At 51.6% G+C, this 44,503-nt stretch carries 49 protein-coding genes (1 of these 49 only partly in view); 28 read left to right on the plus strand and 21 right to left on the minus strand.

The annotated features are described in order from the left end of the window. The 3 genes from uvrD to QWI17_RS22785 all read left to right on the plus strand — a co-directional run. A protein-coding gene (gene uvrD, locus QWI17_RS22775; protein WP_302724840.1) for a DNA helicase II crosses the window boundary here: on the plus strand, window positions 1–58 show its 3' end. The gene continues 2,153 nt to the left of window position 1, outside the view; the window shows 58 of its 2,211 coding nt (coding positions 2,154–2,211); the start codon falls outside the window, past its left edge; its stop codon occupies window positions 56–58. Between the two features lie 66 nt (window positions 59–124). Next, on the plus strand, window positions 125–1,297 hold the full coding sequence (locus QWI17_RS22780) for a TRAP transporter substrate-binding protein (RefSeq protein ID WP_302724841.1): 1,173 nt from the start codon (window positions 125–127) through the stop codon (window positions 1,295–1,297). A gap of 212 nt (window positions 1,298–1,509) precedes the next feature. Then, entirely contained in the window at window positions 1,510–2,334 is an 825-nt protein-coding gene (locus QWI17_RS22785) for an alpha/beta fold hydrolase (RefSeq protein ID WP_302724842.1), read from the plus strand. Window positions 2,335–2,341: 7 nt separating this feature from the next. On the opposite strand, the gene QWI17_RS22790 is transcribed toward QWI17_RS22785, so the two are convergent. After that, complete coding sequence (locus QWI17_RS22790; RefSeq protein WP_302724843.1) at window positions 2,342–3,412, minus strand: helix-turn-helix transcriptional regulator; 1,071 nt, start codon at window positions 3,410–3,412, stop codon at window positions 2,342–2,344. A 193-nt stretch (window positions 3,413–3,605) separates the two neighbouring features. Between QWI17_RS22790 and QWI17_RS22795 the strand changes: the two genes are divergently transcribed. Beyond that, complete coding sequence (locus QWI17_RS22795) at window positions 3,606–4,070, plus strand: putative periplasmic lipoprotein (RefSeq protein WP_302724844.1); 465 nt, start codon at window positions 3,606–3,608, stop codon at window positions 4,068–4,070. Window positions 4,071–4,179: 109 nt separating this feature from the next. Here QWI17_RS22795 and QWI17_RS22800 read toward each other — a convergent pair whose 3' ends face one another. After that, window positions 4,180–4,737: a DUF7010 family protein gene (locus tag QWI17_RS22800; RefSeq protein WP_302724845.1), complete on the minus strand. Its 558-nt coding sequence runs from the start codon at window positions 4,735–4,737 to the stop codon at window positions 4,180–4,182. Between the two features lie 239 nt (window positions 4,738–4,976). Between QWI17_RS22800 and QWI17_RS22805 the strand changes: the two genes are divergently transcribed. The 3 genes from QWI17_RS22805 to QWI17_RS22815 are packed head-to-tail and all read left to right on the plus strand — an operon-like array spanning window position 4,977 to window position 7,418. Beyond that, entirely contained in the window at window positions 4,977–5,675 is a 699-nt protein-coding gene (locus tag QWI17_RS22805; protein WP_302724846.1) for a tetratricopeptide repeat protein, read from the plus strand. Between the two features lie 50 nt (window positions 5,676–5,725). Next, window positions 5,726–6,823 carry a sensor histidine kinase gene (locus tag QWI17_RS22810; RefSeq protein ID WP_302724847.1) on the plus strand — a complete coding sequence of 366 codons (1,098 nt, stop codon included), beginning with the start codon at window positions 5,726–5,728 and terminating at the stop codon, window positions 6,821–6,823. After that, entirely contained in the window at window positions 6,816–7,418 is a 603-nt protein-coding gene (locus tag QWI17_RS22815) for a response regulator transcription factor (RefSeq protein ID WP_302724848.1), read from the plus strand. The genes QWI17_RS22810 and QWI17_RS22815 overlap by 8 nt, the downstream gene beginning before the upstream one ends. 47 nt (window positions 7,419–7,465) lie before the next feature. On the opposite strand, the gene QWI17_RS22820 is transcribed toward QWI17_RS22815, so the two are convergent. The 6 genes from QWI17_RS22820 to QWI17_RS22845 form a co-directional block, all read right to left on the minus strand. Further along, on the minus strand, window positions 7,466–8,059 hold the full coding sequence (locus QWI17_RS22820; RefSeq protein WP_302724849.1) for a YceI family protein: 594 nt from the start codon (window positions 8,057–8,059) through the stop codon (window positions 7,466–7,468). A gap of 21 nt (window positions 8,060–8,080) precedes the next feature. Next, window positions 8,081–8,632, minus strand: coding sequence for a cytochrome b (locus tag QWI17_RS22825; protein WP_302724850.1), 552 nt, complete (start codon window positions 8,630–8,632; stop codon window positions 8,081–8,083). A 177-nt stretch (window positions 8,633–8,809) separates the two neighbouring features. Next, window positions 8,810–9,202 carry an acyl-CoA thioesterase gene (locus QWI17_RS22830; RefSeq protein ID WP_302724887.1) on the minus strand — a complete coding sequence of 131 codons (393 nt, stop codon included), beginning with the start codon at window positions 9,200–9,202 and terminating at the stop codon, window positions 8,810–8,812. 148 nt (window positions 9,203–9,350) lie between these two features. Continuing rightward, window positions 9,351–10,709 (minus strand): TRAP transporter large permease, encoded by a 1,359-nt coding sequence (locus QWI17_RS22835; protein WP_302724851.1) that lies wholly within the window; start codon window positions 10,707–10,709, stop codon window positions 9,351–9,353. Next, window positions 10,702–11,238 carry a TRAP transporter small permease subunit gene (locus tag QWI17_RS22840; RefSeq protein WP_302724852.1) on the minus strand — a complete coding sequence of 179 codons (537 nt, stop codon included), beginning with the start codon at window positions 11,236–11,238 and terminating at the stop codon, window positions 10,702–10,704. Before QWI17_RS22840 ends, QWI17_RS22835 begins: the two co-directional genes overlap by 8 nt. A 79-nt stretch (window positions 11,239–11,317) precedes the next feature. Next, a complete protein-coding gene (locus tag QWI17_RS22845) occupies window positions 11,318–12,598 on the minus strand; it encodes a M48 family metalloprotease (protein ID WP_302724853.1) in 1,281 nt (426 codons plus the stop codon). An 89-nt stretch (window positions 12,599–12,687) separates the two neighbouring features. On the opposite strand from QWI17_RS22845, the gene QWI17_RS22850 reads away from it, so the two are divergent. From QWI17_RS22850 to QWI17_RS22865, 4 genes are all read left to right on the plus strand, one after another. Then, on the plus strand, window positions 12,688–13,164 hold the full coding sequence (locus tag QWI17_RS22850; protein ID WP_302724854.1) for a DUF4265 domain-containing protein: 477 nt from the start codon (window positions 12,688–12,690) through the stop codon (window positions 13,162–13,164). A 6-nt stretch (window positions 13,165–13,170) separates the two neighbouring features. Beyond that, entirely contained in the window at window positions 13,171–13,944 is a 774-nt protein-coding gene (yaaA, locus tag QWI17_RS22855; RefSeq protein WP_302724855.1) for a peroxide stress protein YaaA, read from the plus strand. A 63-nt stretch (window positions 13,945–14,007) separates the two neighbouring features. Beyond that, a complete protein-coding gene (locus QWI17_RS22860) occupies window positions 14,008–14,835 on the plus strand; it encodes a response regulator (RefSeq protein WP_302724856.1) in 828 nt (275 codons plus the stop codon). An 11-nt stretch (window positions 14,836–14,846) separates the two neighbouring features. Next, a complete protein-coding gene (locus tag QWI17_RS22865) occupies window positions 14,847–15,332 on the plus strand; it encodes a nucleoside deaminase (RefSeq protein ID WP_302724857.1) in 486 nt (161 codons plus the stop codon). A 52-nt stretch (window positions 15,333–15,384) separates the two neighbouring features. On the opposite strand, the gene QWI17_RS22870 is transcribed toward QWI17_RS22865, so the two are convergent. After that, window positions 15,385–15,918 (minus strand): hypothetical protein, encoded by a 534-nt coding sequence (locus QWI17_RS22870; RefSeq protein ID WP_302724858.1) that lies wholly within the window; start codon window positions 15,916–15,918, stop codon window positions 15,385–15,387. A 186-nt stretch (window positions 15,919–16,104) separates the two neighbouring features. Here QWI17_RS22870 and QWI17_RS22875 point away from each other — a divergent pair, with 186 nt between their 5' ends. Then, complete coding sequence (locus QWI17_RS22875) at window positions 16,105–16,650, plus strand: hypothetical protein (RefSeq protein ID WP_302724859.1); 546 nt, start codon at window positions 16,105–16,107, stop codon at window positions 16,648–16,650. A gap of 36 nt (window positions 16,651–16,686) precedes the next feature. On the opposite strand, the gene QWI17_RS22880 is transcribed toward QWI17_RS22875, so the two are convergent. The 11 genes from QWI17_RS22880 to QWI17_RS22930 all read right to left on the minus strand — a co-directional run bounded on the left by QWI17_RS22880 (window position 16,687) and on the right by QWI17_RS22930 (window position 26,261). Then, window positions 16,687–17,106 (minus strand): nuclear transport factor 2 family protein, encoded by a 420-nt coding sequence (locus tag QWI17_RS22880; RefSeq protein WP_302724860.1) that lies wholly within the window; start codon window positions 17,104–17,106, stop codon window positions 16,687–16,689. Continuing rightward, entirely contained in the window at window positions 17,106–17,849 is a 744-nt protein-coding gene (locus QWI17_RS22885; protein WP_302724861.1) for a DUF1330 domain-containing protein, read from the minus strand. The genes QWI17_RS22880 and QWI17_RS22885 overlap by 1 nt, the downstream gene beginning before the upstream one ends. Before the next feature lie 116 nt (window positions 17,850–17,965). Further along, the gene (locus QWI17_RS22890; protein WP_302724862.1) at window positions 17,966–18,910 is read right to left on the minus strand and encodes an alpha/beta hydrolase; all 945 of its coding nucleotides are present in this window, start codon (window positions 18,908–18,910) and stop codon (window positions 17,966–17,968) included. A gap of 180 nt (window positions 18,911–19,090) precedes the next feature. Further along, window positions 19,091–20,113, minus strand: coding sequence for an AraC family transcriptional regulator (locus QWI17_RS22895; RefSeq protein ID WP_302724863.1), 1,023 nt, complete (start codon window positions 20,111–20,113; stop codon window positions 19,091–19,093). Window positions 20,114–20,315: 202 nt separating this feature from the next. Further along, on the minus strand, window positions 20,316–20,765 hold the full coding sequence (locus tag QWI17_RS22900) for a glutaredoxin family protein (RefSeq protein ID WP_302724864.1): 450 nt from the start codon (window positions 20,763–20,765) through the stop codon (window positions 20,316–20,318). Window positions 20,766–20,846: 81 nt separating this feature from the next. After that, entirely contained in the window at window positions 20,847–21,917 is a 1,071-nt protein-coding gene (locus QWI17_RS22905; RefSeq protein WP_302724865.1) for an RDD family protein, read from the minus strand. Window positions 21,918–21,998: 81 nt separating this feature from the next. Then, a complete protein-coding gene (locus QWI17_RS22910; protein WP_302724866.1) occupies window positions 21,999–22,718 on the minus strand; it encodes a YebC/PmpR family DNA-binding transcriptional regulator in 720 nt (239 codons plus the stop codon). 43 nt (window positions 22,719–22,761) lie between these two features. Continuing rightward, window positions 22,762–23,412: a flavin reductase family protein gene (locus QWI17_RS22915; protein WP_302724867.1), complete on the minus strand. Its 651-nt coding sequence runs from the start codon at window positions 23,410–23,412 to the stop codon at window positions 22,762–22,764. Between the two features lie 65 nt (window positions 23,413–23,477). Continuing rightward, window positions 23,478–24,308, minus strand: coding sequence for a CPBP family intramembrane glutamic endopeptidase (locus QWI17_RS22920; protein ID WP_302724868.1), 831 nt, complete (start codon window positions 24,306–24,308; stop codon window positions 23,478–23,480). Next, a complete protein-coding gene (locus QWI17_RS22925) occupies window positions 24,286–25,440 on the minus strand; it encodes a GNAT family N-acetyltransferase (protein ID WP_302724869.1) in 1,155 nt (384 codons plus the stop codon). Before QWI17_RS22925 ends, QWI17_RS22920 begins: the two co-directional genes overlap by 23 nt. An 80-nt stretch (window positions 25,441–25,520) precedes the next feature. Further along, window positions 25,521–26,261, minus strand: a complete 741-nt coding sequence (locus QWI17_RS22930) for a polysaccharide lyase family 20 protein (protein ID WP_302724870.1) — start codon at window positions 26,259–26,261, stop codon at window positions 25,521–25,523. A 371-nt stretch (window positions 26,262–26,632) separates the two neighbouring features. On the opposite strand from QWI17_RS22930, the gene gspC reads away from it, so the two are divergent. From gspC to QWI17_RS23010, 16 genes are all read left to right on the plus strand, one after another. Next, window positions 26,633–27,679, plus strand: coding sequence for a type II secretion system protein GspC (gene gspC / locus QWI17_RS22935; protein ID WP_302724871.1), 1,047 nt, complete (start codon window positions 26,633–26,635; stop codon window positions 27,677–27,679). Beyond that, window positions 27,680–29,695 carry a type II secretion system secretin GspD gene (gene gspD / locus QWI17_RS22940; protein ID WP_302724872.1) on the plus strand — a complete coding sequence of 672 codons (2,016 nt, stop codon included), beginning with the start codon at window positions 27,680–27,682 and terminating at the stop codon, window positions 29,693–29,695. 33 nt (window positions 29,696–29,728) lie between these two features. Further along, entirely contained in the window at window positions 29,729–31,252 is a 1,524-nt protein-coding gene (gspE, locus tag QWI17_RS22945) for a type II secretion system ATPase GspE (protein ID WP_370659591.1), read from the plus strand. A gap of 14 nt (window positions 31,253–31,266) precedes the next feature. Beyond that, complete coding sequence (gene gspF, locus QWI17_RS22950) at window positions 31,267–32,499, plus strand: type II secretion system inner membrane protein GspF (protein WP_302724873.1); 1,233 nt, start codon at window positions 31,267–31,269, stop codon at window positions 32,497–32,499. A gap of 134 nt (window positions 32,500–32,633) precedes the next feature. Further along, window positions 32,634–33,080 carry a type II secretion system major pseudopilin GspG gene (gspG, locus tag QWI17_RS22955; protein ID WP_302724874.1) on the plus strand — a complete coding sequence of 149 codons (447 nt, stop codon included), beginning with the start codon at window positions 32,634–32,636 and terminating at the stop codon, window positions 33,078–33,080. Window positions 33,081–33,086: 6 nt separating this feature from the next. Then, complete coding sequence (gene gspH / locus QWI17_RS22960) at window positions 33,087–33,644, plus strand: type II secretion system minor pseudopilin GspH (RefSeq protein ID WP_302724875.1); 558 nt, start codon at window positions 33,087–33,089, stop codon at window positions 33,642–33,644. Beyond that, window positions 33,641–34,015: a type II secretion system minor pseudopilin GspI gene (gspI, locus tag QWI17_RS22965; protein ID WP_302724876.1), complete on the plus strand. Its 375-nt coding sequence runs from the start codon at window positions 33,641–33,643 to the stop codon at window positions 34,013–34,015. The genes gspH and gspI overlap by 4 nt, the downstream gene beginning before the upstream one ends. Beyond that, window positions 34,008–34,712 carry a type II secretion system minor pseudopilin GspJ gene (gene gspJ / locus QWI17_RS22970; RefSeq protein ID WP_302724877.1) on the plus strand — a complete coding sequence of 235 codons (705 nt, stop codon included), beginning with the start codon at window positions 34,008–34,010 and terminating at the stop codon, window positions 34,710–34,712. Before gspI ends, gspJ begins: the two co-directional genes overlap by 8 nt. Beyond that, window positions 34,696–35,799, plus strand: a complete 1,104-nt coding sequence (gspK, locus tag QWI17_RS22975) for a type II secretion system minor pseudopilin GspK (protein ID WP_302724878.1) — start codon at window positions 34,696–34,698, stop codon at window positions 35,797–35,799. The genes gspJ and gspK overlap by 17 nt, the downstream gene beginning before the upstream one ends. Further along, window positions 35,796–37,040, plus strand: a complete 1,245-nt coding sequence (gene gspL / locus QWI17_RS22980) for a type II secretion system protein GspL (protein ID WP_302724879.1) — start codon at window positions 35,796–35,798, stop codon at window positions 37,038–37,040. The genes gspK and gspL overlap by 4 nt, the downstream gene beginning before the upstream one ends. After that, window positions 37,037–37,522 (plus strand): type II secretion system protein M, encoded by a 486-nt coding sequence (locus tag QWI17_RS22985; protein ID WP_302724880.1) that lies wholly within the window; start codon window positions 37,037–37,039, stop codon window positions 37,520–37,522. The genes gspL and QWI17_RS22985 overlap by 4 nt, the downstream gene beginning before the upstream one ends. Window position 37,523: 1 nt before the next feature. Next, window positions 37,524–38,681: a sialidase family protein gene (locus QWI17_RS22990; RefSeq protein ID WP_302724881.1), complete on the plus strand. Its 1,158-nt coding sequence runs from the start codon at window positions 37,524–37,526 to the stop codon at window positions 38,679–38,681. Between the two features lie 30 nt (window positions 38,682–38,711). Further along, a complete protein-coding gene (locus QWI17_RS22995; protein ID WP_302724882.1) occupies window positions 38,712–39,461 on the plus strand; it encodes a type II secretion system protein N in 750 nt (249 codons plus the stop codon). 54 nt (window positions 39,462–39,515) lie between these two features. Beyond that, window positions 39,516–39,842: a hypothetical protein gene (locus QWI17_RS23000; RefSeq protein WP_302724883.1), complete on the plus strand. Its 327-nt coding sequence runs from the start codon at window positions 39,516–39,518 to the stop codon at window positions 39,840–39,842. Window positions 39,843–39,884: 42 nt separating this feature from the next. After that, window positions 39,885–40,298, plus strand: a complete 414-nt coding sequence (locus tag QWI17_RS23005; RefSeq protein WP_302724884.1) for a lysozyme inhibitor LprI family protein — start codon at window positions 39,885–39,887, stop codon at window positions 40,296–40,298. A gap of 643 nt (window positions 40,299–40,941) precedes the next feature. Continuing rightward, on the plus strand, window positions 40,942–42,195 hold the full coding sequence (locus QWI17_RS23010) for a GGDEF domain-containing response regulator (protein ID WP_302724885.1): 1,254 nt from the start codon (window positions 40,942–40,944) through the stop codon (window positions 42,193–42,195). A gap of 358 nt (window positions 42,196–42,553) precedes the next feature. Here QWI17_RS23010 and QWI17_RS23015 read toward each other — a convergent pair whose 3' ends face one another. Next, window positions 42,554–44,326 (minus strand): sensor domain-containing diguanylate cyclase, encoded by a 1,773-nt coding sequence (locus QWI17_RS23015; protein WP_302724886.1) that lies wholly within the window; start codon window positions 44,324–44,326, stop codon window positions 42,554–42,556. Window positions 44,327–44,503: the final 177 nt, after the last annotated feature.

A 44,503-nucleotide genomic window follows, 5' to 3' on the forward strand; every position in this document is an offset into this window, starting at 1 on the left:
CGACAGTGAAGGTACAAAGTGGCTGGTGATGCAGTATGCCAAGCTGGAGGCCGTATAGACGGGAACGGAGCACAAAGAACCGTGCTACCATTAGCCACAAATTTGCCATCAAAATAATAATGCCATGACCAACTCACGCTCCTTCTACATCGCCCCGCTCGTTATTCTGGCTTTGGTGGGCCTATCGGTTTGTCTATTCGCCGCTCTGGTAATGTCTAAAGCCAAAGACTTCAGCGGCGCCCAAACGCAGGGCGTGGGCCAGCAGCAAACCTTTCAATGGCGCATGGTTACCACCTGGCCCAAGAATTTTCCCGGCCTCGGTACCGGCGCCGAAACTTTCGCCAGGCTCGTCAATGAAATGAGCGGTGGCCGCCTGACAGTTCACGTACACGGCGCAGGCGAAATTGTCCCGGCCATGGGTGTGTTTGATGCGGTTTCGTCCGGCAGCGTAGAAATGGGCCACTCCGGCGCCTACTACTGGCGCGGTAAATCCCCGGCAACTCAGTTTTTTACCACCGTTCCATTTGGTATGAATGCGCAAGAAATGAATGCCTGGCTCTACCATGGCGACGGCCTCGAGTTGTGGCGCGAAGTTTATGCGCCTTTCAATTTAGTGCCTTTTCCTGCAGGCAGTACGGGCATACAAATGGGCGGATGGTTCAATCAAGAGATTAACTCTCTCGATGATTTAAAGGGCCTAAAGATGCGTATTCCCGGTCTTGCCGGTGAAGTGTTTAATCGTGCTGGCGGCACCAGTGTTAATATACCCGGTGGAGAGCTATACACCGCACTGCAAACCGGGGTGATTGATGCCGCTGAGTGGGTAGGGCCGGCCAATGATATGGCTTTTGGCTTCCATGAAATTGCTCGGTATTATTACTACCCTGGCTGGCACGAGCCGGGCTCCATGATGGAGCTAATCGTCAACAAAGACGCTTATGCATCACTGCCGGCTGATCTACAAGCGATTGTCGCTAACGCTATTCGCGCAGCCAGCGCCGACATGCTTGATCAATACACCGCCACCAATAATACCGCCCTGCAAAACCTGAGAAATAACCATGGAGTACAACTCAAACGCTTTCCCGATGAAGTATTGGTCGAACTCAGACAAATGACCGAAACAGTATTCCAGGAACAAGCGGCCGCCGACCCGATGTTTGCTAAGGTTTACGATTCCTACAAAAACTTTTTACGAAAAGCTGGCGAGTGGCATAAAGTGTCAGAAGAAACTTTTTATCAGGTTCGCCGCGATACCAGCAATGCGCTTGACAATCCACCTGCTGAGCTGGATTAGCCCAATAACAAAACTCTGTCGCACTTGCCTAAAAAATGATTCTCTTTTAGCCTAAGGCTAGCAGGCTGGCCCGTACTCGTCGTCACCACTTTTCGATGGGTGGGCACACACCGTCAAAGTGGCGCCTAGATTACGAACCAGCCTGAGAGTCTGAGTACGTAAAGGTTTGTTCAACAGCCTGCTAGCAACGCAACAAAGGGAATCACAAGCGAATGGAAGTAACAGCGAACACCTTGACAATCAATGGTTTGACTCACTGCTATTACCGGCAACTGTCATTCACAGCGAACGCTCCACTCTACATCGCGATACCGGGTGGCCCCGGTTTAAATCATGCACTATTCCGACCGGCCCTGGAAAACCTTAATGGCGAAGTTATCTATTTTGACCCGCCGGGCACTGGCTCAAGCAGCGCGCTGTGCGAGCAAAATAATACGTTTAACATGTGGCTGGGGCATATTGAAGCATTTGTTAAAAATATTGCCGATCGGCCAGTGGTCATCATCTGTCACTCAGCCAGCGTTATAGTTGCGACCAAACTGGCGTCGACTCTTCCCAACGTTGTCGATAAGCTCGTTATTATCTCCCCGGTGTTAGGCGGCCCGGATAGTTTAATTAAATACATAAAGGAATCCAGCAACCCACAGTACAGCGCAGTTGCCAAAGCGCTTTGGCTCCAGAAATCAGTCGACGCATTGCCCGAGTACCTACAACACGTATTTCCAATGTACGATCCCCAGCCTGCGCCGCCGTCCGTACTGAACAACCTTACCTTTAATGCTGACTTGTTTTTTACCTTCGTCGATGCATGGCTTAAGGAAAATAGACAACTAAACCTAGGCATACTGCAACAAAGATGTTTAGTGATACTGGGCGATAGCGACCCATTCAACCACCGCATTAACGTCAATCATATAGCGCATCAATTAGCTAGCGCTCAGCAAGTAAGCTACACAAATGCCGGCCACAACCTGATGCTACATCACTCAGAAAGGCTAACACAGGATATTGAGAAGTTCGTCAGCGCATGCAGCTAAAGCGGCTTTAGTTTTTCCCCAGTAGCTGTTGGTAGTAAATAGCTACTACGCCGGAGAGGCTATTGACTCCGAGCTTCACCTGAATATCCTTTATTTGTTTGCGCACGGTATTGACCGATCGGCAACGATTATTCGCCACCTCTTGTGCGCTTAACCCACCGGCTAGATCAGTACAAATAGCAAATTCGGCATCACTGAGGCCGAGTTTCTCTTGCAGTGGAATTGACACATCTGCGAAGTTCGCAGGTGTTAGGGTGATGTGAAAATAATCTCCCGAAGCTCCGCTCGCAAATCGAACTGGAATCACGTGCAGCAAAGCCTCCAAACGGCCCCGCCTTACCAAAGGCACGGATTCCGATACAAGTTGATTAGGACTGATAAGCGTACGCAACGCTTTGCGAAGGTCACTTGTCGATCTTCTTGAAGCCAGCTGCAGACTGCTGCCCACCGCCGCACCAAGATCACCTTGATGGAGTAGCTGATTGAAAGCTGGTGAGCTTTGCATAATTTTTAAATTTTTATCAATAATAGCGCAGCAATCTGAAAGGTGCGTGGCTGCGAGCGCACTGCTTCTCTGCAGGCGTAATGCGCACTTTATATGGCGTGATAGAGAATTGAAAAAACGCTCCTCTTCTTCACTGATACTTTTTTCACGCAGGAAGCTTACACGCGCAGAGACATTGCCCTGCCATTGCCAGTAGCCACCAATAGCATGATGAATGCGAAAATCGCGTAAGAAATCGTTGTAAAACGCACTCGCTTTATACTGCTCAGGCGTGACCACCTTATGGTCGGGGGTAAAAACGCCCTCAATAGATTTTTTTTGCAGAGCCTGATACCAAACATCTTCTGAGTGAAAATGCTTAAGATACAGGTCCTCATATTCCTTAGGGTTATTATAATTGAGGCGCGATAAAGGCTTGAGGGATTGGTTATCAACCAAGGTTACGTTGGCAACGTCAAACTTGAGCTCGCGTTGAATAAGCGCCATAAAAGCTCGCCAAGCACTGACATCCACCGCCGTTTCATAGATTAGCTCTATCGCCTGATCGCGAAAATCATCGCTAAGACTGCCCATCCACTATCCCTTTGGCGTTAGAAGTTCACACGTTTTTCTCTGTACTTTGGTCTTTTGTACCATATGGTATATAGAGCGCGCCAGTCGCAAATTCCATACTGGGCATTCATAACCTCACTCTGGTGCCTCTTCGGTTATGGCTAAGGACACACAAAGCCACAGGGACGTGTTTTTACCCCAAAGGAAAATGTCTATGCTGTTGCAATGGATCTCACGTTGGCGAGCGCCCAAAACGATAAGCTTCACCTCCGAGGAACAAATCCTGAATAACAAGCCCAACACCTACTCATCTAAACTGCCAGAGTATCAGCGCGTTCAAGCCTGTGCCTGTCATTCGAAAGAGGGACTGACACCTCTGGTATGGATGGATCAGCCATTGTTTGCGGGTAAACCCATCGTCATTGAATCTCAAGGTATATCTGGCTCCACTCAGGGCATGCGAGATGTCTGGGTTTCTCTGCGAAATCAGGGCAAACAAGCCATGCAATTAGAAGCGCGCGCTATGTTTTATGACCAGGCCAAGCGCCCCATCAATAGCAAAGCGCCATGGAAAAAAGTCACAGTGCCGGGAAATGCATCATCACTGTATTTTAAGTCGTCACAAAGTAGCCAGGTTGAGTATGTTGCGGTTGAATTTCGACAAAATGAGCAGAGTTGAAAACCGCAGGAATGTGCTACCACAGCAGGCACTCGCCAATACGCAATAGCCGTATACGTATTAGCGATTCCCCTTCATGCTAATGCCCGTTCTTTCGGTCATTGCACTTCTATACTTGAGCGGGTCGATCTGGCCTGCCGCGGTTTAACCAGGCTATGACGGCCGCAAAAAACCACTCTACGAGCCCGCCTGTCAGTGCACCAATGGCGACGGGGGCTTGCAGCATGGCGCAAAGTAACCCCGCCGCAAACAACACCGCGGCAAACAACCAATAGGTTTTTATCCCGTACAACGTTGAAAAGGTCAGATACCGACCGCCTATAACGAGCATCATGGCGGCAGGGAAAAACATTGACTGACTATAGTAGGCGGCGGCTACCGCCACCGGAATTGAAAATAACATCCATATTGTACCTTCTATGGCCAGAGGCGCTAATGGATTAGTTTTTTCGTGCTTGCCTGAACGGCCAAGACACTTACACAACACAACCGACACGGGGAAAATAAGCGTACCACCAGCGATCAGTGTAACGATTCCCGCTATTGGCGATATCGCTAGGGCTACAACCCCTGCCACACCCCAGGCCGTGCCAGACGCGATAACACCCGGTACACCATAATAATAGGCCTGCCGCATATCTCGCTGGGCCAAATTTATTGAGTCCATCACTCGCTCCTTCAAGGTTACTTATTGTTTTATCCTTACCATCCGGCTAGCCCGGCCGCCTTATTATAATCTGCTATTAATTTTTTACGCACCGACAACTACGTTGGCTTGATGACATATGTCACCTCAAGTCATGACAAGCCTCAATTATCCCCCCCACCTGCTTGAGCGACACTGGTACCACTGCAGAGTACATCACACGCCACCGTGTGAACCTGCTTCATCAAGGAGATAGCAAAATGCAAATACTAAAGAAAGCAACTTTAATCCTGACGACCGCGCTCATAGCGAATGTCAGTTGGTCTGCCCAAAGCGACATTGACGCCATTGAAGACGCCTATCTGGGCGGTCAACCTGCGGCGTTGGTCAACCTGATCGACTCCACCCAAGGCTATGATCGATTTCTCGCCAAGTACCGCCTGGGCATGATGTACAGCTTCTCGCAACAGTCGGACCAAGCCAAAGCAACCTTTGCGAGTCTCATTTCCGGGTTGGAGGAGCATCTTGTGGCTAACCCGAACGACTCTGAAGCATTGGTTCTGTTAGCTTACACATGTGGCTACAGCATTACTCTCGACCCCGCAAAGGCCACCAGCTACGGCCAAAAATCGTATCAGGCTCTGGCTAAAGCCGAAACCCTTGCCCCTAATAACCCGCGGGTATACCTCGTCAAGGGCATACTTCAGTACAACACGCCTGCAGCCTATGGCGGTAGCAAAGACATAGCCAAGCAAGCCTTAGAGCAAGCCCTTGCGCTTTACCCAAATGATGTAAACTCTGGTTATTACTGGGGGCACGATGAGGCCAATATTTGGCTTGGTTTAACCCTTCTTGAACTGGGTGACAAGACATCAGCGCTTACGCACTTCCAAGCTGCAGCAACACTGGAACCAAACAATGGCTGGGCTAAATACCTGCTAAGCAGCAATACTCAATAAAAAGCCATATTCGCACCCGGTAATTCGGGTGCGATGATCAGGAGAATAACATGGACATCGTTTCTGTCGACGAACTCAACAATCAGCACAGGATTACAAGCCCCTGGAGCTGGATATCGTTCATGTTCAGCGCTTTTTATTTTTTCTCCTTTTTTGCGCTGCCACTCACGTTTCACTTTGTTGTGGTAGCGCTCTTTTACTACGCACTTTTTGCCGCATTCTATATTAGGTTAACCCGTTGCCCGCAGAATCAAGTCGTACTGACACTTACGGGCATGTTGATACTCGGCATTATCGCCTCTGGTCACAACCCTTCTTCCGGCGTCATTTTTGGGTATACCACTTTTTTTGCTGGCTTTTATCTAAAGCGAGCACATGCGCTTATTGCATTGGCCATTGTCTGTGTGTGTCTGTTTATTTCCGCTCACATTCACGACCTTTGGGTTACGTATTATATTTTTCCAAGCTTGATTCCCGCTATTTCTATGTCGTTTCTGGGGCTTTATATCCAGTCCACCACACGTCACGCTTATCAGGAACAGAGAAATTCGGAAGAAAAACGTCAGCTTATAAAAGTTGCGGAGAGAGAGCGGATTGCCCGCGACCTTCACGATACTTTAGGCCACACCCTGTCTAGCATTACATTGAAAGCGCAACTGGCAAAGAAATTAGGCGATAACGGCCAGGTAGAGGACGCACTGAAAGAAATACACCAGGTCGCCCAGCTTGCCCGGGATTCGCTCAGCGAAGTTCGAAGCGCAATTAGCGGTTATCGCAAGAAGGGGCTTACCGAAGAACTAGAGAATCTCGAGCAGAAACTCACTGCAGCGGACTTCGCCGTAAAAATCGAGAACTCTGTAACTAACGTTAGTGCTAAAATAGAGACGGCATTGATACTAATCCTAATTGAGTCCGTGACCAACATTGTTCGTCACAGTTCCGGCAATACAGTGGAAATCAGTCTATCATCAGGAGACTCAGAAATTGACGTCTCTATTAAGGATAACGGCCATGCCAATAACATCACGTTAGGCAACGGGCTCAAAGGCATGCAAGAACGCGTCGAAGATCTAGCGGGAAGTATGGACATAGACAACAATCAGGGCTTTAGTTTGCACATCATGCTGCCGGTGATAACCAATGATTAAACTCATATTGGCGGAAGACCAAAGCTTGGTGCGAGGTGCATTGCGGGCTCTGCTGCAAATGGAAAGCGATATAGATGTTATCGCAGAGGCTGAAGACGGCGAGCAAGCATTGAGGCTTCTCAAACAACATACCGTTGACATTTTACTGACCGATATAGAGATGCCAAACCTTAGCGGCATTGAGCTCATTGAAAAAACACGCGAGCTATACCCCAATTTAAAAACGGTCGTGGTAACCACTTTTGGCCGGGCCGGGTATGTCAAACGTGCTCTAGCCGCTGGCGTAGATGGATTCTTGTTAAAGGACTCGCCGTCTGAAGAGCTGGCGGCGGCTCTTCGAAAAGTGGCATCCGGTAAAAAAATTATCGACCCGGAACTTGCCATTGCCGCGTTAGGGGATTGTGATCCTTTATCCGGTAAAGAGCGCAAAGCACTGAAACTGGCTGGGGAAGGAAAATCGACCGCCGATATTGCCGCAGCTCTTTTTTTATCAGAAGGCACTGTACGAAATTATCTGTCAGAAGCGATTGCCAAGCTCAATGCAACCAATCGAATAGATGCGGCTCGCATAGCTCAGCAAAAAGGATGGTTGTAAAAAAACCGGCAATTAGCCGGTTTTTTTACGTCGAATAAATGAGTCTCTTACTTACGAATACCTTCTACATGCAATTCAAGCTCTACCACCTGAGACGCCGGCCCCAAATTGTAGTCAATACCAAAATCACTTAAGCGAATTTCAGTATCACCTTCGAAGCCGACTCGGTACCCGCCCCAAGGGTCTTTACCTTCGCCTACTTTCTCGACTTCAATGGTAATTTCTTTGGTAACACCATGCAGCGTTAAATTACCGACTACATCGAAGTCTTCACCATCGACATTAGTAACCTTGGTGCTGACAAAAGTGGCCTCCGGAAATTTACTGACAGACAAAAAATCATCACCGCGTAAGTGTTTATCACGCTCTGCATGATTGCTGTCTACACTCGCTGTATCAATCTTGACGGAAATTTTACTGGCCGACACATCGGCCGAATCATAGCTAAAATCACCACTGAAATCGTTAAAGCGGCCCAGAAGCCAGCTATACCCCAAATGTTTAATTTTGAAATTGATGGATGCGTGAGCGCCCTTTGTGTCGATGGCATAATCAGCCGCCAATGCGTTCCCAGAAGCCATAGCGGTCGTTAATACAACCCCTGCTGCCGATGCCTTTAAAATATTCTTCAGCGGTTTCATAACTTGCTCCTTTAGGTAAAATTACTTTTTAACGGGTTTTAAAATACGAATGAGCGTTCTATCGCGGATCAAAAAATGATGGCTCATTGCAGCCAACGCATGCAAACTTGCAAAGACAATAATGGCCCAGGCGAATACCAGATGAACCCACCCTGCTAAATCGACCTTATCCGGACCCAGCTCGATCAGCACAGGAAAGCTCAGCAAACCAAATATCGACGGCGCACTGCCTTCTGCCGTGGTAATAAGGTATCCGGACGCCATCACAGTAAATATCAGAGCGTACAAAATAATCTTGACCGCGCTCGCACCTAACCGAATTAGCAAACTGTGCTCGGGCAGTGGATCCGGAGTTCTGCTAAAAATGCGCCACAGCAACCGCAGCACCATGAGTGCCAACAAAATCAATCCAACACTGACGTGAAGCGAGGGCCCTTTGTGGTACCAGTCATCGTAATAGCTGAGGCTCGTCATATAGAGCCCAAGCGCGAACAAAAAGACGACCACCAGTGCACACACCCAGTGTAAAACAATGGTCACCAGACCATAGCCTCTCGCATTATCGTTCAACATTCAGTCAAATCCTTCAGCACGACACAAGCAAACAGATGCTACTAAGTTAGCAAACCTGACAACAGAACGCTGGTTAAGAAGTGTGAGAAGCGCAACATAATTGCCGCGAATTGTCAGTTAGACAACGAGACGCGGTGCTTCATGCATGAGCGCCCCGCTATCCGTAGCGGGGAAATCCTAGCGAGAAACGGAGCGAGTGCGACCGTTATCGTCAATGGCCACGTAAACATATTCACCCTCGGTAACCTTCGCCACCTCGCCAGAGCGGTGGTCTTTAATCCATACCTCGATCATGACGCGTATGGAAGAGCGTCCCACCTCTACCTCTTCTGCATAGACACTGACCGTAGCGCCCACTGGCACCGGGCGCAAAAACACCATACTGCCCACAGCCACAGTAGTAACACGGCCGCGAGCAATATCCTGCGCAAGAATAGCGCCGCCAATATCCATTTGCGACATTAACCAGCCGCCAAAAATATCGCCGTACGGGTTAGTGTCAGCGGGCATCGACAGCGTTTGCAGAGTTAAGACTCCGCGCGGGGTAGGATCTTCATCCAATCCGTGCATGGACATAAGCATTACCTTATAAATTCAAGCCCTTCATTCAGCGAAGGACTGTTAATAGCACCTAAGGCACCTGGCGTGAAAAGCTATCTCCCTGCCAGAACCCACGCGCTTTGGCAGCAATTGGTTTGCCAATTCTGCGGATTCTTCGTTAAGCCCAGGTTACCAGCTGAGGCCAAAGAGCAAGAACCAGCAGTAATAGTAATTGCAAGCCAATATAGGGCGCAACGCCCCGATATATGGCAGATGTAGGCACAGATTCCGGTGCAACACCACGCAAATAGAACAGCGCAAAGCCAAACGGCGGGGTTAGAAACGAGGTTTGCAGATTAATCGCTATCATAACGCCCAGCCACACCGGGTCCACTCCCATTGCCAACAATACCGGTCCGACAATGGGCACCACGACAAAGGTAATCTCAATAAAGTCGAGAATAAACCCCAACAAGAAAATCACCAACATCACCACCACCATGGCACCAAACACTCCACCGGGCAGCTGTTCAAACAAGTGATGCACCAGCTCTTCTCCGCCAAAACCGCGAAATACCAGAGAAAAGAGCGACGCGCCAAGCAAAATAGTAAAGATCATCGCACTGACACGGGTGGTAGCGCGCATCACCTCGCGCAATCTCGATAAGTTCAACTGACGCTTTAAGGCGGCCAAAATCAACGCCCCCATCGCGCCGACGCCGGCCGCCTCAGTTGGCGTTGCTATACCGGAAATGATCGAGCCCAATACCAGGGTGATAAGTACCAATACGGGCACCAGAGACAGCACCAGCCGTAGCTTGCTAACCCCCTGTGACTCGCCGACTTCAACCACTTTAGGGGCGGCGGCTGGTTTAACTTTTGCCACCAGCAAGAGATAGCCCATATACAGGGCCACCAAAAGCATACCGGGCACCACCGCACCGACAAATAAATCACCCACCGAAACGGTCTGTAGGTTTAATACACCCAGCTTAAGTTGGGCCTGTTGATACGCGCTTGAAAGCACGTCACCGAGCAGAACCAATGCTATTGAAGGCGGTATGATTTGACCTAGGGTGCCCGTCGCGCAAATAGTGCCGGTGGCCAATGCGGGTTGATAACCGTGGCGCAGCATAGTCGGGAGCGACATCAGCCCCATCGTCACGACGGTTGCGCCTACAATACCGGTACTGGCCGCCAACAGCGCACCGACCAATATTACCGACAAGCCCAAACCACCTGGCAGGCGGCCACATACTTTGGCCATGTTGCCCAGCAGCTCCTCGGCCAGGCGGGACTTCTCCAGCATCACCCCCATAAACACAAACAGTGGCACGGCCACCAGCGTGTAATTGCTCATAATGCCGAACAAACGGCCGGGGAAGGTTAATAGCAAAGACGGATCAAAAATGCCCCCGATAATACCGCCACCGGCAAACATTAACGCCACGCCCGCCAGTGTAAAAGCAACCGGATAGCCAAGCATCAAGGCCAGACACACCACGGCAAACATCACCAGCGGCAACAGCTCAATCATTATGGCGCTCCTTTAGCACGCACAATGCACGCAGCAATTCAGCCGTAGCGGCAAGCCCCAAACTGAGCGAAAAAAGTATGATCAGTGACTTGAGCAGGTACACAAAAGGCAGGCCACCAGAATCTGTGGAGACCTCCGCCACCTGCCAGGAGCCCATCACAAAAGACCAACTGATGGCCGCGACAAAACCACATAAAGGCATCAGAAACACCAGACAACCCAGCGCATCCACCCAGGCCCTGGCGCGGGCGCTCATTTTGCGATAGAAAATATCCACACGAACCTGCTCGGCGTGTTTAAGTGCAAACCCAGCGCCGAGCAAAAACACCGCCGCGTGCATATAACTCACCGACTCCTGCAGGCCAATTAACCCCACCCCTAAAAACCGGCGCGCTAAAACCACCAAACAGGTCGCCACCACCATCACCAAAGTGAGCCAGGATACACTGCGCCCGGTCCATTCCGTTATTTGATCGAGAAACTGTAGTGCGCGGGAAGACGTCGTCGCCGAAGAAGAGCTGGAGTTCATGAAGCCTGCGGCCTGTTCTTTATTGTTTAGGCGCCCAGTATAACGGGCGCCTCCGGTGCGATCTACTCACCTCTGGCGGTTACCCGCCCTGTTGCATTTGCTGCAGCCGCGCCTGGGCTTTCTGACCTAATTCGCCACCGCCTTGTGCCGCCATCTGAAAATACTCCACGGCCTTTTGCTGCTGGCCATTTTCCAGTGCATATTCACCCAGATAGTAAGCGGCAATTTGAGTGGGTAACAACGCCATACTTTTTTCCAGGTCATTGGCTGCGGCATCAGACTTCTTTAGCTGCGAGTAAGCCAAACCGCGGTAGACATACGGCCGAAAAAACTCTGGGTTGGCTGTTATCGCCTTGCCAAACGCATCGGCTGACTCGGCAAACGCCTTATCCTGAGCGTACAGGCGGCCTTTCGCCTCCCAAAACAAGGTCTCTTTTGGTTGCTGCTGAATCGCCTTATCAATAAGCTGCCTGGCGGTACCAAGATCGTCCTCACTGGCCGCTTTAAGTGCCTTCTGGTAATTTCCATAAGCTTCGCTGTCTTTTTTCAGTTGGGCGATGGCATCTTGATATTCAGCGCGGTTGCGGACGCCGCCGTTATAGGCTGCCGCCATCTGGCGGTTGCGATCCACTCGCTTCTGCGACGGCGGGTGACTGGCAAAGAAACTGTCCAACCAACTGGATTGCTGACCTTCACTGAGCTTTACGAACGTCTGCTGCAACTCGACTGCACCCTGAGGGTCATAACCCGCCGCAACCATATACTCAATACCATACTTATCCGACTGCAGCTCCTGGCCCTGTCCGTATTGTGCCTGCCAAGCTTGCGCGCCCACACCGAGCGCCCCCATAGCGAGGCCCGCCGCCTCATGTTCCTGCGTTGCTAAGGCAACACCGGCGGCCATTAGCCCAACATTGAGCAAGGTACCGCGGGTTTGCTGCTGAGCGCTGTGGCGGGCGGCCGCATGAACAATTTCATGGCCGAGTACCGCCGCGAGCTGCGCTTCGTCCTCCAGCAGCACCAACAACCCGCGGTTAATCGCGATCTTGCCGCCGGGCAGTGCCCATGCATTGGGAACACTATTGTTCAGTACAACAAATTCGTAGGGCAGGTCAGGACGATCACTCACGGCGGCCAGCTTTTGGCCCACCGCATTCACATAGACATTGAGGTCCGGATCTACCACATAGCGCCCGCCCTGAGACTGCTGACTGGGGCCATATTGCTGAGCACCTATAGCCACCTCTTGCTCCGGCGACATCAGTGACAACTCTTGCTGGCCGGTAACCGGATTGACACTGCAGCCAGTGAGCAGGATGCCCAGTAATACTATGGACGCTATAGAACGAACCAATTTCACAACCATCTCCTTTCATTGATATAACCTGTGCCAAGGCAGACAGGGCACAAAGTCTTTATAATGCCGCATTTTACCCATACAGAGGTTACATGGAATCACTGCAAGCAATCGAACTCTTCGCTGGCATTCGGCCCGACGGTCAACCCATGGTAGAGCGGCTGTCGGTAAAAGCGCTGCCGGACAACACCTTACAGCTAGTGCGCTCACCCGCTTTTGTTAAAGGCCTGGCCAGTGGCGATGTCATCAAGGCTGACCCGGACAAGCGTGAGTTCGAAATTTTAAAGCACAGCGGCAATCTGAGCGTACGAGTATTTTCCCGTAGTGATGCTAGCACGCTCGCCGATAGACTCAATGGCCCGGTTGTCAAACTCGGTGGAGAACTCGACTTCGAAACACCGCGTATGCTCATCTACAGCATTCACGTCAGTTGCGGCTTTAACACCATCGAAGAAGTCTTTAATACCATCAACAGTGACGATGCGGGCTGGCAGTACGGCAATGTCTATGACCCCAACGACGGTGTCACTCCCCTCAACTGGTGGCAAGACCTACTAAAACCGGAGTAATAAAACGTGCTTATTGTGATCTCACCTGCAAAAACTCTGGACTTCGACACGCCGCCGGTGACAGACAAGTCCTCGACACCTGACTTTCTAAACGACTCACGCGCACTGATTAAAGAGTTGCGCAATCTCTCGCCTGCTGATATTTCGGGCTTAATGAGCATCAGCGACAAGCTCGGCGTACTCAACTTTGATCGCTTTCAGGCATTCAAAACGCCCTTTACCGAGAAAAACGCCAAACAAGCGGTACTGGCCTTTCAAGGGGACGTTTACACGGGTTTGAATGCCGGGAGTTTTAAGGCGCGTGATTTTGACTTTGCCCAAAAGCACCTGCGTATACTCAGCGGTCTATACGGCTTATTGCGTCCTTTGGACTTGATTCAAGCTTATCGGCTGGAGATGGGCACCAAGTTCAGCAATGCCCGTGGCGATAACCTCTACCAATTTTGGGGCGACTCCTTGACCCGCGCTCTCAATCAACAATTGGCCGAGCAAAAAAGCCGCATACTGATTAATTTAGCCTCGAATGAATACTTTAAAGCGGTTAAAACCAAACAGCTGGACGCTGACGTCATTACCCCTGTATTTAAAGACTGGAAAAATGGTCAGTACAAAATCATTAGCTTCTTTGCCAAGAAAGCCCGCGGCCTAATGAGTGCGTACATTATCGAGAACCGCATCAAGAAGGCAGAGCAGATCAAAGCGTTCGACGTGGACGGCTACAGCTTCGCACCAGAGCTGTCTTCCGAGCGTGAGTGGGTATTCACACGTCGCCAGGACTAAAGCTGACCTCAGACATCAAAATCGGCTATCCTAAAGAATACTAACGCATTTTGGGAGCCAGGTATGGCGCTACGCATTCTCGTGGCGGATGACGCCAGTTTTATCCGCGACATGGTGAAAAAAAACCTCCGGGATAGCCTACCTGGTGTCGAAATTTTTGACGCCACCGACGGCAGTCGGGCGCTCGCCGCCGCCAAAGCGCAAACTATGGACTTAATCCTGTCCGATTGGGAAATGCCCAACCTCAGCGGCGAAGAGTTGTTGCGCAGCCTGCGCAGTGACGAACGCTATGAAACCACCCCCTTTATCATGATCTCCAGCCGCGGTGACCGCGCTCATGTGGTCAAGGCCGTAGAGGCAGGCGTTAACGACTACATCACCAAACCGTTTACACCTGAAGAACTGCTGCGCAAAGTGTATAAACAGTTAAAAAAAATCGGTAAGGCGCCCGCGGCGCCCGGGCAAGGAAAGGCGGCCAACAACGGTAATCGCGGCCATGCATTTGGCTCCATCGACGCGCTTACCGGCGGCTCAGCTCAAGCCTTAACCAGCTCACCAACACCAGAAAAGCCCGCAAAGGGGAAAAAGTTTAAGGCGCAAATTCGCTTTGACAGTAATAAGCCACCGGTTGCCTGCGTTATTCGCGATATTAATCTGCAGCAACTCAGTGCTGCGTTAGCCCGTGACAATGGATTGCCCGGCCTGTTCGATCAGGTAGTGGTAGATATCGGTCAGGACGGATTAGATGACCACATTCAACTCAATGCCTACGTCCACAGCCTGCAAGCGGCGGAGGCCAGCCCCAACAGTCGCGTGGTGAAAGCCGCTCTGCGCTTTGTCGACAACGATGCCGCTAAATCTGAGCAGCTCTCGCACTTAATCGGTAATTAGTTCACGCCCCTATGATAGATCAAACCTCTGCACTGCATACGCAGATGCTGCAACATTGTCTGGACCTGGCAAAACAATCAGTGAGCTCTGGTGGCGGGCCATTTGCAGCCATCGTCGTTAAAAACAATGACATCATCGCCAAAGCCAGCAATCGCGTTACCAAAGATTGCGACCCCACATCCCACGCGGAGGTCAACGCCATTCGCCGAGCCTGCGCAGCCCTAAAATCGCACCAGCTTATCGACTGTGTTGTTTACTCAAGCTGTGAGCCCTGCCCAATGTGCCTGGGCGCTCTGTTCTGGGCGCGACCTCTCGCCGTTTATTTTGCCGCGAGCCGTCGGCAGGCGGCCGCTGCGGGATTTGATGACTCGCTCATTTACCAACAAATTGGTATCGATGGGGCAGAGCGAAAAATTCCTTTTCATCACTTAGCGATGGCAGACGCCAATAGCCCGTTTCAACAATGGCAGCTCAACCACAACCGCGTGAAGTATTAAGTTCCGGTCCTTGCACGGCCGGATTTGGCGCGGTTTGAGAAGAAAAATGCACTTACGCGTATGCAGAGAGGCCCAAACTGGGCGAAGGGCCCGATTCAACTTCGCGGTAGGCGGCAATTGGTGCTGGCAGGTTTGAGGTATCTTCACGTTCCGGGTTGAGCGATTCCCAAAAACTCAGTGCCGAACGCAAATCACTGAACCCTAAGGCGGATTGAGCGGCGCCGCCGCTTTGCTCAGCACTGTTGGCGCCGGCAAGCTCACTCTCGCTGACGTATTCAATGACGCCATTGCCGTCGGGCTCTCGCTGCAACGGCTGACGGTTTTGCCCATTTTGTTCCGTGCGCTCAATAAACAGCTCAATTAAGGGATCAATCTGGCTAAATTCGGAAACCTGAGCGCTGGCCTCAACCCGCTCGGCGGTGCGGCGATTGTCGGTACCGTCTCGGCGCGGCGCCTCGGTCTGATTAACCGGCCGGCTTACACGCTCAGCTGGATTGACCCGGGCGGGCTCGGCAACGCGTTCAGCAGGACGCGTAGGGGCGTTCTGTAGCAAATAGGGGTTATAAGGTGAGGCGGATTGAATCACGGCACATCCAACGGTTTCTTCACAGCCAAGAGCGTTTAAAAAATAGCCAATATTGCGCGCAATTTCCAGTGCTGTTTAGAAAAATAGAGAATTTTCCGCCAAACGGTCAATTTTGCCAACTGGCCACTTGCTCAATAATGGAATGGTTTTAAAGTGGCGCCTCCACTCTCGACACAAGGCCTTTAAGTGAATCCACGCCCGCTGCTGCCAATGCTCTGCCAAGCCCTACTGCTACTGGCATTCAGCAGCCATCAACTGCGCGCACAGGAAGCCAGCGGCTCATCGGTCAGTCACTATATTCCCGCGCCCGCGGAACAAGCCCGCGCCGATCAGACCTTTCACCAGTTCACCCAACTCCTGCGACAGGCTGATTACCCCGGGGCTTACCAATACCTCGATACCAGCCTGCAGCGACGTCAAACCGCAACCCAGTGGCAAACCAGCGAGCTCCGTTTTGCCGAGTCTGCAGGCACACACGCGGGATATTCCACCCCTACCGCCACTTGGTTTTTCGACCCGCCGCATGCAAGTAAGCCAGGAATTTACGTCCAGTACCGCTACAAGTGCCACTACGCATACCTCGACCCCTGCCATGAAACACTGGCACTTTTCTCCGCTTTAGGGGAAACGTTCACGGTTATTCGCCACAGCCGCAGCTATATCAATACCCGCTCGGGCAAGCGTACCGGCTCATTCGTCGAGATTCCCGGCCACCACTCGCGCATACGCTAAACCCAGTGGTAGCCTCGACCTTCAGAATGGGGCTGTTTAGTAAAATCCTACCACTTTCTCGATTTTCGACCCATTTACCGACAACTTCACGTAATCAATACCTGACACAATTGGGTTTCCCGCCGCGTCGGTTAAAGAAAAGTTGAAAACCAAATGATTTTTAGTCATCAATAAGTTGGTCGCGGTAACACTCGCACCAGGAAAACGTTGCTGAAACGCTTCTATTTCCTCCCCAATGGCCTCGTATCCCACCGAGTGGGTGGTGGGACTTTGATGAACGCCATCAACGACGAATAGCTGTGCCAGCTGTGCTTGCCTTTTGTTGGGGTCTTGCTCCGACCATACCGCCAGATATGCATCCACCAATATTCGCTTATCGGTGACCGCGTCAGCCGAGACAGCAACCGAGCCGACTAACAACACCGTGAGCAACCACAACTTTGTCAAAGTATGCATTAGTATCCCTCCCAATGGCGCAGCTCGTACCACTCTATTTTCTCAAACGCCTGTTGTACAATAGCCTGGTTGTTTTGAACCGCCGGTGCCGTTAGGTACGCGTCGGGGTGAGACGAGTCATTCCACTCCATAATAACCACACGATCGGGCGATCGACCGCCCAGACCCTGGATCGAACTAAAATCCGCTACAGGTAAATTCATCACCGGCCGGGCCCCTAAGGCTTCGCGCACGGGTGCCGATAGCGCCACATAACTCTCAAATAAAGCCTCATCACCTATCCAGGCAACAGCCAATGTGTAAACTTTATCGGTGTCGAATGTAATCTCAAGTGCATCTTCCAAATCCACATCTACGGTCACCAGCTCTTGCCAAGCTTGGCTCGCCAGTGACTCAAAATTACTCTGAAAGGTAGAGTTGTGGCGCAGCTGCTTCGACTGCTCCGCATCGGGCCAACTGTATATGGCCATCGCTTGCGGTTGGTGATCACCGATTATCACACGCTCAACCGCAAAGCTGTGCGACTGCCGCAGTCCAAGATCGGCCGTCAGGCTCACCAAACCATCCAAATAAGCCTGCCGTGCATCGCCATCAGCGCCAGTTTCATCGGGCAGCACCAGCGAAATACGCTGACCTGAGTGAAAGGATACTTCGGTATTTTCAACTGCCTGTACGGGCGTCACCGCCAAGTTTGCAGCCACGCAACTGGCTGACAGCAAACGCAAGTAACTAAAAAAGGTCATAAATATTTCCTACATTCATGTTTTGGGCTTTTCACAATAGTGACAAGCCACTGGTAACAGGTCACTCTCGATAGAAAATGACCCGGGTTAGCTGTACTAGGGTGAATTTGTGAGGGTTATGGAGTCGCCGGTGTTGGCTTAGCCAGATCCAGACGATTAAACATAAAGCGTTTCATCATGGGGACGCACTCCTCGCAGATTGCCGGAGTGCTGGTGTCAATGTGCTTGGCGCCTTCAATAACATGCAGAACACTGTCCACACCAATGCTATTGGCGTACGTATCCAGCGGCACCGATCCGTAAACACCTTCACCCGTATGCAAGGGCACTGTGGCATCGTTATCCCCGTGTATGCTCAGCAGTGGAGGCTCACTGGCATCGAGGATTGTCACATCAGTCACTAAACCGGCGAGATTGATGATACCGCGCACCGTCACGTCACTGTCCAACTGGCCGAGGCCACCGAATTTGGCGATGGGCTCAGCCATACCCGGAAGCAAAGCATCGCCTGGGTCCAGATATCCGGTATGCATGGAAATAATAGCGCCGGCCGAATGACCACCGATAAATACATTGTTTAGATCAATGCGATAGGGGTTGCTGGCCTTGGCCTGGTCGACCAGGTGGGCAATGGCAGATTTTTGATCCGCAACCGATTTAAGCAGGGCGTCAAAATACAAGTCGGGGCCTTCAATTGATGTCGCTAACCGGTACTGATTAAGAGCCACCACGTAACCTGCCTGGGCAATTTGGTGGGCGACATCATCCATCCAGTCATCACCGGTTGCGACAAAACCACCGCCCGGGGTAAGAACCAGTAAGGGCCGCAAACGGGCATCATCCCCCACCGGCTCAAAAATACGCATAGCCAATATTTCTGTTTCACCCGAGCTGTCGTTAAAGACACGGGCAAACTCGATATCACCATGGCGTTCGGTTTTTTCAAATACCGGGTTTAAGTAACGCCGGTCGCGTTCGCTAATATCATCCGCTTGCGCCCACGAGAAAGTTGCCAAGGCACTCAGCGCCAGGCACGTGATAGGATGTTTTAGTGCCAACATAATTATTACCTCCTTAATCAGCTCAAGGCACGCAACGGCAGTGCCCGACTGCAGTCATAATGCTGAGTTAGAGGCAGCGAAGCGTCACTCTGGATACAAAGTGACACGCGCCAGAGCGTGGAGAGTGCAGCACGGAGAATGGAGGTAGTGGCAGAGCAAGCAGCCGTTAGCCGTTAGCCGTTAGCCGTTAACCAATATTTTCTGATCCAGCGGCGCTTTGCGAAACTGGGTCGGCGTCAATCCGGTGCGCTCTTTAAACAGACGATAGAAAGTATTCTTATTGTTAAAGCCTGCCTCATAGGCCAATTCGACGATTGGCATAGCCGGCTCAAGACGCAACAGACGCAGCGCTTCATCAAGCCGCATGCGGTTGATGTAGTCATAAAAACTCTGCTGCAGATAATCATTTAATAAACTCGACAGCTGATGAGTACTGACCCCCAATATTTCAGCCAAGCGTTTGAGCGACAAGTCATTGTCCAGATAAAGTTTTTCCCCCGCCATTAAATCTTCTAAATTGGCCTGTAGTTCTTTGGCCGTGGAAGCCGCCAGCGCAGGCTCCCGGGCCGGTGCAATGTGCTCAACCACTTGCCGTACAGCCCGCTGGCTGTCATTGAGTAGCAGTTTAGGACGATACACACAAACAAACGCCAAACCTTGTAAATATAGGGAGATGAGCATAACCAAAAAGCGCCAGGGCCAGGTTGCGAGTGGCTCAAACCAGGCATACAGGGTAATCAAGCCGGTATCGATTAACATTAAAACAGCCAAACCCGCTACCACATAAACAAGCCAGTAAAAATACGCCGTTTTGTGAAGACTGACCTTTTCTAGCAGCGCCTTTTTGTGACGTACAACCAGGCCAAAACTCAGCGCCAAGTAAACCAGCAAATGCACTGTCAGGGCCACGGCAATTGCCTGCATGGGTATTGCGGCACCCGAAAAACGCCAAACTAAGGTAATGACAAAAGGCAACAGGTGGACAGGCCAACTGCGCGGTAAACCCTGCCCTCGAATGGCCTGCACAAAACCCAACAACAGCGGGCCATATATCCATGACAAGTTAGTCGTCAACACCCAGCACCAGTCGATAGTGCCAAACGCCATTTGCGAATAAACATTGATCGGCGGCAGCAACATTAAGGCGACCAACACCAATAACAAGCGATTCGCCAGGCGATTACCGGTACGGCTGAACAACAATGTCAGGCATACCCAGAGCCCCAAGGCTAACGAAGCGGCTAATAAAAGCTTGATCCACTCTTCTGGGTTATTGATAAGGTTATCCTCACTGCTGCTGCAAATTCGCGTTTAGCGACATGAAAACTCTACGTAAGACATTATAGCCAACAAAACATTCCCATTGTTGGCAGAAAATTTTGTATGACAAATAGCCGGCGAAAATTTACTGACGGTAAATTTTATTGAACCGGGACTCGCTCCAGCCCTGCATGGTGGTATCACCAATACGCAGTAACGGTATACCACTTCCCTGCAATCGGTCGTAATCTCGCCTTGCCTGCTCAGAGGTTTCGATATCACGCTCTACATAGTCGATATTATTTTTAGCAAAATAGCGTCTCGCTTTTTTACAATAACCACACCAGCTGGTCGCATACATGACTACATCTTTTGCTAACAACAATTTGTACTCTTGATCCTGGCCATAGGCCGAATCAGGAACCGCCTGGTGCTTATACGAGTTGATCGTGGGTTCAATTGTTTGCGCATCAGCCTGTGCAGGCTTACTGTCGCCATAGTGGGTTTTGCCATTCTCATCCACCCACTTATAAATCTCTGCCTGCACTGGCAATACAAACAGCAATATCAGGAAAAACACTCTATAGCATTTCATTTTGCCCTCCAATGGCAATTCCACCAATCGTCACACGCCGGCCAATACTTCATTGCCCTGATGAAAAAAACCCACGCATGCTTACCCACAAAGGTGACGCACTTGCTCTGCATCCAACACCTGTTTTCTCAAATCTACCACAACGGTTGCGGAAATCTTATCTTGAATCGCCTGGCGATTGGCATCCCAATAAATCTGTAAATACCCCAAAAGTCCGGTCGTAATACCTGCGGCATAACCGCCGTAGCGAAAAAAACTATCCCAAAAAGTAATACTACTGGCATCAAGCTTGACCACCTTAATACCGCATAAGCGTTTGCCAGGCGTCTGGCCATTGGCCACAGAAGTAAACAGCGTGAAGTAAATAGCCATCCAACTAACACCAAGCCCAAGGTCTTTCATTAGCGACACCAACCAGTCAATCAGCGAAAATGGCGTTGCATGTACTTCGGCAACCTGGGCCTGATCAGCTTGCGGGTGTTCAGTCATTTTGACGCCATAATTTTTTAATAGAAAACTAACGAGCTGAGACTGTTCATCACTGCTTAAATTCGTGAACTCGGCAAAAATAGGATAGATGTTCTTTGCGGATTCTTTAGATATTTGTAAATCGGGGAAAGAAGCCGACAAGTAAAAATATTCCGACTGCCAACACGCCAAACTTTCGCACTCAGAAAATTTGGCGGTATTCTCAGCTGCCACAAGGAAGACATTCACACCAATGGCTTGCTCGGGCGAAACCTCCGACGACAAATCAACGCCGTGAAAGTTTACGTGTTTAAGTTGATCGCCAAATACAAACCAGGCTGCTGTACCTATTGCAACAACCACAATAAACAACGCCGCCACGAGCAGCACGATAGGCTTCAGGGTTTTGAGTACCAATGCACGGCTTGCATGCGGTATAAAAGAAACTGTGTGGCCAGATTTTCTGAAATAGCGCAGAAAAACTATGACGACGATAAAAATAATCCAGCCCACTGCCAAGTTTGTTAGCAATGCTATTAACGCTAAATCTACCGTTATTGCCAGCAAACGTTTTGCGGGCCGCGCCAACGGCAGCCCGATAAGAGAGTTATTTATATTGAGTGCGTGTGGGGTAATGTACTCAAGGGTATCGGCGGGCCGATCGCGATTTTCTTGCTCTGTCATTACCGCTTCCCTGTCAATGTTTTCGAACGGGGCGACACCCTGTGGCTACGAGCGCGCCCGGCATGCACCGGGCTTTATTGATTACTGAATTTCGGCGTTGTGATAGACGCGCTGTACGTCGTCAACATCGTTCAACATATCCAGCAGTTTTTCCAACATCTCAACATCGTCGCCGGCTATTTCCGTCATGGTTTGAGGAACAAACTGAATTTCATCCACGTCAAAATCGATACCTTCGAAAGCTTCGGACAAGGCATTGCGCGCTTTGCCATATTCCGTATTGGGGGCAAACACTGTGATTTTACCATCGGCGGATTCAATATCAGTCACATCAACATCAGCCATCATCAACGCATCCAGCACCTGCTCTTCGTCGTTACCATCAAAAACAAAGATCGCACTGTGATCGAACATATGACTAACGGTGCCCGAGGTACCCAATTTACTTTTGGTCTTGTTAAAACAAGTACGGACATCACCAATGGTGCGGTTAGGGTTGTCCGTTAAACAGTCAACAATGACCATGACATTGCCCGGACCAAAACCTTCATAGCGAGCGGCAGAGAAATCCTCGCCAGCTCCACCGTTAGCCTTGTCCAGCGCCTTCTCAATCACGTGACTGGGCACCTGATCTTTCTTCGCCCTATCCATCAAACTGCGCAGAGACAGATTGGCGCTGGGATCAGAACCCCCTTGCTTGGCGCACACATAGATCTCGCGGCCATACTTACTGTAGACCTTGGTTTTCGCGTCGGCGGTTTTCGCCATGGATTCTTTGCGGTTCTGGAAAGCTCTGCCCATGCCTGTCTCTTATCTATCATCTAATGTTAGGAAAAACGAGATTTTACTCCGATTGAGCGGTTTCGCAAACCAGAGGCCGAACGGGCTGATTGGGCTTAGCGTAGGCAAGCCGCTCCAAAGGCCGACCTACATGATAGCTATCGAGGCCCGATACAGCCACAGCACCTAACCCCGCAATGTCTATATAACCATCGTCAACAACCGACTGTGCCGGTGCCAACACCATGAAAATTTCCCCTACGACAAGCTCTGTTTTATTACACATTATTTGATGGTCGACGACTTTTAACCCCATTTTTACACGACTTTGTTGTACAAACGGCGCAAATACCCCCTCTTCGTACTCGGCGGTTAAGCCCACTTCAACGAACTCAGACTGCTCTCGTTCGAACCGCGCCGAGGTTTGATGAGCACACCTATAGATCTCCATATTGACCTGGTTGAGGGTAAATTCACCGGTGTCGAGTAGGTTCTCCAGTGAATGACGGGGTGCAGAATGGGGGCGAAAAATGACCCCCATAAGTGGCGGATTTGCCCCCAAATGAAACACTGAACTTACGATGGCGACATTCTCCTTGCCATCTCGCGAACGGGTCGCCACCAGGTTGGCGCTTTTGTATCCCGACAATGAATTAATAAACTGAGCGCGAAAGCGCGGTGACATGACGTCAATATCTGAGCGATTAAATTGCACTGGACACCTCCTTCAGGTATTAGGGGGTGTACGTAGCAAATGCCGGTTTAGTTCGTTGATGCGAGCTAAGGCAGCCACACGTCTGGCAAGCCAGATTTACGCCAAAGCGCAGCGAAATCCATAGCCAATGCGATGGTGACATGCACGGCCACACCGCCCCAGATAGAGCGCGAACGCAGTGCCAGTATCCCCAAAAAAAGCCCGAACAAAATAGCACCGGTGGCCTCGAGCCAGAGCTTAGGGAAATGGATCATCAGATAGGGCACACACATTACCCATATGGCATTGGCACCGAGTGCCGGGCGCAGTGCATTAAGCATAAAACCGCGAAAGAAAAACTCGAGGAAGACAAACTGCGCAATGTATAGCAACTCCCACGCGATCAGATCCAACCAACTTCGCGAGGCCTGACCGTAGAAGGGGTAGTGATGCACGAAATCTTGCCCCAAGCTCACTAAATAGACAAAAAATAGAATAGGCGTAACCAAGAGCAGGTAACCCAGCCAATGACTGTGGGTCTCACCCCAGCGCCACCCCATGTCCAGTACCCGCTCTTTAAGGATAAAACGAATCACCAGCGCCGGTAACAGTACATAGCCCACTAGATGCACGCCACTCCACCAGGCATAGCCGGCCAGCTCTAAAAAGCCGTTAGCGCGCAACTCAGCAATAAAATCTTGCCCCTGAATCGCCCCAAACCATGTAAGCAGCGTCCGCAAGTTACTGGAATATTTGCCGTAATGTACCAACAGTAAACACACGCAGACACACGCCAGCACTGCCATTATTCGGCGTAAAGAGGCCCGGCGATCCAGGCTATAAGAGGGCGCCTCGGCGTCGATCGCATCGAGAATCGACAGAATGTGCGCGGGATTAAGGTGTGTCAGAGGCTTCATGTTTAAACGGTAGATGGTCTCGGGCATCGTTAAAATAGCTTTGCACCATAGCACTTTCGCGCTGCAAAAAGTCGTCGATCGCGGCTTGAAAGCGCACATCCTGCAGCCAATGATGGGACACGGTTGTCACCGGCTCAAACCCCCGAGCCAATTTGTGCTCGCCCTGAGCACCGCCATCAAAGCGCTGCAAGCCCTGGCTTATCGCGTAGTCAATACCTTGGTAATAGCAGGTTTCAAAATGCAGAAAGTCGAACTCCTCAATACACCCCCAGTAACGACCGTAAAGGGTAGTGCTGTCCCGCAGCAGCAACGAGGCTGCAACTTGTCGGCCCTCTAAACGGGCAATAACCATTACACAATTTTGCGGCAAAGTTGTGCCCAATCGCTGAAAGAATTCCGCGCCTAAATAGCCCGCATGACCGCTGCGTTTTAAGTAGGTGTGCTGATAGAGCGGGTAAAAAAATTGCCAGTGCTCGGGAGCAAGCTCGTTGCCGGCCACCACCTCAAAAGTAAACCCCTGTTCGAGTACCCGACGGCGCTCCTTGAGTACATTCTTGCGCTTGCGTGAGGAAAAGGTAGCGACAAAATCGCCAAAATCGCGGTAGTTGCGATTGAACCAGTGAAACTGGGTACCCGTACGGCGCGCCAATCCGATCTCGCTCAGCGCGTCACTTTGTAACGCATTGGGAAACAAACAATGCCAGCCCGATAGCCCACGTGTATCGCATTCCTCTTTGATCGCAGCCAAAGCAAATTTAAGCAAGTCTTGACGTTGCCAACCGCCTATTAATCGCGTACCCAAGCAGGGAGTAAACGGAATGGCCGATAACATTTTCGGGTAATAACTCAGACCGTGGTGTTGATAAGCATCGGCCCAGGCCCAGTCAAATACATACTCGCCGTACGAATGTGTCTTGATAAACAACGGCACAATCAGCACACATACACCGGCCTCCTCAACCAAAAGGTGATAGGGCTGCCAGCCTGTTTGCGCCGTGGTCGCACCGGACAATTCGAGCGCTGCAAACCACTGGTGGCGACTAAACGGGTAGTCGCTAACCATCAGACGGTTCCAGTCATCCTGCGTGCACTGATCAATCGAGGTAAGAAAACGGTGGGTTAGTTCAGCCATGGGTTAATGATACACCGTTCCCGGTTCCCCGTTCCCCGTTCCCCGTTCCCCGTTCCCCGTTCCCCGTTCCCCGTACATTATCAATCACACGTCACCGGGCGATCCGGGTCAAAAGCCGCCAGCAACGTCTGAACATCAGTGGCCTGGCGGGCATTGTCGATCAATATCGTTGCGGTGGAATCTTCGCGGGCGCGCAGAATGCCAATTTGAGTGAACATCGCATCGGTATCGTTCACCCGGGTTTGCAGGTATTGCTCCGATATTTTCTCGCCGTCGTGCCAAATGGTCATATGCCCTTGGGTCGGGTCGCTGGAAAAGTGAATATGCATGGCGAGGTCGTGCCAAACCCCGGCACTGGCGCCCTCGGGTAAGCGCCAATAAACCTCATCGGCCCTCGAAGACTGGAAGCTCAGGGCCTCACCGTGAATATTAAAACGTACTTGTTGTTGCCAGGAATCACTGGATTCCCAGTAGCCGAGCTCGTGCTTGGCGGAAGACAAAGGTTTGGGCAGGTAGTAACTCCATCCAAAGTAAACATCGGTGCCTTCGCGGGTATCCGCGGGTTTAAAATTCAGCTCGCTGCGATTGAGCGCTGCATTGCCGTGCCAGAGAAATTGTTCGTCGCCGCTAATGGTGATTTCTGCGGCGTAGCCACCCTGGTAAACGCAATCGGACTGCACACTAATACCGGCGGGATTCGCCAGATAGTGCCACTGTGACAGGTCTTCGGTTTCAAAATCTCCCTGCCAGGGCTCTGCCCAAGTACTGGCAACCAGCGTACAGAACCCATAAATGACCAAACTCAGCATAGCCCGCCGCATACTCCACCTCTTTTTTGTAATTGCTACTGGGGTGTCTTTTATAACAAACCCAACAGGGTCGCGGCGAACAAATAGATAAAAGTACACTTTTTAACCACACTTTTCGAATGAGACTGTTACCTTAGCGCCCGAAACCGCACGGAGTTGCATACTTTTATCGCAAGAACACAAGAAGTGGGAATCAAAACTGCAAAAAAACTGTCACAATCGCTGCGTAGGCTGGCGCACTTATCTTCGCGCTTGGCACCTCTACCGGTAACCACATCGCAATTGGTTAATTGTTACAGTACAATCGGGCGGTTCAGGACCCGCATACTGCGGATAAACATGGACCCTGAATAGCTCAGCTCGGAACAACGAAAATTACAAAGATGCAAAACTTTTCCCTACAAGATACTGGCGCTGCAAGTTCACATCGCTTCGGCAGCCTGGCACGACGCGCCGGTGCGGCATTGGGTAAAGTCCCACTGAAGCGCTGGCAAGCGCTGGTTATGTTGCTGATCGTGCTTTGGCTCGCCCACAGCCTTGCCCAGTTGTTTTGGGCGGTCATACCCTCACCCGACATTCCTCCGGCGCAAGTTGCTGTTAGCACGCTCACGAACACTGGAAGCGACGCCAAAGCCGACGCCGATATTACCCGGCTGCGCGAATTGACTGTCTTTGGCACTAGCGCTGAAGGTGAAGAAAGCGAAAATAACACAGTGCCAGCTCGGCCTCTGGAGCCACAGATTGAGGATCAGGCCGTAGATACCAAGTTGTCGCTCGTTCTTCAGGGAGTCATCAACTCCAGTGACAATCGCTCTGCCCGTGCCATTATTGCCGATTCCCGGAACCAGGAAATATATGGCCCCGGTGATGAAATCAAAAATATGCGCGGGGTTAAAGTTGCCAAGGTATTAGATCTGCGCGTGATTTTGGACAACAAAGGTCAGTATGAATCACTCTGGTTGTATAAAGAGGGCCCCGGTGGGCGCCAAATCGCCAAACGCTATGACGCGCCACCTGCGGCAAGTAACAGCCGCAGCTGGGAGGGTGATGACTCCGAATTTTTGGATGAAGGTGGCAATGCCCAAGAGCCCCAAACTGGCCCCATTGAGCGAGACATTCCCAAGGGCCCGCAAGAGAATGTGTCGGTCGAGCAAATTGGTCAAAATCTCTCCGATGTGGTCGCCTTTAATATTCACAGAGACAGTAGCGGTCAAATCAAAGGTTATAAAGTGCGCCCCGGGCGCAACCCGGCAGCGTTTGACGCCGTTGGGCTAGAGTCTGGTGACGTTGTCACGGCAGTGAACGGTACACCGCTGGACAACCCCGGCCGTATCATGGAAATTTATCGCAATTTAGGTCAAGCCACATCCGCCAGCCTCGAAGTCGAGCGCAATGGTGACACAGTGACCATTGACGTTGAGCTGGAATAAGTGAGGTTCGTAGTGAGAAGGTGCAGTAACCGCATTCAAGCCGCCCTATTGGTATTTGCTTTGGCCGTTGTGCCCCTGGCACACGCCGAGCAAACCTGGACGGTTAACTTTAAAGACTCAGATATTCAGGAAGTCATCAAATTTATTGCCGAGGCTACCGACAAAACCATTATCATCGACCCCAAAGTGCGCGGTCAGGTTAAGGTTATTTCGGAAAAGCCGGTCAACAGTCAGGAGCTGTACGGGCTCTTTTTGTCTATTCTCGATGTCCACGGCTTTACCGCGGTAGAGAACGGCAATGCGGTGCGTATTGTTCCTAACCGCGATGCTCGCTCCCTGCCCATACCCAGCGCGAATAACGGCAGCAGCGACAGCGATGCCTACATGACTCAGGTTATTCAACTGGAAAACATCAGTGCCGCCAAACTCCTGCCGGTATTGCGCCCGCTGGTACCCCAGCACGGTCATATTTCAGCCTACGATCCCAGTAATGCCATTATCGTCACCGACACGCGCGGCAATATTGATCGCTTGTTGGATGTGGTAAAACAAATCGATAAAGCCGCCGTTATCAGCACTGAATTAGTAGAGCTGCGCTACGCACAAGCGGAAGCCATTGTTAAGGTCATCCAGCAACTGGAGAAGCCCGATGCCCAACGCGGTAACGCCAGTTCCCCGGTTACCGTTGTGGCTGACGCGCGTATCAATGGCGTTCTGGTCAACGGCGACGACATGCAGCGCCAGCGCATTAAAGGCTTAATTCGCCGCCTCGACCGCCCGCAGATTACCAATTCCAACGTGCGCGTGATTTATCTCAAGTATGCCAAGGCCGAACAAGTGGCCGAAGTGCTCAATGGCGTGCTGCAAAACATGCAGAAAATCGAGCAATCCGAGGGCGCAGGCAATACCGGCTCGCGCTCGCAGATCAAAGCCAGCGTGCAGCCCGACGAAGACACCAACGCCATCCTAATTACCGCCGATGGCGACACTTTGCAGTCACTGATGGTGCTGATCGAAAGCCTCGACATCCGCCGCGCCCAGGTGCTGGTGGAAGCCATTATTGTTGAACTGGAAGACAACGCCAGCAAGGAAATTGGTATCGAGTGGATGTACCGCGACGACAATGCCGGCTTTGGCAGCTCCAGCAACGGCGCTGACGGCACCCTGGGCTCCATCGCAGGCAGTGCCTTTGGCGATGATGACGCGGCCCTGGCCGGGCTCGCTGGCAGTTTATCTGGTATAGCAGGGCAGGTGTTCGGTATTGGCCGACTCGGTGAATCCACCGATATGCTGGCCGTTTTGAAATTACTCAAAGCCAATGGTTCGAGCAATATTTTATCAACACCGAGCCTGCTCACCACCGACAACCACGAGGCCGAAATCTCCGTCGGTCAGAACGTTCCCTTCGTCACCGGCTCCTACACCAGCACTAGCGGTGGCGGTGGCAGCAACCCCACCAACCCCTTCAACACCGTCGAGCGCAAAGACGTGGGTATCCTGCTGAAAGTGACTCCTCACGTCAATGACGGCGACACCGTGGTCATGGATATTGAACAGGAAATATCCAGTGTCGATAGCTCGAGCACCACGCCAGCATCGGGCATTATTACCAACCAGCGCAAAATTAGCACCCAAGTCATGGCCGCCTCAGGCGAGGTCGTGGTGTTGGGTGGTTTGATCAAAGACGACGTGACCACTACCGAGCGTAAAGTGCCGATTTTGGGTGATATACCCGTACTGGGAAACCTATTTAAAAGCCAGACCAGCACCAAGCTGAAAACCAACCTGATGGTCTTTATTCGCGCCAGTGTCGTGCCCGATGACGCCATGCTGCAGGGGGCTACCGCGGAGAAATATCGTCATATTCGCAACGAGCTGATCGATCGCCGGGATAACTCCAACTTGATGATCAACAACTCGGAAATGCCCATGCTGCCCGAGTGGGAAGAACAGCTGCGCAAGGTCCAGCAGCGCTATGACGCCGAGCAGTCGGCAGCGCCCGAGGCGGGAGAGTAAGCCTTGAACAGCGAAATCTCCGAACCCGCAGAACTGCCGGAAGGCTTTGACAGCGGCGACGCCGTCACGGACGAGGAACACCTGGCCGCCAGTGCCGGTGAGAGCCCACGCTTGCCGTTTAGTTTTGCCTCGGACCACGGTGTTATGCTCGACCCGGAACAGCCGGGCCGGGTGCTGCACAAGCCCGGCTTAAAGCTAGACGTGCTGACCGAGCTCGCCCGTTATTTTGACGGCGACATGGTGATTGAGGAGCTCGACAGCGAAACATTTCAGCAGCGTTTGACGCGCGAATACCAAAGCAGCGACGGCGCCGCTCAGCGCGCCGCCGAAGACTTGGGCGCGGAATTTGATTTATCCACCATGGCCGATGACTTGGCTGACCGCACCGACCTGTTGGCCGGTGACGACGACGCGCCCATTATTCGCCTGATTAACGCAATTCTGTCTCAGGCCGTGCGCGAACAAGCTTCTGATATCCACCTTGAGCCCTTCGAAGACAGGGTCTCAGTGCGTTTTCGTATCGATGGCGTACTAAGCGAAGTCCTCTCGCCCAAGCCTGAGTTGGCGCCCGTACTGGTCTCGCGCCTAAAGGTGATGGCGCGCCTGGATATCGCCGAAAAACGTTTGCCACAGGACGGCCGTATTACCGTGCGCCTGGCCGGTCACGCCGTTGACATTCGCGTCTCCACCATACCGTCGGCCCACGGTGAGCGCATTGTGTTGCGTCTGCTGGATCAGGCCGCCGGTCAGCTCAAACTTGAAGAACTGCAAATGCCGCCTGTGGTACAAGAGCGATTTGGCCACGCCCTGAAACGCCCGCACGGTATTATTCTGGTAACCGGCCCCACCGGCTCCGGTAAAACCACCACCTTGTACGCGGGCTTGAGCCACATTAATGCGCCCAGCCGCAATATCCTTACCATTGAAGACCCGATTGAATACCTGCTTGCCGGTATTGGTCAGACTCAGGTAAACGCCAAAGTCGATATGACCTTTGCCCGCGGCTTGCGCGCCATACTCAGGCAAGACCCGGACGTGGTGATGGTGGGGGAGATTCGCGACTCAGAAACCGCTGACATTGCCATTCAAGCCAGTTTGACCGGCCACCTGGTGCTGTCCACCCTGCACACCAACACCGCCATTGGCGCCATCATGCGTCTCAAAGATATGGGGGTAGAGCCCTTTCTGCTGGCCTCCAGTATCGAAGTGGTTATGGCGCAGCGCCTGGTACGCAAACTCTGTAAGGAGTGTAAAGTGCCCTACGAGCCGGTAGAGTCCGAGCGGCAGATGCTCAACTTACCCGAGGGTCAAACCGTATTCCGCGCAGGCGGCTGTAATAAGTGCAACCAAATGGGCTATAGGGGCCGTAAAGGTATTTACGAGCTGATCGAAATCAACGAGCACATGCGCCATCTGATTCACGAACAAGCCGGTGAGCAAGAGCTGATTGCCGAAGCCCGCAAACAGTCGGAATCCATCAGCGATGACGGCCGCCGTCACGTGGTAGAAGGCATCACCAGTCTAGAAGAAGTGCTGCGCGTTACCACCGCGAGCTAGGGGCTGACGAAACCATGGGCGCATACAGCTATCGGGCACTTAACCAATCCGGCAAAACCGTCAAGGGTATGCTTGAGGGTGACAGCGAGCGTCAGGTTCGCTCGCAACTGCGCGCCAAAAATCTCAAGCCGCTGGAAGTTACCGACGCCGGTACCCGTGCCCAAATTAAAACCGGCAACAGCAAAGGTTTCTCGCTGTTTGCCGGCACCCCCAGACTCAAGCCTCGCGATCTCAGTCTGGTCACCCGCCAGCTAGCATCGCTCATCAGCTCCGGACTGCCTTTGGATGAAGCCCTGCAGGCTACCGCCAAGCAGGCGCAAAAACAGAGCATCAAACAGGTCGTGTTGCAGATACGTACCAAAGTACTGGAGGGCTTCTCTCTGGCGCAGGCGCTGTCGGAACATCCCCAGTCCTTCGATGACATGTACCGCGCCATGGTTCGCGCCGGCGAGAGCTCGGGCTACCTCGGTCCGGTGCTCGACCGGCTGGCCGAACACACACTCAACTCACAACAGCTGAAAGCGCGCCTCAAAACCGCCATGATTTATCCTGTGGTTTTGTTGGTCTTGAGCCTTGCGGTCATTATCGGACTTATGGCCTTCGTGGTACCGGATTTGGTGAAACTGTTTGCCCATTCCAGCCGCGAGTTGCCCTTTCTAACCCGCGCCCTAATCGGCACCAGTGACTTTATCGTCGGCTACGGTATTTGGGTGCTAGCCGCAGGGTTCGGCGCCATGTACGGCATCAAACGCCTGCTTAAAAATGAGCGGCGGCTGCGCCGCTGGCACCAAATTCAATTGCGATTACCGGTGATTGGCAATGTCGCCAACCAATCTAACTCGGCACGCTTTGCGGCTACATTGAGCCTACTGATGTCCAGTGGGGTGCCGCTATTGCAAGCCTTGCGTATCGCCGGGCAAGTGATGACCAATCGGGTACTGCAAGATGCCTGCGAACAAATTGCCAATCAGGTGCACGAAGGTACCGCGCTCAACCGCGCCCTGGAAAAGGCCGACTGTTTTCCGCCGCTGCTGGTGCAAATGGTCGCCAGTGGTGAAACCAACGGTACACTGCCCGCGCAGTTAGAACACGCCGCCCGCGACCAACAAAGGGAACTCGAGATGGTGCTGGCCGTCTCATTAGGTTTGATGGAACCGGCCACCATTGTGATTATGGGTGGCGCGGTGCTGGTCATCGTTTTAGCTATTTTGCAGCCGATTTTTGAAATGAATCAGATGGTGGGTTAGGGCATTCACCCTAGGCCAGATGTCTGAAGTCGGACGCCTTTGCGTCAGACTTCTGACCTCTGACCTCTGACATCAGACAGTTATCAATTTTGCCAAGCCAAGCGCAAAGCAATAGACACAACGGAGTAACAACAATGCAACTCACAACTCGCCAAAGCGGCTTTAGTTTGATTGAGATTATGGTGGTGGTGGTGATTATTGGTCTGCTGGCCAGTATCGTCGCCCCCATGGTGCTGGACCGTGCCGATGAGGCGCGTATCAACAAAGTGCAGGCGGATTTTAAAAGCATTCAGACCGCGCTCAACCTGTACCGCATCGATAACTACGTGTACCCATCCAGCGAGCAGGGGCTGAACGCTCTGGTCAGCAAGCCTACCCTAACACCTGTGCCACGCAACTGGCGCTCCAGCGGTTATCTGGATCAGTTGCCGATCGACCCTTGGGGTAGCGCATACCTGTACATCAGTCCCGGTGAGTCCCGCGAATACGACATTTACACCCTAGGCGCCGATAACGTCGCCGGTGGTGAAGGCCCGGCAGCGGATATCAGCGTCTGGGATCAGGATCTGCCAGAGCAGTAATGCCTTATGTCGTACCCGCAGCATCAAAAGGGTTTTACCCTGATCGAGATCATGATTGTGGTGATGATCATCGGCCTGAGTGCGGGCATGGCGACGCTGGCTTTTACCCCAGACGATACCAGCCGACTGGAGGAAGCCGCCGATAAATTTTTGCTGCAAACTGAATTTGTCGCCGAGCAAACCACCTTAACCGGAGAGGTTATAGGACTGTTTGTTAGGCCCACCCAATCGCGCGAGGGCGAGCAATGGTGCTACCGCTGGCGCCGTTTTCGCAACAGTAGCTGGCAGCCTGTATCGGACTTTTTACCCGATCAATGCCTGCAACCCGACATGGGTGTGGAGATGATCGTTGAGGGCGAAGAGTACGAATACGACCCCAATCTCACCAGCCCCGAACCGGTAATGATTTTCTACCCCAGCGGTGAAGCTACCCCCTTGGAGATTGCGCTCTTTGCCCAGTTCGACAGTGAACAGGACGTCCAGCGCCTGGAGGTCGATATGATGGGCCGGGTACGCTGGCTCAATCGCGAACAAGCAATTGCCCAACGCGAGGCCGAGCTGTGACACGCTCGCGCGGTTTTACACTCATTGAAGTGATGGTGGCGCTGGCGATTGTTGCCACCGCTCTGCCCGCACTCATGATGCTCATCACCAGCCAGCTGCAGGGTGCCGGTATTACCCGGGAGAAAACCCAGGCTTATTGGATTGCCGAGAATCAGCTCGCCCGACTTACTCTGCGCGATCGCCTGGTAGAGCAGTTCAGTATTCCCGACTCGGTCAACGGCACTGTTGAGCGCGACGGCGTACGCTGGTACTGGGAACTCACGAGCCAGCAAACCGAAGTCGAGGGCTTTAGACGTCTCGACTTAACCGTCGCGCTGGACGCCCAAAAAGAAGACACCCTGGCGAGCTTAACGGGGTTTATCAATGAGTAATCCCCGTAGCGGCTACCAGGGCTTCACACTGATCGAAGTTGTTATAGCGCTGGCGATAACCGCGGTCATTATGACTTTTAGCTACCAGTCGTTTAGCACCGCCTCACGCAGCGCCGAAGCCACCAGCGAAGTGATGGCGCGGGTCAATCAATTGGACCGTACCTGGCAGCTACTGGAAAAAGACCTGCGTCATTTACTGCAGCCGATCGATGCCAGCGGCGACCCCAGCGTGATCGGTGGCGTGCGCCGCCCGTTTCGCGGCAACAGTCTTTACGGTGAGGCCAGTGGCGACAAATTGTTATTGCAACTCACCCGCAATGCCTGGCTCAACCCCATGAATCGAGCTCGCAGCGACATGCAGCAAGTCATTTACCGGGTTTCCGACGGGGTACTTTGGCGTGACTACCGTCCCGAGCGCAATTTCGTGATCGAGGACTGGTTATTCGCCGAAGATCTAATCCAACAGCAAATGTTGGCCGGCATCGCCGACATTGAATTGCGCTTTTTATCCGAACAGCGCATTTCTCAGGAGGGCGCCAGTGTGCTCTCGGGCGATGACTATACCCGCGACTGGGAGCAACTGTGGCCCGCCAGCAATTCCGCCGGTATCGACACCAGCTTGCCAGTCGCGGTGTGGATTCGCATCGAACTGACAGACGGGCTAATCAGTGAGAGGCTTTATGACCTCTCCAGTTAAACAGCTTCATTTACCAACCCGCCAGCGCGGCACCGTGCTGATTTTAGCGATACTGATCGTTGTGTTGGTTTCGGGTTTTGCCGTCAAAGCCTCGCGTGACTACCAGCTCAGCATGGCCCGCGCCGAGGCGCGCTGGCACGGTGCCCAAGCCGAGGCCTATTTGTCGGGTGCCGAGAGCCTGGCCATGTACTTTCTCGAGCTCGATGAAAATACCGAAGTTGATAGCTTGCTCGAACCCTGGGCGATGGAGTTGCCGCCGTTTCCCATTGAAGGCGGCATGATCCTCGCAGAAATTGAAGATGCCAGCTCGCGCCTAAACCTCAACGATATCGAGGCGCAATTTAAAGAGACCGGCGACAATAACCCCAACGCCCCCGAACGTTTCTACCCGGCGCAAAAACATTTTTTACGGCTGCTGCAAAGCTTTCCCGAGATTTACCCGGTATCGCCCGAAGATGCTATTGCGATTCTCGAGGCTTTAGTCGATTGGACCGACACCGATCACGATATCAGTGGTTTTATGGGCGCCGAACGCGACTACTATCAATCTCTGGATCCAGCCTACCAGCCGGCCAATGCACCCTTGACCAGTGTCGATGAGCTGCGCCTGATACGCTACGTCACCCCCGAGTTAATGCAATTGCTTAGACCTTTTATAGCCGTGTATGCGACTGAAGGGGGCGGGAATTCGGGCGGCCTTAACGTCAACACCCTGCACCCGCACCTGCTGCGGACTTTTAATGCGGACGATATACTCACGCCACTGACTGCTGAAGAAGCCAGCAGTATCGTCTCCGAAAACGGTGAATACGCCAGCGCTGATGAGTTTACCCAAAACAGCGGCTGGGCCAGTATCATCAGCGGTGAGAACGGCATAGGAGATGCCTTGGTGAATGTTAAAACCAATCACTTTTTGGTGACCACCCGGGTACAACTGGGCGAGCAGCGACGCAGTCGGCAAAGCTTGCTGCAGCGCAATGAAAAATCTTTTAACGTTGTGCAAAGGCGCGACGTGTACGATTACATACTCAGTCTGGAGCAGGCGCCCGTGCCCTCCGGCCAACAGGAACAGACGACGGACCCATGAGCGAATCTCTGACGCTGTACATTAGCCATTACGGCAGCAACCTTACCTGGCTGTTTCGCCGCCCGGATTTACCCGATGAGCTGGGGCAGGGTGATATCGACACTTTGGCCAACGCTCTGGAGCAGGGCAATAATCATCAGGCTCGCCTCATTGTCGGTGGTCCGCAAACTGTCAGTCGCACGGTGCAATACACCGAGGGCGAGAAACGTCATTTGCGCAAGTTAATGCCGTTTCAACTTGAGGAGGATGTGATCGGTGACATTGATCAGTTCCACTTCGCGTTTGGCGTACCCGCTAACGGCAGTGTCAGTCTGGTGTACACCGAGCGCGCGCCCCTGCAGGAAATCTTCACCGCCCTCGCGGCGATCAACGTCGAAGTAATTCAGGTGATACCTGCCGCACTGCTGCCGACCACCTCCAATGACAATGAAGAAGAAACAGCAGATGAGAATGACAGCTGGGCAATCCACTGGCAAGACGGATTAGTAAGCGTTCGCTGCGGTGCAAGCTCAGGGTTTACGATTGCGGCAAGCAGTATGGCACTGGCTTTAGAGCTACTACTAAAATCACAAAGCCGCGTATCGGCGCCAAAACTGGTGCTCAGCGCTCCCGATGAAACTCAGCTCGAACAATTAGAGCAGCGGCTGCCTGCCGCCCTCAGTGACGCCTCCGGCGATACCCGTATTTGCTCGCTGTGGGACTTTGAACCCGACGCTGGCGCGATTGACTTGTGCCAGGGCGAGTTTTCCCAGCGACTGCCGGTAGAGCGCTGGTGGAACAACTGGCGCAAAGTGGCCTTTACGGCCATTGCAGCCGTTGTCGTGTATCTCGCAACACTGCTGTATTCCATTCATCAGTTGCAAAACGACAATCTGGAAATTCGCCGCGAAATCGAACAAGTATTTCGCACCGTCGTGCCCAACGGCCCGGCTATCGACCCGGAGCGCCGCCTGCGTATTATGGCTCGCGATCTGCAGCCCAGCGCCAGCGGTTCGGCCGTAATGGCACTGCTCGATCAGGTACTGCCTGCCATTCAAAGTGCCGAAGTCACCTTAAAAGGTGTGTACTACACCAGTGATAACGGCGAGCTCAGCCTCAACCTGCAAGCGGGAACCTTTAACGCCATAGAGTCATTGCGCGGCTCCATCGAGAGCATCGGCTTGAGCGCGGAGCTGCTGTCCGCCAGTGCGCAGGGTGATACTCACTCGGCCCGAATGAAAATAAAGCAGGAGTTGCCATGAACAAGGTTTTTGATGCCCTCGGCAAGTACAATCGCCGCGAGCAAACCATTTTGCTTGTCGGTGCCCTGTCGATCGTGCTCTACATTCTCTGGATGGGAGTGCTCGCACCGCTTAAAGACAAGCGTGAGCAGCAAATTGCGACCAATGCCAGTACCAGCGCCTCGCTAGAGCGAGTAAAACTGATGGCGGCACAAATTAAACAGGCACAGTCCAACACCCAGAAAGCCAGCGGCAACTCCGGCGCCAATTTTAGCCAGTTAATTGACTCAACCCTGCAAGCCAACGGCTTACGTATGAGTGGCTTTCAGCCGGGTACGCGCGGAGAAGTGCGAGTTCGCCTGGACAACGTCAACTACGCTTCTGTCATGCAGTGGCTGTACGATCTCGAGTATCGCCACGACGTTGCGGTTAAAGATCTTTCCATGGCGGGCACCAATACGGCCGGACAGGTGACCGCGAATATTCGGTTGAGTAAGAATTAAGATGTTGCAGCAAATCACCCTCACCCTGCGCAGTGCTCTATTGGTACTCGCAGTACCGGCGTTGGCTCAGCAGGCACCTATCGCCGCTGCACCTGACTTACTGGACACCGAACAGGCAGAAAACTTTGGCCTCAAGCAAGCTACCGGCACCCAAACCCATACCGTGTTCAGCGCCAGTGACAGTAGCTATCAGTACAACCATGGGGCTGTACCTTTTGCCTTTAACGGCAAGCTCTATGTGCAGTGGCAAAGCTCCAAACACGACGAAGACGCCCCTGAAACCGAAGTGCGCTACGCCATGAGCGTGGACGGGCGACAGTGGAGCGACGCCATAATTCTGGAAAAACCGAGACCTGACGCCACCGTTACCAGCGGTGGCTGGTGGGCGTTTGGCGATACCTTGGTCGCCTATATCAATGTCTGGCCCCATGATTTAGAGCCCAAAGGGGGGTTCGTTGAATACCGGACCAGCAAAGATGGCATTCACTGGACCGCTCCCAAACCGGTATTGAATAACGCCGGCGAGCCGCTGGCCGGCATTATCGAGCAAGACATGCGTGCCCTGGCAGACGGCCGGTTGCTAACGGCGGTGCACCAGCAACCCGGTCTTATCGTGAAACCCTACTTTACCGACGACGCCACTGGCCTTAGCGGCTGGCAATCCGGTGACATGACTAACTTACCGCACCGCGACAACGTCAGCCGGGAACTTGAGCCCAGCTGGTTTAGCCGCGGAGAAGAGCTGGTAATGGTATTTCGCGATCAGGATTCTAGCTTTCGGGTGCTGGCCGCCACCAGCCACGACCGCGGCGAGAGCTGGACGACACCTATGGTCAGTAACATGCCCGACTCACGCGCCAAGCAAAGCGCCGGCAATCTCCCCAATGGGGCCGCCTATTTAGTGAATAACCCCAGCGGTAGTAAACAGCGATTTCCTCTGGTGCTGAGTATCAGTACCGATGGCCGGCGCTTCGACCAGGCCTGGCTGTTGCGCCCCGGAGGACACCAGGTGCCGGCGCAAAAGTACGACGGACGCTACAAGCGCATAGGCTATAGCTACCCGAAATCGACCGTGTTCGAAGGCTATCTCTACGTCGCCTACGCCACCGGCAAAGAAGATATTCAAGTGACCCGTGTACCACTAAAGTCGCTGAAATAGTTCGCACTTTTTATTGCTAGAGTTAACAATATGATTCGTTGGATTGCACTTGGTTTATTGTTTTGGCTGGCGTTTGTCGTCACGCAAATTCCCGCCACCTGGGGTGGGTATTTAATGACAAACGGCACACCGCTTGCCCTGTCGGGTATCAGCGGCACCTTGTGGCGCGGTAAAGCCAACATGGCATCCATACAAATCGACGGCAGGCACTACACCTTGGGCAGCCTCGACTGGACCCTAAAGCCCCTAAGCATACTGACCCTGAAGCCTTGCGCGGTCGTTTCCACCGACTTTGAGCGGCAACAAATTTCAGGCACCGCCTGCGCCGGCATCGGTGGTTCTATCACCTTAACCAATGCCAATATAAGTGTCCCGGCAGGACTGATACAAGGCCTGCCCGAGCCCAGTGAAATTACCGGGCAGCTCTCGTCACATATCGAAACACTCAAACTCAGCGACAACAAACTGAAAGCGCTCAAGGGCAATTTAAGCTGGACCAAGGCACGCTTGAATAATGGTCAGATGTGGCTCAATCTTGGCGCGTTTGCCGCGGATCTTTCCGCGACTGCCGAGGGTCATATTCGGGCGGACATATTCTCTCTGGAGGGCCCAATTGATCTGGCCGGTAATGTTGTAATGCCACTGACCGGGGGCATCCGGATCGACACCAATTTCACATTCACAGAGACTTTTGCCCGTGACGTGCAAGCCGACCAATGGCTGCCTATGGTTGCCGAGCCTCTTGACGACGGCCGCCAAAGAATCAAAATGACGCTATGATGGACAGTGCCGCTGTTGCGGTATAGGTTAGCTCCAAACAATGAGTGGTGAACCATGCAAACCTTAGCCGATCGTTTTATCACCGAAATACTCGACCAGTGGCCGCAAGATCATCACTTGCCACAACAGGTGGCCGCCGATCTCGGCTATTGCTACCACCTAAGCGCCAGCATTGAAGGCCGAGTGCCGGTAGCAATGATGGGACCGCAAACAATAGACTCTCGGGACTCCCTGGCCGAGCAAATCCGCCAGTGGATTCACCATGTGGAATCCTGGATCGAAGAGCACCATCCGGCCACCAAGGGCTGGATAGAAGTGCACATCAAATTGGCCGCTCAGGCGAATCAAGAATCAGGCGCGGAATTTACCGTCGCAATTTGATCCATTGCTTGCCGCATCATGGCCCGCGGAGGCCCACAGACTATGAAATGTTTGATCGCCTTAATCCTATTGGTTGTCGCCTGGCCCACTTTCGCCGACTGCTACGCAACAGCCTATACACAAGGCGCTATGAACGCGTGCGCAGGTGCTGAAGCTGGAGGTGCTCGCGAGCGCCTTGAGCACACAGTCACAATGCTCAAGCAAGCCTACCGCGATGACGAGGTTTTTATCAAAGCCTTAATGCGCTCTCAACTGTTGTTTGAGAAAAGCCTCGAGGCTGATACTTATCTAAAATACCCCAACCGTGACCCCAATGCCTATGGCAGCGTTTACCCCATGTGCCAAAACGCTTATCAAACCGGCCTTATCGAGCAACGCATCGCGTTTTTGCAGCAATGGCTAGACGGTGTTGAAGAAGGGGATGTCTGCTCGGGATCGATTAAGTTCACCCCCTAAATATACGCTATTCTCGATCTCGTAAAAGGACAGCTTAGCGAAACTTTCATTGGCACCCCTGCGCCCTGATAAAACTTTATATAAAATGCTAAATGAGACTCAACAAGCGCAGAAGAGCGGTCAAAAACTGACTTCATATTGAGACGTTAAAGGAAACGATAAGAAAAGCGCCAGTAGGCAACGTAAAATAAAATAGGTTGTCTAGCAGATTTTGCCGCCACATGGTGGCGCTCTTGTCTTTTGGAGGGACTTTACGAGCGTCTTTGGCTCTACGCCACCGGTGGCTCGAATTACGGAAGATACATTCACAGCACCTGTATGAATGCGCCCCCATGCAGCGACAGACCGGCTCAGCGGACACCTGCAGATTAACCCACATCCATTTCATCTACTGTCAAATAGCCAGATGCTTAGCTCGATGGTGCCACACTCAACGCCATTAAAATATTCAACGCAATCATTTTTTACCTTTGTTCTTCGTCTTTTCTCCAGAATTACGACAAATGTCACTGTGCATGCCGTACGCTTCATATGAGAATGTCATTAATCTTTAGGGTTTAGAATTGCTGACCGGTCCCAATTTTCAGTCTACTATTAACAGATAACCTGAAGGCCATAAAAAACTATGCGACATAGAGCTTTGGTGCTTGAACCTAGCAAAGTCTTTCAAGGCATTTTAACGAAGATTCTAGAATCTGCCGGTGTAGAGTGTCGATGCTTCAGCGATGTTGACGCAGCCATAAATGCAAGACATGGATATTACACGTTCATTATTATCTCTCGGTCGGCAGGCCAAAGCACTGGTGAAGAGTTTCTAGCCCGTTACAAAGAGAAATTTGGATTTGGCAATTCTCTGACAATACTGCTGTTGTCAGAAACAACTGATAGCGAGTATACCGCCGCTAACCAAGCCGGATTCAAGCTAGTATTTGACAAGAAAAAATTGGTAGCCCTGCAAGATATTGTCCATAGTGTCATTAAAAAACGTTCGCTTGAACATACAGCTAGTATTCTATTGGTCGAAGATTCCATAGCCGTCGCCAACGCGATAAGTGAACAGTTCCGCCAGCTGGGTACACTGGTCCGTCACGGATCAACGGTAACCGAAGCCAAAGAAATTTTTAATACCTTTGATATTGACCTAGTCATTAGTGATTATCATTTAGCCGATCAAGAAACGGGTTACGATATCATTAACATAGTTCGCCAAGACACCAATCCCGCCAAATCTCAAACACCTATCCTTATCATTTCAGCCGACACCGATAAACTCGCCCGAGTTTCACTTCTCACGCAAGGTGCTAACGATTTCATTCTAAAACCTTATGATCAGGCGGAACTACTTGTAAGATCTACCAATCTGATTAAAGCCCATGCACTGTTGCAGAAAGTCAGTCAACAACGTGACGATCTGGAAAAAATGGCGATGGTTGATCAACTAACCAACCTCTATAATCGCCACAGCTTCTACGATATGGCCCCCAAAATGATCAGCCTGTCGCGGCGTAACAATATGTCCTTGTGCTTGCTGGTAATAGATCTGGATCATTTTAAGAATATAAACGACTCATATGGTCACAGTACGGGTGATATTGTACTGAAAACAGTTGCGTCCATACTTCAGAATAATAGCAGACTAGAAGATGCTCTCGCGCGTTATGGGGGTGAAGAGTTTATTTCTCTAATGCCCAATTGTTCGCAATCTGGTGCGTTTGATGTAGCCGAGCGAATACGCGTGGCAATATCAAAAAGTGACCCGGAAGGCCTAACGATAACCGCTAGCATTGGTGTCGCTCAACTGAAAAGCAACGAAACCTTCGAAGAGCTATTTGTGCGGGCCGACAAAAACCTCTACAAGGCCAAAAGCAAAGGTCGAAACTGCATTGTAACTGAATAGCTCGCGCAGAGTACACGACACACCAACTCAACACTGAACAATGATAACTTTACCTAAAAATAGATTGAACATTATATTCTGGCGATACTTCTTATACTGTTCTCGTTCTGTGTACGCAGTGGGTGGCACACCCCTAGCAAAAAATTCAGTATTACCGATATAGGGTTCTTGAATTCGGAATGTCCAATACTTAAGGGTTGGAAGTAAAACAATACCGAAACAATATAGCTCTATTTCTTCACAACTTCGCTAATGGCTTTATCAACGTAAACGTTACGTTTTGAGTAAGACAGAGGCTTTACATTTGTAGCAAATATACAGGAATTTTTACTTATTCAACCCATTAATCACATTACTTTCAAGAGCTTTCGACAACGCTAGATATACGATTTCTCCCCTCTGTTTTCGCCCGATATAACTGACTATCGGCGTTTGCAATAACAGAATTTATATCGTCACCTGGCTTTACTTCGGCCAAACCAATACTCAAGGTAATAGTTTCTACCGGGTGCATTTTACTCTCCCGAACCTTAGTCAGAATCTCACTGGCCACTCTCTTTGCCCCAGCCATATCCGACTCAGGACAAACAATCAAAAACTCCTCTCCTCCCCATCGGCAACAAACATCACAAGCCCTTACGCTATCTTTTATAATTTTTGCTACTGCCACAAGCACCGCATCCCCTACCTGATGCCCGTAACTGTCATTTACTTTTTTAAAGAAATCGATATCAATCATCATGATTGAAAAAATCCTGTTATAGCGATAATAACAATTAATAGAATCCTGAAGTGACGTATTTCCACCCGATCGATTAAGCAGTTGGGTTAGCTCATCTGTAACGGCCAAACGCGTGAGCTTTTGATTGACTGATTCCAAATTCTCGGTTCTTTCTTTAACCAGAGCTTCGAGCTCAATTTTCTTCAGGTTCTCCTGCTGGAGCAAATAAGTCTGCATTCGCTCGCGCACCTTAAACATATATTTTTTATTAGCCGCAAGTGCAAAAGATAACAATACTGCGTCAATCACAAATCCAAACTCAATCGATCTAAAAGTGGCAAACGTGTAGGGCACCACAGAAACGACCGTAAGCGTGGTGATCAGAGTTCCAATCAGTGAACTGAACACACCGTAGGTCGCCAATACGCTGGTTAAACCTCGTTTTCCAAATATATAGACACAGGTACTGAATAACACCAATCCATAGAATCCTGATGTAACGACACTGACTGTTTGAGAAAAATACGCGGAATTCACAGCGATCATCACGATATGCGTAATAACCAAGAGCCCGGCAAAGCCCTTAATCAGTTTATATACTATGGGATAGTCATTTTTTATATTCAGCAGGCGTGAAATAAAAATTAACCCCACGTACTGATACAAAAAGAATAGATGCGGATGTATTTCTGTTGCTACTTTTGGGTATTGGTGCAACCCAAAGTGATACAGAAGCCCATTGTAGCTTGCCGAACCAAGAATAAATGTGGCTACAAAAAGTACGTAGTATAGATTGTCCCTGTTTCTGAAGATTAGAAACAGAAATACATTGTAGACAGATATGATCAACAACCCGCCATATAGCAGGCCAAAATAGACTCCTTGGTAAATAGCAACTTCTGTATGTTGTTGTGGTGAGACCAGTGCGATAGGAACAATTAGCGCTTCTTGAGATTCAACACGCAAATATAAATAGCTTTGCCCCGCTGGAATAACGACCTCAACCTTGGGGAAAGTAAATGCAAAATTCGCCCTTTGGTAAGGCCGCAAATCGCCCATCGCGGCAAGTCGCTGCATTGATTCGTCATATCCCGCTTGATATACATCTATATAGTCTAACCACGGAACTTCAATCATTAACACTGCTGAGAGTGGCCGCTCCTGTAAATTCTCTAACGATAGCCTCAACCAATACGCTGAGGCACTGAAGCCCTGAGTCAGCACATGTGATGGTTGATCCAACACCTGCCAATTACTTAAAGCTATTGGGTCATCGACGTGTTGGCGGAATGGTTGGTCTTCTGCAATAGCTTCAATATGCCAGGTCACACCAGCCAAGCCACTATCGGCCTGAACCATAACACTGAAAAAAACGAGCGACAGTATGAAAACCCAGCGATGTATATGCATATTGCGGCCACGGCACCTAATTCATTATTTTAAGTTCTAGGGAGCCTCTGATTAAGTCCTCAGTGGCCTCTGGCTTACAGAGCTTTTCGAGGTCAAGGCGGCGATCCGATGGCGTGCCGATGGCCCGGTGAGGGGAGCCAACACAGAGATCGGAAAGCTCTGCAAGCCCCGAAGGGC

Source organism: Gilvimarinus gilvus, from assembly GCF_030518155.1.
Classification (GTDB): domain Bacteria; phylum Pseudomonadota; class Gammaproteobacteria; order Pseudomonadales; family Cellvibrionaceae; genus Gilvimarinus; species Gilvimarinus gilvus.

Bases quoted from the DNA above. Each gene is read 5' to 3' on its own strand.
- QWI17_RS22780 (WP_302724841.1), top strand. From the start codon at position 125: ATGACCAACTCACGCTCCTTCTACATCGCCCCGCTCGTTATTCTGGCT.
- QWI17_RS22785 (WP_302724842.1), top strand. From the start codon at position 1,510: ATGGAAGTAACAGCGAACACCTTGACAATCAATGGTTTGACTCACTGC.
- QWI17_RS22790 (WP_302724843.1), bottom strand. From the start codon at position 3,412: ATGGGCAGTCTTAGCGATGATTTTCGCGATCAGGCGATAGAGCTAATC.
- QWI17_RS22795 (WP_302724844.1), top strand. From the start codon at position 3,606: ATGCTGTTGCAATGGATCTCACGTTGGCGAGCGCCCAAAACGATAAGC.
- QWI17_RS22800 (WP_302724845.1), bottom strand. From the start codon at position 4,737: ATGGACTCAATAAATTTGGCCCAGCGAGATATGCGGCAGGCCTATTAT.
- QWI17_RS22805 (WP_302724846.1), top strand. From the start codon at position 4,977: ATGCAAATACTAAAGAAAGCAACTTTAATCCTGACGACCGCGCTCATA.
- QWI17_RS22810 (WP_302724847.1), top strand. From the start codon at position 5,726: ATGGACATCGTTTCTGTCGACGAACTCAACAATCAGCACAGGATTACA.
- QWI17_RS22815 (WP_302724848.1), top strand. From the start codon at position 6,816: ATGATTAAACTCATATTGGCGGAAGACCAAAGCTTGGTGCGAGGTGCA.
- QWI17_RS22820 (WP_302724849.1), bottom strand. From the start codon at position 8,059: ATGAAACCGCTGAAGAATATTTTAAAGGCATCGGCAGCAGGGGTTGTA.
- QWI17_RS22825 (WP_302724850.1), bottom strand. From the start codon at position 8,632: ATGTTGAACGATAATGCGAGAGGCTATGGTCTGGTGACCATTGTTTTA.
- QWI17_RS22830 (WP_302724887.1), bottom strand. From the start codon at position 9,202: ATGCACGGATTGGATGAAGATCCTACCCCGCGCGGAGTCTTAACTCTG.
- QWI17_RS22835 (WP_302724851.1), bottom strand. From the start codon at position 10,709: ATGATTGAGCTGTTGCCGCTGGTGATGTTTGCCGTGGTGTGTCTGGCC.
- QWI17_RS22840 (WP_302724852.1), bottom strand. From the start codon at position 11,238: ATGAACTCCAGCTCTTCTTCGGCGACGACGTCTTCCCGCGCACTACAG.
- QWI17_RS22850 (WP_302724854.1), top strand. From the start codon at position 12,688: ATGGAATCACTGCAAGCAATCGAACTCTTCGCTGGCATTCGGCCCGAC.
- QWI17_RS22860 (WP_302724856.1), top strand. From the start codon at position 14,008: ATGGCGCTACGCATTCTCGTGGCGGATGACGCCAGTTTTATCCGCGAC.
- QWI17_RS22865 (WP_302724857.1), top strand. From the start codon at position 14,847: ATGATAGATCAAACCTCTGCACTGCATACGCAGATGCTGCAACATTGT.
- QWI17_RS22880 (WP_302724860.1), bottom strand. From the start codon at position 17,106: ATGCATACTTTGACAAAGTTGTGGTTGCTCACGGTGTTGTTAGTCGGC.
- QWI17_RS22885 (WP_302724861.1), bottom strand. From the start codon at position 17,849: ATGACCTTTTTTAGTTACTTGCGTTTGCTGTCAGCCAGTTGCGTGGCT.
- QWI17_RS22890 (WP_302724862.1), bottom strand. From the start codon at position 18,910: ATGTTGGCACTAAAACATCCTATCACGTGCCTGGCGCTGAGTGCCTTG.
- QWI17_RS22900 (WP_302724864.1), bottom strand. From the start codon at position 20,765: ATGAAATGCTATAGAGTGTTTTTCCTGATATTGCTGTTTGTATTGCCA.
- QWI17_RS22905 (WP_302724865.1), bottom strand. From the start codon at position 21,917: ATGACAGAGCAAGAAAATCGCGATCGGCCCGCCGATACCCTTGAGTAC.
- QWI17_RS22910 (WP_302724866.1), bottom strand. From the start codon at position 22,718: ATGGGCAGAGCTTTCCAGAACCGCAAAGAATCCATGGCGAAAACCGCC.
- QWI17_RS22920 (WP_302724868.1), bottom strand. From the start codon at position 24,308: ATGAAGCCTCTGACACACCTTAATCCCGCGCACATTCTGTCGATTCTC.
- QWI17_RS22925 (WP_302724869.1), bottom strand. From the start codon at position 25,440: ATGGCTGAACTAACCCACCGTTTTCTTACCTCGATTGATCAGTGCACG.
- QWI17_RS22930 (WP_302724870.1), bottom strand. From the start codon at position 26,261: ATGCGGCGGGCTATGCTGAGTTTGGTCATTTATGGGTTCTGTACGCTG.
- gspC (WP_302724871.1), top strand. From the start codon at position 26,633: ATGCAAAACTTTTCCCTACAAGATACTGGCGCTGCAAGTTCACATCGC.
- gspF (WP_302724873.1), top strand. From the start codon at position 31,267: ATGGGCGCATACAGCTATCGGGCACTTAACCAATCCGGCAAAACCGTC.
- gspG (WP_302724874.1), top strand. From the start codon at position 32,634: ATGCAACTCACAACTCGCCAAAGCGGCTTTAGTTTGATTGAGATTATG.
- gspH (WP_302724875.1), top strand. From the start codon at position 33,087: ATGTCGTACCCGCAGCATCAAAAGGGTTTTACCCTGATCGAGATCATG.
- gspJ (WP_302724877.1), top strand. From the start codon at position 34,008: ATGAGTAATCCCCGTAGCGGCTACCAGGGCTTCACACTGATCGAAGTT.
- gspK (WP_302724878.1), top strand. From the start codon at position 34,696: ATGACCTCTCCAGTTAAACAGCTTCATTTACCAACCCGCCAGCGCGGC.
- gspL (WP_302724879.1), top strand. From the start codon at position 35,796: ATGAGCGAATCTCTGACGCTGTACATTAGCCATTACGGCAGCAACCTT.
- QWI17_RS22985 (WP_302724880.1), top strand. From the start codon at position 37,037: ATGAACAAGGTTTTTGATGCCCTCGGCAAGTACAATCGCCGCGAGCAA.
- QWI17_RS22990 (WP_302724881.1), top strand. From the start codon at position 37,524: ATGTTGCAGCAAATCACCCTCACCCTGCGCAGTGCTCTATTGGTACTC.
- QWI17_RS22995 (WP_302724882.1), top strand. From the start codon at position 38,712: ATGATTCGTTGGATTGCACTTGGTTTATTGTTTTGGCTGGCGTTTGTC.
- QWI17_RS23000 (WP_302724883.1), top strand. From the start codon at position 39,516: ATGCAAACCTTAGCCGATCGTTTTATCACCGAAATACTCGACCAGTGG.
- QWI17_RS23005 (WP_302724884.1), top strand. From the start codon at position 39,885: ATGAAATGTTTGATCGCCTTAATCCTATTGGTTGTCGCCTGGCCCACT.
- QWI17_RS23015 (WP_302724886.1), bottom strand. From the start codon at position 44,326: ATGCATATACATCGCTGGGTTTTCATACTGTCGCTCGTTTTTTTCAGT.